This window comes from Marinibacterium sp. SX1, from assembly GCF_050389775.1.
Taxonomy (GTDB): Bacteria; Pseudomonadota; Alphaproteobacteria; order Rhodobacterales; family Rhodobacteraceae; genus Marinibacterium.
In genome coordinates, this window is sequence record NZ_CP177144.1 from 3020319 (window position 1) to 3077577 (window position 57259).

A 57259-nucleotide genomic window follows, 5' to 3' on the forward strand; every position below is an offset into this window, starting at 1 on the left:
GGAGGAAGACCCGTGCCTGGGTCCTCCACCCGGAACTGACAAGTGATTTCGAGCGCCGCGCAGCAGGGCCGGCGCTGGAAGAGGCGGTGTCGCTGGCACGGGCCTTGCCTGACCTGGACGTGGTCGGGTCCGAAGTGGTGCGCCTGGCGCGGCCGCATCCGGGCCTGTTGTTCGGCACGGGCAAGATCGAGGAGCTGGGCGCGCGGTTCAAGGCGGGCGAAGTCGAGCTTGTGCTCGTCGACGGCCCGCTGTCGCCCGTTCAGCAGCGCAATCTTGAACGCCAGTGGAAGGTCAAGATCCTCGACCGGACCGGGCTGATCCTTGAGATCTTCTCGGACCGCGCGGCGACGCGCGAAGGGGTGTTGCAGGTCGAGATGGCCGCGCTGAGCTATCAGCGCACGCGGCTGGTGCGGGCCTGGACCCACCTGGAACGCCAGCGCGGCGGGTTGGGCTTTGTCGGTGGCCCCGGCGAAACCCAGATCGAGGCCGACCGGCGGGCAATCGACGAACAGCTGGTGCGCCTGCGCCGGCAGCTCGACAAGGTGGTCAAGACGCGCACGCTGCACCGGGCGGCGCGAGCCAAGGTGCCCTATCCGATCGTGGCGCTGGTGGGCTATACCAACGCCGGAAAATCGACGCTGTTCAACCGGTTGACCGGGGCCGAAGTCATGGCCAAGGACATGCTCTTTGCCACGCTGGACCCGACGATGCGGCGCGTCGTGCTGCCCGACGGGCCCGAGGTCATCCTGTCGGACACGGTGGGGTTCATCTCGGATCTGCCGACCGAGCTGGTGGCGGCCTTCCGGGCGACGCTCGAAGAGGTGCTGGGCGCCGACCTGATCCTGCATGTGCGCGACATTTCCCATGACGAGACGGCCGAACAGGCCCAGGACGTCACGGCGATCCTGGGCTCGCTCGGGGTGGAGGACGAGCGGCCGATGTTCGAGGTCTGGAACAAGATCGACCGGCTTGACGAGACCGACCGCGAACAGGCGGTGGTCCGGGCCGGGCGCGACGATCATGTCTATCCGATCTCGGCGATCACGGGCGAGGGGCTGGATGTCCTGCTTGAGGCCATTGCCACGGCGCTGGCCGGGCACCGGCGCGACGAGGAGCTGCGTCTTGATTTCGCGGACGGACGGCGGCGGGCCTGGCTGTTTGCCCAGGATGTCGTGGTGTCCGAAGAACAGGACGACGAGGGTTTCGTGATCCAGGTGCGCTGGACCGAGAAACAGGCCCGCCAATACGCCGGGCTCTGAACGGCACGACCAAGGCGGAACCGATCAGGCGCCGGCGCGGAGATATCCCGGCCGGCGCCTTTTTCATGCAGTGTTCCGGTTCTTACGGTGTTCCGGTCCATGCGGTGTTCGGGTTCGTGCAGTGTCCCGGTTCATGCGGTGTCCCGGCGGATCAGCGCGGGTTCAGATGGGTGATGCCCACCGCCGCGGCCCGGGCCAGGTCGGCATCCAGCGACATCGGGATGTATTCGCCGCGCCGCCACAGCTGGGCCAGGTCGTCGTAATGGCGTGACAGCGGGTGGCCCGACTGGCCGGTCGAGATGATGAAGACCGAGCTGTCGGGATCGGCAAAGTCATAGACCCCGCGATAGCCCGCGCCATGCACGTTCTGGAACGGATCAGGGCCTTCGCCCGAGGTGCGGCCCCGTTGCAGCGTGTTGTCGCCGCCGCTGGTCGACTGGCGGATGTTCACGAAGTAACGCAGCAGCGGCACGTTGCCCAGGATCGGGTGATCATGGGTGGCCTGGTGGGCATCGCCCCAGCGCAGGGTTTCGAGATTGGTGCCATAGGTGTCGCCGATCCAGACCAGCGCATCGTCCAGCGCCAGCCGGGCCATGTCGGTGCAGGTCTCGACGGGCGCGCTCTGGCGCACGTCGCACCAGGCCGAGGCCCCGTCGATGTCGCGGTAGACCCGTTCGATGAAGAGCGGCTCCACATGGGTGAATTCGCTGGACAGCTGGCCCAGCTCGTCATGGATCAGCCGGTCCTGCAGGGCGCGCAGCCAGGCCGCGTAGATCAGCGGCTCGGGCATGTGTTCGTTCATCTCGCCGTTCCATTCGGCGAGCAGCGACAGGGCGATCTGGCGCTGGCGTTCGGGCGTGCCGGCCGGCGCGGCTTCGCCGGTGAACCACAGGTCGGCCCCGATCAGCGGCAGCAGCGAGCGGGCGGTGAAGCTGATCGTGTCAAGCTGGGCCTCGATGAAACTGTCGCGGGTATGGACCTGGCGCGATTGCATCAGGCGCTGCCAGCGGTTGATGCGCTGGGTGTCGCCCCACAGGAACGAGATGTGGTTGGGAAAGGGCCGTTGCACGGTCTTGTTGTTGGTATTGCCGATGATCCCGCCGACGGGGGCGACAAATTCGGGGTTGGCCGCATAGGGCGCCCGGCCCAGCCAGCGGTTCTCGGCCCGCCAGCCTTCCGAGGGCAGCCGGCCCTGGCTGCGGTGGCGGGCGTCGCGGCGGGGCACCCAGCCGATGGTCTTCATGGCAATCGTGTCCTGGTCGACCAGCGACAGGTTCTGCGACGGCGCGATATAGGCTTCGGCCGCGGCGATGGCCTCGTCGACCGACCCGGCATGCATGACGTCGATGGCGGCGGTCAGCGTGGTGTCGTCGGGGTTCAGCACCGTCCAGTTCAGCGACATGACATGGCCCGGAGGCGTGACGGTGCCCAGGTTGTAATGGGTCGGCGGCAGGACGGGGCCGTTTTCCGTCCAGCGCAGCATCAGCGTGATCGGCGGGGCGTCCTTGATCTGGATGATCGACGGCCGGCTTTCGAACCGCTTGTAGCCGTCGGGGGTCAGGTATTCCTGCGGGTTCTCGGGGTTGAGTTTCTCGATATGCAGGTCCTGGTCGTCCAGGTAGGACGAGGTCAGCCCCCAGCCCAGCCGGGCGGTGCGCCCGATCAGGACCGTGGGGATGCCCGGGATCGTCGCCCCGATCACCCCGCCGCTCTGCAGCTCGATCCGGGCGAGGTACCAGTAGGACGGCGCGGTAAAGCCCAGGTGGGGATCATTGGCCAGCAGCGTCCCGCCCGAAGCCGACCGGCTGGGCGCGGCGGACCAGGCATTCGAGGCCCCGGCCAGGTCGCGGCTGGGAAAGGGCGAGAGCGGGCCGTAATCGACCTGGGTATTGGCCGCATAGCGGGGCAGGTCGGGGAACAGGCTGGCAAACTCGGGCAGGGCGGCAATGCCCGTGCCCGGGGCGTCGGGCATGATGTCGGCCAGCCGGGCGGGATCGTCCAGCATCAGCGCCGTGCGCGCGCGCAGGACCTCGTTGTCCAGGTGGCCGCTCAGCATCACGCCCATCAGCTTGACCATGGCAATGGAATCGGCCGGCTGCCAGGGCGCCACGGGAAAGTTGAACAGGAACATCTCGGGCGCGCCACGCCCAAGGGCCCGGTCGTTGATCTCGGCCAGCCGGGCATTGACCCCGGCGGCATAGGCCCGCAGCGCGACCATGGTTTCCGCGCTCTGGTCGGGCACCGACTCGACGGCCAGCCGGTAAAGATCCAGCCGGCGCATCAGCTTGTCGGTCTCGACGGTCCGCGTGCCAAAGACCTCGGACAGCCGGCCCTGGACCAGCCGGCGCATGGTCACCATCTGCCACAGCCGGTCCTGGGCATGGGCATAACCCAGGCCAAAGAACACGTCCGGGTCGTCGGCGCCAAATACATGGGGCACGTTGGCATTGTCGCGCACGATCTCGACCGGCGCCTGCAGCCCGTCGACCGCGACGGTGTCGTCGTAATCGGGCAGCGACTGGGCGGCCAGGTAATAGACCATCAACACGGCCAGGACGATCAGCACGACAAGACCACCGGCCAGCCGCATGAGCCAGCGAAACACGATTGCCATCAGGTCCTCCGGATTGAAACCAGCGCCCCGCCTGTTAGGGTGCCGCGACACTTTAGAACAGCCGCAAGCAAGGGAAAAGCAGATGGCAAAGGTCACGTTTCTGGGACTGGGAGTGATGGGGTACCCGATGGCCGGGCATCTGCAGGCCAAGGGCCACGAGGTCACGGTCTATAACCGCACCCCGGCCAAGGCCGACGCCTGGGTGGCCGAACATGGCGGCGCCTCGGCGCCGACCCCGGCCGCCGCCGCGCAGGGTGCCGAATTCGTCATGTCCTGCGTGGGCAACGACGACGATCTGCGCTCGGTCTGCCTGGGCGATGACGGCGCCTTTTCCGGGATGGAGAGCGGCAGCGTGTTTGTCGATCACACCACCGTGTCGGCCGCCGTCACCCGCGAATTGCATGCCACCGCCGACACCCGCCAGGTCAGCTTTGTCGATGCCCCGATCTCGGGCGGCCAGGCCGGGGCCCAGAACGGCGTGCTGTCGGTCATGTGCGGCGGCGAACAGGGGGCTTATGACCGGGCCGAGCCGATCATCGCCGCCTATGCCCGCATCTGCCGGCGGATCGGCGACAGCGGCGCCGGACAGATGACCAAGATGTGCAACCAGATCGCCATCGCCGGCCTGGTCCAGGGCCTGTCCGAGGCGCTGCATTTCGCCGAGAAGGCCGGGCTCGACGGCCGCGACGTGGTCGAGGTCATCTCGCAGGGTGCCGCCGGTTCCTGGCAGATGGCCAACCGCTACGAGACCATGCTCGACGATCATTTCGACCACGGGTTTGCCGTCGACTGGATGCGCAAGGACCTGGGCATCTGCCTCGACACCGGCGACGAGATCGGCGCCAGCCTGCCGGTCACCGCCCTGGTCGACCAGTTCTACAAGGATGTCCAGAAACTGGGCGGCGGCCGCTGGGATACCTCGGCCCTGATCAAGCGCCTGCGGGCCATGGGCTAAGCGCACCCCGGGGGCGCGCCGCCCGATCCTGCGCCGCGCCCCTGCTTCTTTCTCTTTCCAAGTATTCCCGGGGGAGTCCTCCATCGGAGGACGGGGGCAGCGCCCCCTCGGCGGTCGTCATCCGCCCACGCCCCGGCCGGTCGACGCGACACCTGCCACGCATCCCCCCGACCGGCATCGTGCGGTCCCGCCGAGCCATCCGGCCCCAAGCAAAACCGCACAAACAACACCGCACCGGGCCGCGTCCGCCAAGTGACGCCCCGCCACGACCCGCCCGGCCTCTCGACATTTCGCCTTGATCGCGGTCTCATCGCCGCGACCGCATGCACCGGCTTGGGAGGGCCGCGCCACAGATGGATATCGGAGATCCGCAGAACCTCGGCCTCGACCCGGCCCGCCTGGGCCGCATTGCCGGCTGGATGCAATCCTACGTCGACCGCCGGCGCTATGCCGGCGCTTCGGTGCTGGTCGCCCGCCAGGGCCGCGAGGTCCTGGCCCATGCCTGTGGCCAGCGCAATATCGAAGCCGGACTGCCCTTTACCCGCGACACGCTGGCCCGGATCTATTCCATGACCAAGCCTGTCACCTCGGTTGCCATCATGACCCTGGTCGAACGTGGCCTCTTCCCGCTCGACGCCCCGGTGTCCGATTTCATCCCCGCCTTTGACGACATGCAGGCGCTTGTGCCCGGGGCCACCCGGCTGGACCAGGTCGCGTCTTGTGCCACGCCCACGATCCACCAGCTGCTCACCCATACCTCGGGCCTGACCTACAGCTTCAACGACAACCTCGTGGCCGAGGCCATGGCGGAGGACAAGCTCGATTTCGGCCCCGGCCGCCGCACGCTCGAAACCGTCACCGACAAGGTCGCCGCCCTGCCGCTGGTCTTCGCGCCCGGCCAGCGCTGGGAATATTCCGTCTCGATCGATATCCTTGGCCGGGTGGTCGAAATCGTCTCGGGCCGCAGCCTCGACCGGTTCTTCGCCGAAGAGATCTTTGCGCCCACCGGCATGACCGGCACGGCCTTCCGCGTGCCCCCGGGTACCGGCGACCGGTTTGCCGCGCTGTACACCCCGCTGGACGGTGACCCGATGTCGGTCGATGCCCCGACCCGAGGCGCCGATCCGCTCAACCTCTCCGATGCGCCCGACGACAGCCGCTATCACACCACCCAGTGTTTCTCGGGCGGCGGTGGGCTGGTCGGCACGATCGACGATTACATGCGCTTTGCCGAGATGCTGCGCCGGGGCGGCGAGGCCAACGGCCACCGCATCCTGTCGCCGGCCACGCTGGATTTCATGATGCGCAACCATCTCAGGGGCGAGATTGCCGAGATGGGCCCGACCAGCTTTGCCGAACAACCCATGCAGGGCACGGGCTTTGGCCTGGGCGGTTCGGTCGTTATCGATCCGGCCCGCGCGCGCACGCCGGGCAGCGTCGGCGATTTCTCCTGGGGGGGCATGGCCTCGACCTATTTCTGGATCGACCGGGCGCGCCAGCTTTCGGCCGTCTTCTTCACCCAGCTGGCGCCGTCCAGCTCCTATCCCTCGCGCGCCGAACTCAAGGCGCTGGTGCACGGGGCGATGGTGGCATGAGCCGCAATCCCGTCCTGTGGACCCCGTCGTCCGAGCGTGCCCAGGCCAGCCGCATGGCCGATTTCCTGCGCTTCCTTGCCAGGCGCGGCCTGCAGTTCGACGATTACCAGGCGCTGTGGTCCTGGAGCGTCGACGAGCTGGAAGCCTTCTGGGCGGCGATCTGGGATTTCGCCGATGTCCGGGCCGCCACGCCCTATGAAAGGGTGCTGACCGCGCGGGTCATGCCCGGGGCCGAATGGTTTCCCGGGGCCACGCTGAACTTTGCCGACCAGATGCTGCGCCATGCCGAGACCGCTCCGGACCGGCCGGCGCTGATCGTGCATTCCGAGACCTTCCCCGACCTGCGCATGACCCATGGCCAGCTGCGTGCGGCGGTGGCCAGCGTGGCCGGCCAGCTGCGCGCCATGGGCGTGGGGCAGGGCGACCGGGTCGTCGCCATCCTGCCCAATACCGAGGTGGCCATCATCGCCATGCTGGCCAGCGCGTCGATCGGGGCGATCTGGTCGCTGTGTGCGCCCGACATGGGCCAGACCGCGATCATCGACCGGTTCCGCCAGATCGAACCGGCCGTGCTGATCGCCCAGGACGGTTATGTCCATGCCGGCAAACCCGTCGACCGCCGGGCTGTTGTGTCCCATATCCGGGACAGCCTGCCGACACTAAGACACACCATCTGGCTGCCCGTCGCCGGTGACATACCCGCCGGTGCCACGCCCTGGGCCGACATGCTGGGCCATGACCATGCGCTCGACATCACCCCGGTGCCCTTCGATCATCCGCTCTGGGTGGTCTATTCATCGGGCACGACGGGCAATCCCAAGCCCATCGTCCACGGCCATGGCGGCATCCTGCTGGAAGGCGCGAAACAGGCCCTGCACCAGGATATCGGCCCCGACGACCGGTTCTGCTGGCTGACCTCGTCGGGCTGGATCATGTGGAACGCCCAGGCCGCGGCGCTGGGGCAGGGCGCCACGCTGGCCATCTTTGACGCCGCGCCCAACCATCCCGACATGATGGAACTCTGGCGCTTTGCCGCCCGCGAAAGGCTGACCATGCTGGGCGCCGGGGCCGCGTTCTTTGACACCTGCCGCAAGGCCGGCATCCGCCCGGTCGACACGCTGGACCTCTCGGCCCTGGTCGCCATCGGCTCGACCGGCTCGCCCCTGTCGGCCGATGCCTATGACTGGATCTACACCGCCGCCCGGCCCGATGTCTGGCTGGCCCCGATCTCGGGCGGCACCGACCTGGCCGGCGGCTTTGTCGGCGGCCACCCGATGCTGCCCGTGCGCGCGGGCGAGATGCAATGCCGCTTTCTGGGCGTTGCCGTGCGCAGCTTTGACGAAGCCGGCCACGAGCTGATCGGCGCGGTGGGCGAGCTGGTCTGTACCGCGCCGATGCCCTCGATGCCGCTCTACCTGTGGGGCGACGACGATGGAACGCGCCTGCACGACAGCTATTTCGACACCTATCCCGGCATCTGGCGCCACGGCGACTGGATCGAGATCACCGAGGACGGGGGCGCCATCATCTATGGCCGGTCGGATGCCACGATCAACCGCAAGGGCCTGCGGCTGGGCTCGTCCGAGATCTATCGCGCCGTCGAAGCCCTGCCCGAGATCCTCGACAGCCTGGTCGTCGACCTGGAATTCCTCGGCCGCGACAGTTTCATGCCGCTCTTTGTTGTCACCGCCCCGGGCCAGGCCCTGACCGACGACCTGACGGCGCGCATCAACCAGGCCATTCGCGACGGTGTCTCGGCCCGGTTCCTGCCCAACGAGATCGTGCAGGTGACCCAGGTGCCACGCACCCTGTCGGGAAAGAAGCTGGAAGTTCCGGTCAAAAAGCTGCTTTTGGGGGGCGATCCGGGGCGCGTCGTGAATCGCGATTCCATGGCCAACCCCGAGGCTTTTGATTTCTACGTGACCTATGCCGCGGCGCGCGCGGCGGAACTGGACGGCTAGACAATGGTGGATGCGGCAAACCGGGCGCTTCTGGAACTTCTCGACATCGAACAGCTTGAGGTCGACCTCTTCCGGGGCACCGGCGGCGGTGGCGAAACGCTCAAGCGGATCTTTGGCGGGCAGGTCATCGCCCAGGCCCTGATGGCCGCCTATCGCACCGTGCCGGACCGGCTGTGCCATTCGCTGCATGCCTATTTCATCCGCCCCGGAGACCCCGAGATCCCGGTGATCTACCAGGTCGACCGCGCCCGCGACGGCGGCAGCTTTACCACCCGGCGGGTCGTGGCCATCCAGCATGGCCGCCAGATCCTGAACATGTCGGCCTCCTTCCACGTCGAAGAAGACGGCTGGGACCACCAGCACGACATGCCCCGGGTGCCCGGGCCCGACGGCCTGGTGTCGTTGCAGCAGCGCCGCGAGGAAGCCGCCGGGAAGATCCCCGAGAAATACCGCGACGAATTCCTGCGCCTGCGCCCGATCGAGATCCGCGAGGTCGAGCCGCTGGATTTCTTCGCCCCCGACGTCGCGTCGGACAGCAACCAGGTCTGGTTCCGCGTGCCCGGGGCCGCCGGCACCTCGCCGGTGATGCAGCATTGCATGCTGGCCTATGCGTCCGACATGTACCTGCTGGGCTCGTCGCTGCGCCCGCACGGGCTGACCTGGCTGCAGCCCCGGGTGATGACCGCCAGCCTGGACCATGCCATGTGGTTCCACGCGCCGATCGCCTTCGAGAACTGGCATCTCTACGTGATGGACAGCCCGCGGTCGGGCGGTGGCCGCGGGTTCAACCGCGGCTCGATCTATACCGCCGATGGCCAATTGGTGGCCAGCACCGCGCAGGAAGGGCTGGTCCGCCCCGTCGCCCCGCGCGGCTGAGGGCCGTCAGCGCCAGCCGAGCGCCGGCGCCACATGGGTCAGGATCGTGTCCAGCACATGGGCGTTGTAATCGACGCCCAGCATGTTGGGCACGGTCAGCAGCAGCGTGTCGGCCTCGGCAATCGCCTCGTCGCCCTTCAGCTGTTCGATCAGCTTGTCGGGCTCGTCGGCATAGCCCCGGCCGAACACCGCGCGCTGATCGTCGATCACGCCCACCTGGTCGTTTTCCTTGCCGCCCCGGCCGAAATAGGCCCGGTCCATGTCGTTGGTCAGGGCAAAGATCGACCGGCTGACCGACACCCGCGGCTCATGGTCATGGCCGGCCTCGGCCCAGGCCTTGCGATACAGCCGGATCTGCTCGGCCTGCTGGACGTGGAAGGGCTCGCCCGTCTCGTCCCATTTCAGGGTCGAGCTTTGCAGGTGCATGCCCATCTCGGCCGCCCATTGCGCCGTCGCGTTCGACGCCGCGCCCCACCAGATCCGCTCGCGCAGCCCTTCGGAATGAGGCTCCAGCCGCAAGAGGCCCGGCGGGTTGGGGAACATCGGCCGCGGATGCGGCTGGGCAAAGCCCTCGCCCCTGAGCAGGTCGAGGAAGACCATCGCATGGCGCCGGGCCATGTCCGACCCGTCTTCGCCCTCGGCCGGCACGTAGCCAAAGTGCTTCCACCCGTCGACCACCTGTTCCGGCGATCCGCGCGAGATGCCCAGCTGCAGCCGGCCGCCGGCGATGAGGTCGGCCGACCCGGCATCCTCGGCCATGTAGAACGGGTTTTCATAGCGCATGTCGATCACGCCGGTGCCGATCTCGATGGATGAGGTCCGCGCGCCGACGGCCGCCAGAAGCGGAAAGGGCGAGGCCAGCTGGCGGGCGAAATGGTGGACCCGGTAATAGGCCCCGTCGACGCCCAGCTCTTCGGCCGCCACGGCCAGTTCGATGGATTGCTGCAACACGTCAGCCGCCGTCCGCACCTGGGAATCGCGGGTGGGCGACCAATGGCCGAAGGAAAGAAAGCCGATGCGTTTCATCTTGAGAACCTGTTGTTGTCTGGTGACTTGACCGTCACATAGGAACCCCGGCGCCCTCCCGGCAAGCCCCCGCTCGGTTCACCGGGGCGCAGGCCCTGTGCATCCGGCCCCAGGGACCGCTCCGCGTGTCGCCGGCCTGTGCATCCACCCCCGCAAATGGCCCATCCGTCCGGCCTGTTCATCCGGCACCATCGGTCTCTGCGCAACAGCTGTCCATGGGAGCCGTGTCATCGGCCGGTTCGCCAGGGCCTGCGATCCGCCGGGATCTACGCCCATTGATCCGCCCTTGCTTCCGCCTGTGCACTCGGCGCGTATGTTCGGAGACATCGGGCCTGCGCACATGGCCTTGCGACCAGCCCATTCATCCGGCCAGCACAACCGGCCCTGCCATCCGCCGAGCGCCCGGCCCGTGACCCCGGCGCAGGCACCCACCCAACCGCCCGCACCGTTCCGCGGGGCAGGGCGCTCCTGCTGCTTCTTTCTCTTTCCAAGTATTCCCGGGGGAGTCCTCCAACGGAGGACGGGGGCAGCGCCCCCCGGCGCCACGCCTGCCACCCCTTGCCGCGCTCAGAGCCTGTCGCCGTAGATCCGGTTCAGCTTGCGCATCCCGCCGATCCAGCGGTCGTAATTCTCGGCCTTGCGCCGCATGTAGCCCAGCACCTCGGGATGCGGCAGCACCAGGAAGACCTCGTCCCGGATCGCCGCCACGCAGGCCTCGGCCACCGGCCCGGGTTCCAGCATGCCATCCTGTGCCGCCACGCCATCCTCATGGCCCTCGGTCATCGCCGTGCGCACGGCCTGCGGGCACAGCACGCTGACCTTGATGCCGTCATCGCCATGGGTCAGCGCCAGCCATTCCGCCAGCCCGACCGCCGCGTGCTTGGTCACCCCGTAGGGCGCCGAGCCCACCTGGTTGAGCAGCCCCGCCGCCGAGGCCGTGTTCAGCAGGTACCCGCCGCCGCGCTCGATCATCCGGGGCACCAGGTGCCGCGCGGCCCAGAGATGGGCCATCACGTTGACCTCCCAGATCCGCTGCCAATCGCCGTCGGGCACCTCGGCGCCGCCGGGCACCAGGATGCCCGCGTTCGAACAGAACAGGTCGATCGGCCCGATCGCACCTTCGACCTTGTCGATCATCCCCGAAATCTCGACCTCGCGGGCCACGTTGACCTCGAAGGCCGTGCCATCGACCATCCGCGCGGTCTCTTCGGCCCCGGTCCCGTCCAGGTCGGCACAGACGATATGGCCCGCGCCTTCCTGCGCGAAACGCAGCGCCAGCGCCCGCCCGATACCGCCGGCCGCGCCGGTGATCACGATGATCTTGTCTTTCAATTCCATAGTCTTACGCCCACATGTTCGACCCGCCGCACACCGTCAGCGCCTGGCCCGTCATGTAGCGCCCGGCATCCGATGCCAGGTACACCACGATCCCGGCCAGGTCTTCCGGCTCGCCCAGGCGCCGCAGCGGGATTTCGCCCTGGATCCGGTTCTCAACCTCCGGGTTGTCCCAGAGTTCCCGCGCGAATTCCGTCCGGATCAGCCCCGGGCAGATCGCGTTCACCCGGATGCCCCGAGGCCCGAATTCCATGGCAAGGTTGCGCACCAGGCCGATCAGCGCAAGCTTGGACATCCCGTAGGTGCCCAGCATCTCGGAGGGTTTGAACGCGCCGATCGACGAGGTGAAGATCATCGACCCGCCGCCACGCCCGGCCATGTCCGGTGCCACCAGCTGGGCCAGCCACAGGTTCGACTGCACATTGGCCGACATCGTCTTGTCATAGGCCGCATCCGGAATTTCCGAGGTCTTGCCGTAATATGGGTTCACCCCGGCATTGCCGACCAGGATGTCGACCGGCCCGGCCAGCGCATGGCATTGCGCCACCAGCGCCTCAAGCTGATCGCGGTATCCCACGTTGGCCGCCACGGCAAAGACCTGCGCGCCGGGCACCTCCGCCTCGATCTGCTCGCGCGCGGCCTCCAGCTGGTCGGCTTTGCGGGCCGAGATCACCACACGCGCCCCGTGATCGGCCAGGGACGTGGCCATGGCCAGCCCCATGCCCCGCGATGCCCCGGTCAGCAGGGCGACCTTGCCGGTCAGGTCAAACGATGCGCGCATTGCCGCGTCCTCCTTGGCTGTCGATGAGCCCGGCCGCCAGCCGGTCGGTGCAATCCTGCCGGATCCCCCGGCGATCGAGCTTGTCGGTCGCGCCGCGGGGCAGGGGATCGCCCTGCATCCACAGGTGTTCTGGGATCTTGAAATGGGCGATATGCCCGGCCAGGAAGTCCCGCAGCGCCTCCGCCGTGGCCGTGGCCTCGGGGCGCAGCTGGACCAGCGCGCCGACGGTCTCGCCCAGCCGTTCATGCGGCAGCGGAAAGACACAGGCTTCGGCCACGTCGGGATGCTGGTGCAGGGCGCTTTCCACGTCGAGGCAGGCAATGTTCTCGCCGCCGCGGATGATGATGTTCTTGGCCCGGTCGACGATGGTGATGAACCCCTCGGCATCGATCCGGCCCAGATCGCCCGTGCGCAGCCAGCCGTCTTGCAGAACCTCGGCGGTGGCGTCGGGTTTATTTAGGTATTCCCGCATGTTGCAGGGGCTTCTTACAGTGATTTCGCCGATCTCTCCGGGCGCCACGTCACGGCCTTGGGGGCACAGGAAGCGCACGTCCTGGACCGGCGGAAACAGCCGTCCGCAGGCTCCGGGTCGGTCGACGTAATCCGGCCCGGCCATGCCGATGCCCACGGCGTTGGTTTCGGTCATGCCCCAGCCCGTGGCAATCAGCGCCTCGGGAAAGGTCTGCGCCAATTGCCCAACCTGTGCCGACGGCCTCTTGGCTCCGCCGGCGCCGATATATCCAAGCGTTTCAAGGGGATCTTGCCGGGCGCGTGCCTTGTCCATCAGGTCGGCCGACTGGGTCGGCACGCCCATGAACCGGGTGACCTTTTCGTGGCGGATCAGCCGCACGGCCTCGTCGGCATCCCATTTGTGCATCAGCACGATCCGCGCGCCGGCGGGCAGCGAAAACAGGAAAACCGGATGGGTGGCCGTGACATGAAAGAGCGGCGTGGCGACCAGGATCACCGATTGCGCCGTGTCATCTAGACCGGGATTGCGGATCTTGTGGATCGCCGATTGCAGCAGCCACGTATAGACCGCGTTGATCGCGCCGCGATGGGTCAGCACGACGCCCTTGGGATGGCCCGTCGTGCCCGAGGAATACATGATCGCAAAATCGTCGTCGGTGTCGATGGCCACGTCGGGCCAGCCGGCGCCAAGCCCGGTGGCGCGCAGATCCTCGTAGGTCTCCGGCGCGATCCCGGCGCCATCGCGCAGCCCGATCAGCTGCAGCCCCAGCTTGTCCTTCAGCGCCAGCAGCCGCGTCATCCGTGGCCCGTCGGCCAGGATCAGCGCCGGCCGGCTGTCGCGCATTGCATAATCCAGCTCGTCTTCGGTCCACCAGGCATTGACGAAGACGACGACACCGCCAATCGCGGAGATGGCCAGGAAAAGGACCAGCATTTCCGGGTAGTTGCGCATGGCAATGGCCACGCGGTCGCCGGGCGCGATGCCACGTTTCCGCAGCGCCTCGGCCAGGGCGCAGATCTCGGCGCAGAACGCGTCATAGGTCCAGCGTTCGTCGCCGTAGCTGAGGTAATCGTCAGCGCCGTTGCCATGTACCTCGCGCACGCGGATCAGCAGGTCGCGCAGATGGGCCGGCGTGTTGGCAAAGACCCGGTAATCCGATCCACGGATGCGGGCGGTGGTCGTGGCAAAGACGGGGTTGGTGGCAATCAGATGGGCGGCGGCCTCATCATGGCTCATGCTGGTCATCGGGCGCGCGCCCGTGACATCAGGCTGCGATGACGCATCCCGGTTCCTCCCTTGGTATCTCTCCGGTCGCTTGGGCGACTCTGGTTGATGATGGTGAGGTTAGAGAGGAATGCCCGACCTGCCAATACCGCAGATCGAAATGCCATTTCGCAGATGCAGCGCGTCGGGCGGCATTCGGCCGATTTTCGGGTGAAACCGGGGGAAATGCCGGGTCGCGGCGGACCCGATATTTACATAATATCGATTATGAGGGAAATGCGTGGGCGACAAGGCGGCCCCGAAGGACCGCCCCGTCAAGGATGTCAGAGATCAGAAAAACGCCTGAAGCCCGGTCTGCGCGCGGCCCAGGATCAGCGCGTGCACGTCATGGGTGCCTTCGTAGGTGTTCACGGTTTCAAGGTTCATCGTGTGGCGGATGACCTGGAATTCCAGGCTGATGCCATTGCCTCCGTGCATGTCACGCGACAGCCGCGCGATATCCAGCGCCTTGCCGCAATTGTTGCGCTTGACGATCGAGATCATCTCGGGCGCGGCCTTGGCCTCGTCCATCAGCCGGCCCACGCGCAGCGCGCCCTGCAGGCCCAGGGCGATCTCGGTCTGCATGTCGGCCAGTTTCTTCTGGAAAAGCTGGGTCTGGGCCAGTGGCTTGTTGAACTGCTTGCGGTCCAGCCCGTATTGCCGCGCGGCGGTCCAGCAGAATTCAGCCGCACCCATCGCACCCCAGGCAATGCCGTAGCGCGCGCGGTTGAGACAGCCGAACGGGCCTTTCAGCCCCTGCACATGCGGCAGCAGCGCGTCTTCGCCGACTTCGACACCATCCATCACGACCTCGCCGGTGACCGAGGCGCGCAGCGACATCTTGTTGGCGATCTTGGGCGCGGACAGGCCTTTCATGCCCTTTTCCAGGACAAAGCCGCGGATCTTGCCGCCATGGGCTTCGGACTTGGCCCAGATGACAAAGACATCGGCCACGGGCGCGTTCGAGATCCACATCTTCGAGCCGGTCAGCCGATAGCCACCGTCGATCTTCTCGGCGCGGGTCTTCATGCCGGCGGGGTCCGATCCGGCGTCGGGTTCGGTCAGGCCGAAACAGCCGATCCATTCGCCGCTGGCCAGTTTCGGCAGGTATTTCCGGCGCTGTTCCTCGGAGCCGTAGGCATAGATCGGATAGATCACCAGGCTGGATTGCACCGACATCATCGAGCGATAGCCGGAATCCACGCGCTCGACCTCGCGGGCGACCAGGCCATAGGACACATAACCCGCGCCCAGCCCGCCGTATTCCTCGGGCAAGGTCACGCCCAGCAGGCCCATTTCGCCCATCTCGGCAAAGATCGCGGGCTCGACGGTTTCGTTTTCATAGGCCTCGGTGACCCGCGTCTGCAGCTTTTCCTGGGCATAGGCCCGGGCGGAGGCGGCGATCATGCGTTCGTCTTCGGTGAGCTGGTCATCGAGGCGGAACGGGTCCGACCAGTCGAAGGAGCCCAGGTCGGGGGCGTCCTTGGCCCGCAGCGAAGGTTTCGGCGTGCTTGGCGCGTTCATCGGTGTTCTCCTGGTTTCGGTCTGCCCCCGCTCTAGCGCAGCCGGGCGGTGACAAACAGCGAGACTTTGTCATGCGCTTATGACATTAGCTCATAGATGGCCCATGCACGCAAACTTCTGCCGTCGATGTCAGCGCTGCGGATGATCGAAGCCCTGGACCGGCTGGGCAGCGCCTCGGCCGCGGCCGACGACCTGGCGCTGACCCAGGGTGCGGTCAGCCGCCAGTTGCAGGCGCTGGAGGCGCAGCTGGGCCAGGAACTGGCCCGGCGCGAAGGTCGCCGGCTGGAGCTGACGCCCCAGGCGCGGGCCTATGCGGCCGAAGTGCGCGCGGCGCTGTCGCGGGTGGCCGAGGCGACGATGCGGCTGCAGGTGGCGCCGCCGGGCGGGACGCTGACGCTGGCCATCCTGCCGGCCTTCGGAATGCGCTGGCTGATGCCCCGCCTGCCCGATTTCGCGCGGTTGCACCCCGATATCACGATCAACATGACGACCCGGCTGGAGAGCTTTTCCTTTGCCGGCGAGTCCATCCATGCGGCGATCCGCTATGGCCGCCAGGGTGATTGGCCGGGCACCCGGGCGCTGTTGTTGAAACATGAGCACCTGCTGCCGGTGGCGGCGCCGGACCTGCTCGGCGGGCAGGCCCCCTCGCCCGCTCTGGCGGCGCGGCTGCCGCTGCTGCACATCCGCACCCGGCCCGAGGCCTGGCCCGACTGGTTCGCGGCGGCCGGGCTGGCGCGGATGTCGGACGGCGGAGGGACGATCCATGACCAGTTCTCAACCATCGCCCAGGCGGCGCGCCACGGGCTGGGCGCGGCGCTGATGCCGGATTACCTGGTGGAACAGGAGCTGGCGACCGGCCAGCTGGTGGCGCTGGGGCCCCGGATCGAGGCCGAGGGGGGCTATTACCTGGTCTGGCCGGAGAGCCAGGCGCGCAATCCCGACCTGGTGCAGTTTCGCGATTGGCTGGCCGAGAAGGCCGAGCCGGAAGATCCGCTGCCCCGGTAGATATTCACTTGGTGTGTGTGCGCCTGTGGCATGAGCCATTGGGGGTGCAGGTGTGGTGCCCTTGATCGGCGTCGCGCGGGTGGTGCGGGCAAGGCAGGGTATTTGGGCCAAGAAGAAGCAGGGGGACGGCGCGATGCCCCGGTTGGTGCGTGGGCGGTGGAGGTCTTTGGGCGCAGGGTGTGGAGGGGCAGCCCTTGCGGTAGCAGGGGCTGCGGAGGGGGCGCGCGGGAACGGCGCCGGTGTGGGGTGGCGCCCTGCCCCGGTCGGTAGCGGACGGCTGGTGGGTGTGGGCGCAGGGATGGAGGGGCGGCTCAGGGCGCCATATGGGGCTTGCGCGAGTGGTGCCGGTGTGGGTGGCGCCCTGCCCCGGCTGCCTGGTGCGCGGCCGGGGTGCGTGGGCGCAGGGGCTGGAGGGTCAGCCCAGGGCGTAGCCGGCGCCGCGCACGGTGCGCACGGGGTCGGCGCCGCCGTGCATCGTCAGGGCCTTGCGCAGGCGGCCGATATGGACATCGACAGTGCGCGTGTCGACATAGATGTCGCGGCCCCAGACCCGGTCGAGCAACTGCTCGCGCGACCAGACCCGGCCGGGCTTTTCCATGAAGGTCGACAGCAGGCGGAACTCGGTCGGCCCGAGCTTGAGCGGCTGTTCGGCGCGGCTGACCTTGTGGGTCTCGGCATCGAGGACGATATCGTCGAATTCCAGCCGCAGGCCGACCGTTGACGGCCGAACCCGGCGCAGCTGCGAGCGCACGCGGGCCATCAGTTCGATCACCGAATAGGGTTTGACCACGTAATCGTCGGCCCCGGTTTCCAGCCCGCGCACCTTGTCGACCTCTTCGGACCGGGCCGAGAGCATGATGATCGGGATGGTCCGGGTTTCGGGTCGGGTCTTGAGCTGGCGGCAGACCTCGATGCCCGAGGTATTGGGCATCATCCAGTCCAGCACGATGATGTCGGGGGTGTCTTCGTCGACATGCAGCAGGGCCTCGTCGCCGTTGCCGGCCCGGACCACGCGAAAGCCTTCGGCTTCGAGATTGTAGGCCAGCACTTCACGCTGGGCCAGCTCGTCTTCGACCACAAGCACCGTGGGTTGATCCGCGGACATGGGCGTCTTTCTCCTAGTTTATTTCCGAGGTCACATCGGCCTTGGGCCGGGCCTCGTCAGGCCGATCGCCGGTCACCAGGTAGATGACCCATTCCGCGATCGACGTCGCATGGTCGCCCATCCGCTCCACGTTCTTGGCAATGAAATGCATGTGCATGAAGGGGGTGATGTTGCGCGGATCTTCCATCATGAAGGTCAGGAATTCGCGGAACAGGGCATTGTAAATCTGATCCACCTCGCGGTCGCGGTCGATCACGTCCCGGGCCAGGTCCTCGTCGCGCTGGATATAGGCATCCAGGGCGTCGTTGAGCATGCGCTCGACCTCGCGGGCCATGCGGCGCAGCGAGGAGGTTCCGGCAGGCATCGGCGGCATGCCGGCCAGCACATGGGTGCGCTTGGCCATGTTCTTGGCATAATCGCCGATCCGTTCCAGGCTGCCCGCGATTTTCATCACGGTCAGGATCAGCCGAAGGTCGATGGCGGTGGGGGCGCGCAGGGCAATCAGGCGCGCCACCTCCTGGTTGATCAGCTCGTCGAGCTCGTCGATGGTGTAATCTTGGGCGACGATCTTGTCGGCCAGCACCGTGTCGTGCTCTTCCAGGGCCTTGGCAGAGGTTCGGATGGCTTCTTCCACAAGCCCGCCCATGCGCATGATCTGCGCCTGGATGGCTTCGAGTTCGCGGTCGTATGCCGTGGTGATATGCTGTTTCTGCATGATCCTGAACCAATCTGCTGTCGGCGCGGGGCGCGTGTTACCCGATGCGGCCGGTAATGTAACTTTCCGTGCGGGGATCTTCGGGATTGGTGAAGATCTGGCCGGTCTCGCCGAACTCGACCAGATTTCCGAGGTGGAAGAAAGCGGTTTTCTGGCTGACCCGCGCGGCCTGCTGCATCGAGTGGGTCACGATGACCACCGAGTAGTTTTCGCGAAGCTCGTCAATGAGTTCCTCGACCTGGGCCGTCGCGATCGGATCGAGCGCCGAACAGGGCTCGTCCATCAGCAGGACCTCGGGTTCGGTGGCCACGGCACGGGCGATGCACAGGCGCTGCTGCTGGCCGCCCGACAGGCCGGTGCCCGGCGCGTGCAGGCGATCCTTGACCTCGTCCCAGATGGCGCCGCGGCGCAGCGACTTTTCGACGATGTCGTCCAGCTCGGCCTTGTTGCGGGCCAGGCCGTGGATGCGCGGGCCATAGGCGATGTTGTCGTAGATCGACTTGGGGAACGGGTTGGGTTTCTGGAACACCATGCCGACCTTGGCGCGCAGCTGCACCGGATCGACCTTGGGGTCATAGATGTTCTCGCCGTCGAGGTTGATGTCGCCCTTCACGCGGCAGATGTCGATCGTGTCGTTCATCCGGTTGAGGCAGCGCAGGAAGGTCGACTTGCCACAGCCCGACGGGCCGATGAAGGCGGTGACCATCTTGTCCTGGATCTCGACATCGACATCCTTGATGGCATGGGTCTCGCCGTAGAAGACCTGGACGTTGCGGGCCGAGATCTTCACTTCCCGGGCGTCCACGTCAACGCTGCTGTTGGGTGTATCGTACATGGCTTGCGGTCCTTCAGAAGAGCGGGTCACCAGCGGCGCTCGAAACGGCGGCGGAGGAGGATTGCGATGATGTTCATGGTCATGAGGAACAGGAGCAGGATGATGATACCGCCCCAGGCGCGTTCGTAATAGGCCGGGTCGGCACGTTTCGACCATTCGTAGATCTGCGCCGGCATCGACGAGTTGGGCGACAGGAAGCCGGCGGCGATGCCGTCGGGCACGTTGGTGGCGATATAGCCGACCATGCCGATCAGCAGCAGCGGCGCGGTTTCGCCGAGGGCCTGGGCCAGGCCGATGATCGTGCCGGTCAGGATGCCCGGGGCGGCCAGGGGCAGGACATGGTGGAACACGGCCTGCATCTTGGACGCGCCGACACCCAGCGCGGCATCGCGGATCGACGGCGGCACGGCCTTGAGCGAGGCCCGCGTCGAGATGATGATCGTCGGCAGGGTCATCAGGGTCAGCACCAGCCCGCCGACCAGCGGCGCCGATTGCGGCAGGTGGGCGAACTGGATGAACACCGCAAGGCCCAGGATACCGAAGACGATCGACGGCACGGCGGCCAGGTTCGAGATATTGACCTCGATGAGATCGGTGAACCGGTTCTTGGCCGCGAATTCCTCGAGGTAGATCGAGGCGGCGACACCGATGGGCAGCGACAGGAAGAGCACGACCAGCATCATGAAGAACGAGCCGATCATCGACACGCCGATCCCGGCCTGTTCGGGCCGGCTTTCCGAGGCATCGGCGCCGGTGATGAAGGCCCAGTTGAACGTGCGCTGGATGTCGCCCTTTTCGACCATGGCATCGACCAGGTCGAGATGGGCGGCGTCGATGTTCTTGTCACGGGCGATGCTCTCGCGGGTGACCCGGCCTTTCATGTAGCCGTCGACCCGGCTGCTGGCCAGGATCTTGAAATCGACGGTCTGGCCGATCTCGTCGGGGTTGGACAGGACGTAGTCGCGCAGCTGGGCCGGGGCCGAGGCCGAGACCAGGGCGCGCATGTCCTTGGCGTTCTCGTATTCGGTCGCGATGCCCTGCTCCTGCACGGCGGTCAGGACGGCGGTGTCGATCAGCGGCGCATAGCCGAATGTCGAGACCTTGCGCAGGTCGTCGGGGTCGCGGTTGCCGTTCTTGTCCAGCTTGGCGGCATCCAGGTAGACCGGGACCTCGATGAAGGTCTGGGTGAAGGCCGGGATGCCGGACCGGACGATGGACACCAGCAGGATGACCAGGAAGAAGATGCCCACGCCGATCGCGGCGATGCCGTAGGCCTGGAACCGCTTTTCGGCGGCGTTGCGCTTCTTGGTCCGGGCGTCCTCGACATAGAGAGAGCCTGCGTGCTTGCCCTTCTTGGCGCCGGGATTCATCGGCGTGGGTGCGGATGCGTCGGTCATTAGTCGTACTGCTCCCGGTATTTCTGCACGATGTGCAGGGCGAGAAAATTCATGCCCAGGGTGATGACAAAGAGCGACATGCCAAGCGCAAAGGCCACCAGGGCCTCGGGCGAGGAGAAATCGCTGTCGCCGGTCAGCTGGCTGACGATCTTGGCGGTCACGGTTGTCATGGCTTCGAAGGGGTTCAGGCTGAGCCGTGCGGCGGCCCCTGCCCCCATGACCACGATCATGGTCTCACCGATGGCGCGCGAGGCGGCCAGCAGCACGGCGCCCACGATGCCCGGCAGGGCGGCGGGCAGGATGACCTGCTTGACGGTTTCGGACTTGGTCGCGCCCAGCCCCAGCGAGCCGTCACGCATGGCCTGGGGCACGGCGTTGATGATGTCGTCCGACAGCGAGCTGACGAAGGGGATCAGCATGATGCCCATCACCAGGCCGGCGGTCATGACCGACGAGGCGCCGCCCATCCAGCCCAGCCCGTCGCGGCCGAAGACGGCCATCAGCATGGGCCCGATGGTCAGCAGGGCAAAGAGCCCGTAGACGATGGTCGGGATGCCGGCCAGCACTTCGAGCGCGGGCTTGGCGATGGCCCGCACCTTGGGCGAGGCATATTCCGACAGGTAGACCGCGGCGAACAGCCCGATCGGCACGGCCACGGCCAGCGCGATGAACGAGATGTAGAGCGTGCCCCAGAGCAGCGGCAGGATGCCCAGCTCCGACAGGCCGCCCCGCCCCGAAAAGCTCGGGCTCCAGGTCAGGCCGAAGAAGAACTCGGTGAAGGGATAGATGCGGAAGAATTCGATCGTGTTGAAGATCAGCGACAGGATGATGCCGATGGTCGTCAGGATGGCCACCGAGGCCGCGGTGATCAGCAGGGCCTTGATGACCTTTTCGACCACGTTGCGGGCGCGGAAATCCTTGTCGGTGCGCAGGTAGCCATAGGCCAGCCCGGCCAGGGCCAGGACGATGGCCACGACGACAAGCACGACATGCAGCGTGTCGGACGAGGCGCGATAGGCCTGGGCGGCGTTCAGGATGCTGGCGGTCACGTCGCCGGTCAGCACCTGGCCGGCATCGCGCAGGCTTTGGGTGATGGCCGCCGGGTCAGCGGCGGTGTCACGGGCCAGGTCGTCGGGAATGGCGCCGATGGCCACGGCATTTTCAAGCCCCTCGGCCACGCGCCGCACTTCGGCCATGACCAGTCCGCGGTTCGATCCCTCGGCCACGTCGGCCTCGGAAATCATGCCCGAGACATGGCTTTCGATATAGATCGGCGTGGCGACCAGGGCCACGATGATGAAGGCCAGCGCCGGCACCAGGACCGACAGCAGGACGTTGGAGCCGTAATAGACAGGCAGCGAATGCAGGTCGCGGCTTTCACCCCCGGCCGACGCCAAGGCGCGCTGGCGGCCCAGGACAAAGCCCACGATGGCCAGGACCAGGATGATTGCTATGAGCAGGGACAGGGACATGATCCACCGCCTTTGAATACGTCATAAAGGGGAAAAGGGCGGCACCCGGCAGGCGCCGCCCCCGACACGAAGTCAGGCGATCAGGAGCCCGAACCCATGGTCACCAGGTTGGCAACGCCTTCCTGGGTCTCGGCCAGCTCGGGGTCCGACACCAGGCCGTAGTTGGCCAGCGGGCCATCGGGGCCGGCGATTTCGTCAGCCACGAAGAATTCGGCGAATTCCTGCAGGCCGGGGATCACGCCGACATGGGCCTTCTTGATGTAGAAGTACAGCGGACGCGACACTGGGTATTCGCCGGTTGCGATCGACTCGGTGGTCGGCTCGACGCCCGACATGGTGGCCACTTTCAGCTTGTCGGTGTTGTTCTCGTAGAACGCCAGGCCGAACACGCCGATGCCGTTGGGGTTGCTGTCGATGCGGGCCAGGGTCTCGGTGTAGTCACCGTCGATGTCGACCGACTTGCCGTCGGTGCGCACGGCCAGGCAGGCGTCTTCGGCATCGTCTTCCGACATGCCGCCGGCAACCATGGCTTCCAGCGCGCCGGTGGCTTCGCAGCCAGCCGCGATCACCTTCTCTTCGAACACTTCACGGGTGCCGTGCTTGGTGCCCGGGATGAAGGCCAGGATCTCGGCGTCGGGCAGATCGGCGTTGAATTCCGACCAGTTGGTGTAGGGGTTGTCGACCAGCTCGCCGTCGACGACCACTTTCGGGGCCAGCGCGTTGAAGATGTCGGCCGGTTCAAAGGCGGTGAACTCGGGGCCGTTCAGCTGGCTGGCGAAGACGATGCCGTCATAGCCGATGCGCACTTCGACGATGTCGGTCACGCCGGCGTCGGCACAGGCCGCGATTTCCTTGTCGCGGATCTTGCGCGAGGCATTGGCGATGTCGATGGTGTTTTCGCCCACGCCTTCGCAGAAGCGCTTCAGGCCGGCCGACGAGCCGCCCGATTCCACGACCGGGGTCGGGAAGTCGAAGTTTTCACCAAAGGCTTCGGCAACGATCGAAGCATAGGGCAGCACGGTCGAGGAACCAGCGACCTGAACGTTGTCGCGCGCGGCGGCAGCGGTGGCCGAGACAGCGGCGATGGCCAGCGTGGAGGCCGTCAGTTTCACAAAAGACATGTGAGTCTCCTAGTGGGTAGATTATGGCCCCCCCCATGAGGGCCTCGCGCCCCGTCTATGGGCCGCGCGTGTGGCTTTTGTGACGGCTGTGTAACAGTCACATGACACTGGGCGGTCTTTTCAGGAATTTCGACAAATTATGCTTAACGCCGGTATCGGCGGGCCCCGGCCCATTCGGCATGGGGCGCGGCAACGTTATTGTTTTATTTACTTTTTCGTGGAGTCCCAGCGCGGCCAAGCCTTCCGTCACGGCAAGTACCTGACAAGCAGACAACTTTTGCCGCCGTGCCGTCCGTCGCGCCGCCCGGGACGAATCGCGGAGGAAAACGTGGGGTTTCATGACAGGCCCGGGCGCAGGGCCGGGGAATCGCCCCCTGCCCGCTCAGCGCGGCAGAATCACCGTGAAGACCGTGCCCTTGCCCAGCTCGCTTTCCACCCGCAGCCGGCCACGGTGGCGGTTGATGATGTGCTTGACGATGGCCAGCCCCAGCCCGGTGCCGCCCAGCTCGCGCGAGCGGTGGCTGTCGGCCCGGTAGAACCGTTCGGTCAGGCGCGGCAGGTGCACCGGGTCGATGCCCGGGCCCTTGTCGATGACCTGCACCCGCGCGGCGGGCGCGCGCACCGCCGGATCGCGTTCGGATGTGCTCAGGACCAGGTGCACGCTGCCGCCCGAGGCCGCATAGGTGATGGCATTGACGATCAGGTTGGTGAAGACCTGCTGCAGCTGGTCGGCATCGCCCGTCACCATGACCGGTTCGCCGGGCGCTTCGAGGGTCAGGCTCATGGCGGCCTCTTCGGCCAGCGGCCGGACCGAGCGCAGCGTGCTGTCGAGGATGCCCGACAGGTCGATCTCTTCGCGCGGGCGGATGCGTTCCTCGTCCTCGACCCGGCTGAGCGACAGCAGGTCGCCGACCAGCCGGTTCATCCGCGCCGCCTCGCCTTCCATGATGCCCAGGAACCGGTCGCGCACCTCGGCATCGTCGCGGGCCGGGCCGCGCAGGGTTTCGATGAAGCCCATGATCGCGGTCAGCGGCGTGCGCAGCTCGTGGCTGACATTGGCCACGAAATCGCGCCGCATCCGTTCCGCCTGTTCCAGGTGTGTCACGTCCTGGAAGGTGATCAGCAACGCCCCGGCATTCACCGCCCCGATCCCGTTCACGTAATGGATCGAGACCTGGTACATCGCGTCCTGCACCCCGTCGTTGGCCAGGTGCCGGGCCTCGCGCGGGCGGCGGTCGCGCAGGCTGTCCTCGACCACCTGCAGGACCTGCGGCTGGCGCAGGATCGTCGCGAAATGGCGGCCGATGATCTGCTGGCCCAGCAGCGTCAGCGCGCCCGGATTGGCCGCGATGATCCGTTCCGACTGGTCCACGATCAGCCCCGGCAGGGGCACCGCCCCAAGGACATCGCCAATGAGGTCGGTTGCGTTCATGGCCGGTCTTCCTTCGTCAGAATTCATCCGAACAGACATGGCCCATCATTGTAACTAATTTGCGGTGGCCGCGGCGATGCAATCGGAAAACACCTGCAGCAACGCCGCCGGGTCTTCCAGCCCGACCGACACGCGGAAGAAGCCTTCGGTCATGCCCAGCTCGGCCCGCCGTTCGGCGGTCAGCGCCCGGTGCGACGACGAGGCCGGATGCGACAGCGTCGTGCCGGCGTCGCCCAGCGTGGGGGCGAAGCTGAGCCGGCCCTGGGCCGCGCGGGCAAAGGCATTGGCCTCGGCCCGGCCACCGTCCAGCTCGAAGCTGACCATGTTGCAGCCGTGTCCGTTCAGCAGGGCCATGGCCTTGGCATGGTCGGGGTGATCGTCCCGGGTGGGATACAGAACCCGGGTCACCCCGGCCTGCCCGGCCAGGTGATCGGCCAGGGCGGCGGCGGTGGCCTCGGCCCGGTCGAAACGCAGGTCGAAGGACAGCAGGCCGCGTTCGGCCAGCCAGCAATCGAACGGGCTGGGCGTCAGCCCGGCAGTCACCGAGAACACCCGCATCCGTTCGGTCAGCGCGGCGTCGCGGGCCACGACATAGCCCAGCATGGAATCGGAATGGCCGGCCATCAGCTTGGTCACCGAATGCAGCACGATATCGGCGCCGTGATCGAATGGCCGGAAGCTGCGTGGGGTGGTAAAGGTGTTGTCGACCACCAGAAGCAGGCCCCGCGCCTTGCACAGCGCCGCCAGCCCGTCGATATCGGCCAGTCGCAGCGTCGGGTTCGACAGGACTTCGACCAGGATCATCCTGGTTTCCGGCCGGATCGCCGCTTCGACGCTGGCCACGTCGCCGGGATCGGCCAGCGTGGTGGCAATGCCCAGGCGCGGCAGGTCTTCGGCCATCAGGCGCAGCGACCGGCCGTAAAGCTGGTTGCCCCCGATGACGTGATCGCCCGACGACAGAAGGCCCATCAGCACGGCAGACACCGCGCCCATGCCCGAGCCGGTCACCACCCCGCCCTCGGCGCCTTCCATGGCGTCGATCCGGCCGGCGACAACCTCGGCATTGGGATGGCCTTCGCGGGAATAGGTAAAGCCCTGGGCCCGGCCTTCGTACTGGTCATCCAGCGCATCGGGCGTTTCCGAGGCATAGACCACCGAGGGCGACAGCGGGGTCACCACCGGCCAGCTGCTGCTTTCGGGCAATCCGTCGGGCCGCATCAGCGACCCCTTTCCATTCCGTCTCATGTGCGTCCCACCACCGTCAGTCCCTTGCGATAGCGCCGCATGTTCTGCTGGTAGCCCATCGCCGTTTTCGTCATCCGCGCGATGGCCTGGCCATCGAGCTGGCGCACCACCTTGCCCGGTGCACCCATCACCAGGGATCCCGGCGGGATCTCCTTGCCTTCGGTGATCAGCGCCCCGGCGCCGATCAGGCAATTGTCGCCGATCACCGCGTGGTTGAGGATGATCGCCCCCATGCCGATCAGGCTGTTGTTGCCGATCGTGCAGCCATGCAGCATGACCTTGTGGCCGATCGTGCAGTCGCGCCCGATGGTCAGCGGCGCGCCCGGATCGACATGGCAGACCACGTCTTCCTGGATGTTGCTGCCCTCGCCCACGATGATCGGCTCGTTGTCGGCCCGCAGCGTCGCCCCGAACCAGACCGAGGCCGCCTCTTCCAGGACGACCTGGCCGATCAGGTTGGCGTCCGGGGCGACCCAGGTGTCGTCGTGCAGATGCGGATGCATGCCGTCCAGCGCGTAGATCGTCATGACAATTCCTCGAATTCCTGTTGCAGGGCGCGGACATGGTCGGTCAGGTCCGGGCGCTGGATGCGACGCAGGCGGATTGCCTGGATGATCGTCTTGAGCCGCGCCTCGGTCGCGCCGAGGTCGTCGTTGACCAGCACGAAATCATAACCGTCCCAATGGCTGATCTCGTCCCAGCTCTTGAGCATGCGGCGCTTGATCACCTCGGGCTTGTCCTGGCCGCGCTCTTCCAGCCGCCGGCGCAGTTCTGCGATGGACGGGGGCAGAAGGAAGATCGACAGCGTGTGCTGGCCCAGGGCCGAATTGCGGATCTGCTGGGCGCCCTGCCAGTCGATGTCGAACAGCACGTCCTTGCCGCTGTCGATGGCCTCCTGGACCGGCTGCCGCGGCGAGCCGTAGAAATTGCCGAAGACATGGGCATGTTCCAGCATCTCGCCCCGGGCGACCTGGGCCTTGAAGTCGTTCTCGGCCAGGAAATGGTAATCCTGCCCGTCGACCTCGCCGCGCCGCGGCTGGCGCGTTGTGGCCGAGACCGAGAAGACGATCGAATTGTCCCAGTTGCGCAGCCGCCGGGCCAGCGTCGATTTGCCGGCACCCGAGGGCGACGACAGGATCACGAGAAGCCCGCGGCGGGCCTTGGTGTCTGCGCTCTTCATGGTCATTCCACGTTCTGTACCTGTTCCCGGATCTGGTCGATCACGGCTTTCAGCTCCAGCCCCACCGCCGTCAGCTCGCCCGACTGGGACTTGGCGCACAGCGTGTTGGCCTCGCGATTGAATTCCTGCATCAGGAAATCCAGCTTGCGCCCCACGGCGCCTTGCGGGTCGTCCAGCAGGCCCCGGCCGGTCGCCACATGGGCGCGCAGCCGGTCGATCTCTTCGGTCACGTCGGCCTTGACCGTCAGCAGCGCCAGTTCCTGGGCCAGCCGGTCGCCATCGACGCCCTCGGCCGTGTCCAGCAGCCTTGCCACGTTGGCCCGCAGGGCCTCGGCCATGGCCGGCTTGCGCGCCTCGGCCAGCGCGGCGGCCTGCGCCGCCAGGTCCTCGACCCGGCCCAGCTGGTCCAGCAGCACCTTCTGCAGCGCCGTGCCCTCGGTCTTGCGCATCGACAGGAAGTCGGCAAGCAGGTCGGGGAATTCGCCTTTCAGCTGCGCCAGCAGCGGCGCGGTGTCATCCTCGGCCGCCGCCGCATCCCACACCCCGCGCAGGCCCAGCACATCGGCCGCCCGCGACGGTTCCAGAACCAGCCCGCGCGCCTCGGCCCGCCGTTCGGTTTCGGCCAGCGCGTCCAGCACCACGTCCAGCGCCGCGCTGTTCAGCTGCAGCCCGCCGCCGTCATCGCTGCGCTGGATGCGCAGCGACAGGGTGATGTTGCCGCGCTTGACGGCCTTGCCCAGCTCGGCCCGCAGGGCGGTTTCCAGCCCGTCCAGCCAATCGGGCACGCGCAGGCGCAGGTCCAGCCCCTTGGCATTGACGCTGCGCAGCTCCCAGGCCCAGGAATGGGGCCCAAGCGCACCACGCGCCGCGGCAAAACCGGTCATCGACATGATCATGGGGCCGTCTTCCTTCCGTCCGAATTGCGCGCAGGTAATGCAAAGCCTCGCTCAAGGGCAAGCCCGCAGACCGTTCGTCGCGCCACAGGGTCCATCTGTCCGCCGCCTCGTCTCGCCTTTGGCCGGCCGACATCCCCGTTTCCGGTGGGTGCCGCCCGGCCCCGGCCCGGCGGCCCCGCGCAGGCCCGGAAAGGGACGCGGTATCAGGGACATGCGGTGTTTTTGGTTAACGAAAACTCCTCCAGTCTTGCAGAGGTGGATTAACCAGCCGTAAAGAAACCTCTGAAGATTTTCTTCAACTCATGGCACGTTAAGCCTTGGGTAAGCATTTCGTCGTTAGGCTCTTTGGGGGAGCTTTCCCGGCGGATGCGCGTGTGGTGGAAATCGAGGTATCAACGTGTTCAGACGCAGATCCGTCCCATCGGGCAACGGAAAGGTCATTCAATTGGAGCGGTTCCTGGACGGGGTCAGCCTGTCACCCATTCGGCAGATCGAAGCGTATTGGACTGCGCTTCGCGAGGATGGCGGGATTCCGATGCGGTCGCAGATCGATCCGCGCGGGATGAGCTCCACGCTGGAATATACCTTCATCCTGGAACGCATCGCGCCGGGCATGGCCCGGTTCCGCATTGCCGGCCAGCACCTGTGCGGCCTGGCCGGGATGGAAGTGCGCGGCATGCCGCTGACGGCCTTCTTCACGCCGGTCGCCCGGCCCGAGGTGTCGGCGACGCTGGAAACCGTGTTCGACCGGCCCGCCGTGGCCGAGCTGGACCTACGCGGCGAGGTGGCCCGCACCGGCGCGCCGTCGACCTCGGCGCGCATGCTGATGATGCCGCTGCGCAGCGATTTCGGCCGGGTCGACCGGATCCTTGGCGCGATGATGTCGACCGAACGCGGCCGCCCGGCCCGCACCCCGGTCCGATTCGAGATCTCTTCTGCCCGGCTGCGCAACATCGACGGCGCGCCCGGCGGGATCGAACGGGCCGATGCCCCGCCCGAGAGCGGTGCGCCCAACACGGCATTTCCGCCGGGCTTTGGCGAGCCGTCGGTCGAATTCGGCGAGGCTCCGCGTCCGCGACCCGTCGATGCCGAGACCCCCGTGCCGGCCCGCCCGCGCGGCCCGGCCTGGGAAGACCCGGCGCTGAGCACCCCGGCCCCGGCCGACCGGTTCGGCCATCGCGACCGGCCCGCCGATATGCCGGCGACCGAGAGTGCCACGGTCGACGACACCCGGGCCCACGCGCCGCGCGAACCAGAGCCCCGGCCGGCCCAGCCCCGCGCCGCACGCGGCGTGCCCTACCTGCGGCTGGTCAAGACCGACGATTAAGGCCGCACCCGGCCCCGCCATACCCCCGAAACAACAACGGGCCGTCCCATGGGACGGCCCGTTTTTCGTGTTGGCTATCAATGGCCTGGATCCATAGCCCGGTGTTCCTGAGCCAAATCCCGGGCCCATCAGTCGCGGCCCCTATCCCCGGCGAGACAAGCCCAAACCGATCAACGGCTCGGCCCCTTGCCGGGGAGGCGGCACAGGGTCAATCGCCCTGCCCCGCCCGACGTGTCAGCCCACGGCCCGGTTCTGGCTGGCCCGGCGCAGGCCGGTCAGCTCTTCGGACACCAGGAAGGCCAGCTCCAGCGACTGGCTGGCGTTCAGCCGCGGGTCGCAGGCCGTGTGATAGCGATCCGACAGGTTTTCCTCGGTCACCGCATGCACGCCACCGGTGCATTCGGTCACGTCCTGTCCAGTCATCTCGAAATGCACGCCGCCCGGCACCGTGCCTTCTGCTGCATGCACCCCGAAGAACTCGCGCACTTCGCGCAACACGCTGTCGAACGGCCGGGTCTTGTAGCCCGTCGAGGACTTGATCGTGTTGCCGTGCATCGGGTCGCAGACCCAGACCACGTTGGCGCCTTCTTCTTCGACCGTCCGGATCAGCCGCGGCAGGTGGTCGCCCACCGTGCCCGCCCCGAACCGCGCGATCAGCGTCAGCCGGCCGGCCTCGTTCTCGGGGTTCAGCGTGGCCATCAAGCGCTTGAGGTCGTCCGATGTCATCGACGGGCCGCATTTCAGACCGATCGGGTTCATCACGCCCCGGCAGAATTCCACGTGGGCCCCGTCGGGCTGGCGCGTGCGGTCGCCGATCCAGATCAGGTGGCCCGAGCCGGCCAGCCATTTGCCGGACGTCGAATCCTGGCGGGTCAGCGCCTCTTCGTATTCCAGCAGCAGGCCTTCATGGCTGGTGTAGAAATCGACCGTCGAGAATTCGTGGCTGGCGCCCCGGTCGATGCCTGCGGCGGCCATGAAATCGATCGAATCCTGGATCCGCTCGGCCATCTCGCGATAGCGCTCGGCCTCGGGCCCGTCGGCAAAGCCCAGCGTCCAGGCATGAACCCGGTGCATGTCGGCAAAACCGCCCTGCGAAAAGGCCCGGATGAGGTTCAGCGTGGCCGCGGCCTGGGTATAGGCCTGCAGCATCTTGCCCGGGTCCGGCCGGCGTGCTTCGGGCGTGAAGGCCAGCTCGTTGATGATGTCGCCCCGGAAGCTGGGCAGTTCGACCCCGTCGACCGTCTCGGTCGGTGCCGAACGCGGCTTGGCGAATTGCCCGGCCATGCGGCCGACCTTGATGACCGGCACCTTGGCCCCGTAGGTGAGGACCATGGCCATCTGCAGCATCACGCGGAACGTGTCGCGGATGCCGTCGGCGCTGAACTGGTCGAAGGCCTCGGCGCAATCGCCACCCTGCAGCAGAAAGGCTTCGCCCCGGGCGGCCTTGCCCAGTTCGGCCTTCAGCCGGCGTGCCTCGCCGGCAAAGACCAGCGGAGGATATTTCGACAATTGCGCCTCGACCCCGTTCAGGGCCGCGGCATCGGTATAGTCCGGCATCTGCACACGCGGTTTGTTGCGCCAGCCGGTCTTGAGCCACTCGGTCATGTTGTCCTCTCCGCTCACGTTACATGGCGCATCCCTATACAAAAGCCGACCCCCGGTGACCATAACCGATTTGCGACACTTGACGACGCGGCCGAAGCCTGAGCACCCTCTCCGATGCCCCGCCTCCGCCGGCAGGACACGGGGCTCGCGCGCTAGAAGGACCAGCCGATGTCGAACACAGCCACGCCCAGCCCCGTTCCGCCCCGCGCATCCGCGTCCCGGCCCACCGCGTCCACCGGCGCCCGGCCCGGCCCGGCGCCCGACGACAAGCCCCGGCGCTTTGTCTTCCTGCTGCTCGATCGGTTCAGCATGCTGTCCTTTGCCTCGGCCGTCGAATGCCTGCGCATCGCCAACCGGATGAGTGACCGCACGCTCTACCAATGGCACCTGATCGGCGAAGGCGGCCAGGAGGTCAGCTGTTCGGCCGGCACGACCTTCAAGCTCGACGACGATCTCGTCGAGCTGACCCGCGACGATACGATCATGGTCTGCGGCGGGATAGACGTGCAATCGGCCACGTCCAAGAAGGTCCTGGCCTGGTTGCGCCGCGAGGCCCGCAAGGGCATCGGCGTCGGCGGGCTGTGCACGGCGGCCCATGCCCTGGCCATGGCCGGGCTGCTCGACGGCAAGCGGGCGACGATCCACTGGGAGAACCAGGACAGCTTTGCCGAGGCCTTCGACGAGGTCGACCTGACCAAGTCGGTCTTTGTCATCGACGGCAACCGCATGACAACGGCCGGCGGCACCTCGTCGATCGACCTGATGCTCAAGCTCATTGCCGACGATCACGGCGAGGACCTGGCCAATGCCGTGGCCGACCAGCTGATCTATTCCTCGATCCGCACCGACCAGGACACCCAGCGCCTGTCCGTGCCCACCCGGATCGGGGTGCGCCATCCCAAGCTGAGCCAGGTCATCCAGATCATGGAAACCAATATCGAAGAGCCGATCAGCCCCTCGATTCTGGCCCGTGATGTCGGCATGTCCACGCGCCAGCTCGAACGGCTGTTCCGCCGCTACCTCAACCGCTCGCCGAAACGCTATTACATGGAACTGCGCCTGCAGAAGGCCCGCAACCTGCTGATGCAGACCGACATGTCGGTGATCAACGTGGCCCTGGCCTGCGGCTTCGCCTCGCCCTCGCATTTCTCGAAATGCTACCGGGCGCATTACGACACGACCCCCTACCGCGAGCGCGGCACCCGCGGCACCCGGCTCTCGGTCTGACCCCGCCCCGGCGCAACCCAACAGCCTTCGTCCGGCCGGGCTCCCCCCGAAACCGGGGTCCCGCCCGTGCTGCTTCTTTCTCTTTTCAAGTATCCACCACCACGGCCCCCCGGGGCCGTGGTTGCGCCGCCTCCGGCGGCGCCCGGCGGGCAGGCCAGGCGCGCTGCGCGCGCCTGGCCTGCCCGCAACCCCTGCCTGGTTACCCGGCTTCCGATCCGCCGTGCAGATGCACAAAGGCCACCAGCGCCGCGGTCGATCCGTCCTTGCCCTCGGCACTTTCGGTTCCGTCGACCACCGGGCCCAGCGAGGTCGCCAGCTCCTTGCCCAGCTCGACGCCCCATTGGTCGAAGGAATTGATCCCCAGGATCACGCCCTCGACAAAGACCCGGTGCTCGTAGGCCGCCACGATCTGGCCCAGCACGAAGGGCGTCAGCTGCGGGTAGACCAGCGTTGTCGACGGCCGATTGCCCGGGAACACCCGGTGCCGCGCCTGGCGGTCCAGCTCGGCCCCTTCAAAGCCCTTGGCCTCCATCCGCGCCCGCGCCTCGTCCAGCGACCGCCCGCGCATCAGCGCTTCGGATTGGGCCAGGCAATTGGCCACCAGCAGGCGATGATGATGCGCCAGCTCCGGCTCGTGGCCCAAGGCCGCGACCATGAATTCGCAAGGCACCACCGCCGTGCCCTGGTGGATCAACTGGTAGAACGCATGCTGGCCGTTGGTCCCCGGCGCGCCCCAGACCACCGGCCCGCTGGCCACGTCCAGCGCCACCCCGTCCATCGTCACCGACTTGCCGTTCGATTCCATTTCCAGCTGCTGCAGGTAGGCCGGCAGCTTTTCCAGCCGCTGGTCATAGGGCAGCACGGCCCGCGTGCCATGGCCACAGACCTGGTGATGCCAGATCCCCACCAGCGCCAGCATGACCGGCAGGTTCTCGGCCCAGGGCGCGGCCTTGAAATGCACGTCCATCGCCTCGGCCCCGCGCAGGAAGCTTTCAAAGGCCTTGCCCCCGATGGCCAGCATCAGCGACAGCCCGATCGGCCCCCAGACCGAATAGCGCCCGCCGACCCAATCGGCGAAACCGAAGACATGTTCAGGCAGCACGCCGAAGGCCGCCGTGCGATCGCCGGCCGTCGACAGCGCCACCATCTGCGCCGCCGCATCGCCACCGCCGTCGGTCAGCCAGGCTTTGGCCGTGCGCGCATTGGTCATCGTCTCGATGGTCGTAAAGGTCTTGGACGCGATGATCAGCAGCGTCGTCTTCGGGTCGAGCCCGCGCAGCGTGTCGGCCACATGGGCCCCGTCGACATTCGACACGAAATGACAGCGCGGCCCGTCGGCATAGGGCGACAGCGCCTGAACGGCCATGGCCGGCCCCAGGTCGGACCCGCCGATGCCGATGTTGACCACATCGGTAAAGGCGCCGCCGGCCCCGGTCTTGGCGCCCGAGCGCACGGCTTCGGCAAAGCGCTGCATGTCGACCAGCGTTTCGCGCACGCCGTCCATGACATCCATGCCGTCCACCGGCACCGGCCCGCCATCGAGGTTGCGCAGCGCCGTGTGCAGCACGGCCCGGCCTTCGGTCTCGTTGATCGGGGTGCCCCCGAACATCGCCGCCCGCCGCCCGGCCAGGTCGACCCGGTCGCACAGGGCGATCAGCGCCGCGCGGATCTCGTCGTCGATCAGCGTCTTGGAATAATCCAGCCGCATGTCGCCGGTCGAGGCGCTGAAGCCGGCGGCCCGGTCGGGATCCGCCTCGAAGAGGTCGAGCATGTGCCGCCCTGCGGCCGCGGCGCGCAGATCGGCCAATTGTTCGAACATGGGAATTACTCCGCCCAGTGTATGGTTGTCGCGTTGAGTATGGCCTTGACCGGCGCCTCTTCAAGCGGCAGTTCGCGCGCCCGGTCCAGAGCTGCGCGTTTGTCGGCCCCGGTGATGACAAGATGGGTCTGCAGCGCCTCCTGCAGGACCCGCCCGGTCAGGCTGACCCGCGGTTCCGGCTGGCTTTGGGGCCGCATCACGGCCAGCACCGGCGCATCGGGGGCCAGGGCGGCCTTCAGCCCGGGCGTGCCCGGAAACAGCGAGGCCGTGTGCATGTCGCCGCCCATGCCCAGCACCACGATGTTGAGCGGCAAGAGCGGCGCGATCCGCTCGGCCAGCCCGTCCAGCGCCTCTTCCGGGGCCTGGCCCCAGGCGCAGAGCGGCACGTATTGCGCCCGCGCCGCGCGGCCCTGCAACAGGCGTTCGCGGATCAGTTTCTCGTTCGACCGCGCATCATCGGCCGGCACCCAGCGTTCATCGGTCGGCATGACCCGCACGCGGTCCCAGTCCAGGTCGACATCGCAGAGCACATCAAAGATCGGGCCCGGCGTCGTGCCCCCGGCCAGGGCCATGGTCACGACCTCTTCATGGGCCAGCGCCGCGCGCAGTTCCGAGGCCAGCTTGTCGGCCACGTCCATGGCCAGGATCTCGCGGTCGGGATAGGTTTCCAGGATCACGGGTTGATCCCCCGCCATTCGCGCCCGTTGCGCCGCAAGAGCAGGTCGGCATCCGCCGGCCCCGCACTGCCCGAGGCATAGGATTTCGGCACGTCGTGACGGGCCTCCCAGCCTTCGATGATCGGATCGGTCCAGGCCCAGGCCGCCTCGACCTCGTCGCCGCGCATGAACAGGGTCTGGTTGCCCCGGATCACGTCCATGATCAGCCGTTCATAGGCATCGGCATGGTGGCCCTCGTCGCCCAGGGCTTCGGAAAAGGTCATGTCCAGGGGCACATCCATCAGCCGCATGCCGCCCGGGCCCGGTTCCTTGATGGTCACGCCCAGGGTGATGCCCTCGTTGGGCTGCAGGCGGATCGACAGCACGTTCTGGTGCTCGCCGGCCTCCGAGCCAAAGATCGAATGCGGCATGCTCTTGAACATGACGTTGATCACCGACGACCGCGCCTTAAGCCGCTTGCCGGTGCGCAGGTAGAACGGCGTGCCAGCCCACCGCCAGTTCGAAATCGTCGCGCGCATGGCGACATAGCTTTCGGTCCGCGACCGGGGGTTGCCCACGGCCTCGCGGTAGTCGGGAAAGGCCTGGGGGTCGTCCTCGGCGGCCTCGTACTGGCCGCGCACGATGTGATGCGGCGGCACCGGATCCAGCGCGCGGATGACCTTGAGCTTTTCATCCCGCACCGCATCGGGGTCGAATTTGGCGGGCGGCTCCATGGCGATCAGGCACAAGAGCTGCATCAGGTGGTTCTGCACCATGTCCCGCATCGCACCGGAGGTATCGTAATATTCGCCCCGACCGCCGACGCCCACGGTCTCGGCCACGGTGATCTGGATGTGATCGACGAACTGGCTGTTCCAGAGCGGCTCGAACAGCATGTTGCCGAAGCGGATGGCCATCAGGTTCTGGACCGTTTCCTTGCCCAGGTAATGGTCTATCCGGTAGATCTGGCTTTCGTCGAACCAGGACGCCATCGTCCGGTTCAGCGCCCGGGCGGTTTCCAGGTTCTTGCCAAAGGGCTTTTCCACCACGATCCGGCTGGTGGCATCGGCCAGCCCATGCTGGCTGAGCCGTTCCGCGATATCGGCAAAAAGCGCCGGGGCCACCGAGAAATAGAACGCCCGGATCACATCGGGGCGCAATATGTCGCCCAGTTCGGACCAGCCGTCATCGCCCCGGGCGTCGATCTGGACGTAATCCAGCCGCGACAGGAACTCGCCGGTCCAGACCGGATCGGCCTCCGGCACGAATTCCTCCAGCGCGGCGGCGGCAAAGTCGCGGAACTCCTGCGACGACATCTCGCCCCGCGCCGCGCCGATCACCCGGGCCTCGGACGGCATCTGGCCGGCATGGAAACGGTGAAACAGGGCGGGAAGGATCTTGCGACGGGCCAGGTCTCCGGTGCCTCCGAAGATGACCAGGTCGAACGGATCCACGGGGATAACGCGCGATACCATTAGCTTTCTCCCATTTGTGCGGGACGATACCCGACATGGTGCAGGCGGTCGACAGGCCACCGCCTCTTTCGCTGATCTTCGCTGGACTGTTAGCGCAATCATGACAGGAAACAAAGAACTTATCACGAAATCGCCAGAAGGATGGGCCTGCGGGTTTCCATTCCGGCCCAGTTCGATAACGTCAATGGGACAAGAGGTTCCAGCATAATGACGACAGGCACATGAAAGATCTCGCACATCCCGGCCAGCCGGGGGCCGACCGCCCCGCCGCCAACCAGGGCAAGTTCCGCGACCCGGCCGTCACTGCCGCCGGCGAGCCACGGGCGCGCGTGGCCCTGACCCGGCCCGAGACGCTGTGGTTCAACACCGGCACGCTGTGCAACATCACCTGCGAGAATTGCTACATCCTGTCCAGCCCGACCAATGACGCGATGGTCTACCTGACGGCCGATGACGTGGCCGATTACCTGGGCCAGCTGGCCGATCGCAACTGGCCGGTGACCGAGATCGGCTTTACCGGCGGAGAGCCGTTTCTCAATCCGCAGATGATCCAGATGGCCCGGCTGTCGCTGGAGGCCGGTTACAAGGTGCTGATCCTGACCAATGCCATGCGCCCGATGATGCGTCCGGCCGTCCGCGCGGGCCTGGAACAACTGACCGCAGATTTCGGCGACCGGCTGACCCTGCGCATCTCGCTGGATCATTATACCGCCGCGCGCCACGACGAAGAACGCGGTGCCGGGGCCTTTGACATCTCGCTGACGGGGATGGACTGGCTGCGCGACACCGGGCTGAGCCTGTCGGTGGCCGGGCGCACGCTCTGGCACGAGACCGAGGCCGAGGCCCGGGCCGGGTACGCGGCGCTCTTTGCCGAGCGGGGCTATGACATCGATGCCTTTGCCCCGGCGACAACGGTGCTGTTCCCCGAGATGGACGAGGCTGTCGAGGTGCCCGAGATCACCACGGCCTGCTGGGGCATCCTGGGCAAGTCGCCCGACGACGTGATGTGCGCCTCGTCGCGGATGGTGGTGCGGCGCAAGGGGGCGGACCGGCCGGCGGTGCTGGCCTGCACCCTGCTGCCCTATGATGCGCAATTCGAACTGGGCACGACCCTGGCCGAGGCCGAGGGAGACGTGGCGCTGAACCATCCCCATTGCGCCAAGTTCTGCGTGCTGGGCGGGGCGAGCTGTTCCGGCTGACCGTGCCGGTGGAGCCGTCGGGTTGGGATATTTTCAAAGAGAAAGAAGCAGCAGGTCCGGCGCGGGCGGTGATGGCCCGCTTGTGTCGGCGTCGCGGGCGCTGGGCGGGATGGGCTGCCGGCTCACGTAGTCTGTGCAGGGCGCGGTGGCTGGCCAGTTGCCGCTGGGGGCGCTGGTGGCCAGCCAGGTGCGGCTGTACGCGCTGGGCGCACAGGCCAGCCGGGTTGGTGCCGGGCGCGATGGTTGGGCCTCAATGATAGGTGAATTCGCCCACGACGTTGCGCCATTCGCCGGATGTCAGCATCTTGCGATGGGTGAAACGGACGGAATGCAACGGGCCCTCGATCTCGCGCTGCCAGAACTCGATAAAGGTGAAGAGCCGTGGGTGATCGGGGGCGATGTCATAGTCCTGCCAGACGAAACTGTTGAGAACATGGACATAATCCGGCATCCGGTAGAAGATTTCTGCCGTGGTCAGCCCGTAGCCCTTCAGCATCATTTCCGTTTCGGTCATCTTGCTTCACTGCCTCTTGTCTGTTACCTCGCCCCCAGCTTTCCCAAACGGGATTAACTTTTCAATAAAAACAGGGTGTTGGCAGGTCGCGCCAGTGGCTGCCAAATGGGTCGGCCGGCAGCCATTGCACCTGATGTGCCGGGTCTGCTAGAGTGCGACCACAAGATATAGACCCTGCAAAAAGAATGGGCACGAGACGTGAGCGACACTCCCGAACCGCCTGAAAACGAAGACGAAAAGCCCGAACGCCCGGTCTTTGACGGCCCCTCCGTCTCGATCGAGGCCGAGATGCGGAACTCGTATCTCGACTATGCGATGTCGGTCATCGTCAGCCGCGCGATCCCCGATCTGCGTGACGGGCTCAAGCCGGTGCACCGGCGCATCCTTTACGCGATGGACGAAGTCGGGAACTCGCACGACAAGCCCTACCGCAAATCCTCGCGGCCGGTGGCCGACGCGATGGGCAAGTACCACCCCCATGGCGACGGCGCGATCTATGACGCGCTGGTGCGGATGGCGCAGGACTTTTCCATGTCGCTGCCGCTGCTGGACGGCCAGGGCAACTTTGGCTCGATGGACGGCGATCCGCCGGCGGCCTTCCGATATACCGAGGTGCGCCTGGCCCGGCCGGCGCGCGGGCTGCTGGATGACATCGACAAGGATACCGTCGATTTCCAGGACAATTACGACGGCAAGGACCGCGAACCGACGGTTCTGCCGGCGCGTTATCCGAACATGCTGGTCAATGGCGCCGAGGGCATTGCCGTCGGCATGGCCACGCGCATCCCGCCGCACAACCTGGGCGAGGTGATCGACGCGACGCTGGCGCTGATCGAGGATCCCGATCTGACCTCGGAACAGCTGATCGACTATGTCCCTGCCCCCGATTTCCCGACCGGAGGCCAGATCCTGGGCCGGTCGGGCGCGCGCAAGGCCTATATCGAAGGCCGGGGCAGCGTGATCATCCGGGCCAAGACCCATGTCGAAGAGCTCCGCAAGGACCGCTTTGCCATCATCATCGACGAGATCGCCTACCAGGTGAACAAGGCCGCGATGATCGAGAAGATCGCCGAAGCCGTGCGCGACAAGCGGATCGAGGGCATTGCCCATGTCCAGGACGAATCCGACCGGTCCGGCGTGCGCGTGGTGATCGAGCTGAAACGCGATGCCACGGCGGATGTCGTGCTGAACCAGCTGTGGCGGTTCACGCCGATGCAGGTGTCCTTTGGCTGCAACATGCTGGCCCTGAACGGCGGCCGGCCCGAACAGCTGACGCTGCGGGCCTTCCTGACGGCCTTCCTGGATTTCCGCGAGGATGTCATCGCCCGGCGCACGGCCTACCTGCTGCGCAAGGCCCGCGAGCGCAGCCATATCCTGTGCGGTCTGGCCGTGGCGGTGTCGAATGTCGACGAGGTGGTCGCCACGATCCGCGGTTCGGCCGATGCGGCGGAAGCCCGCGAGAAACTGATGACCCGCCGCTGGCCCGCCGCCGATATCGCCGGCTACATCCAGCTGATCGACGATCCGACCCACCGGATGAACGAGGACGGCACCTATAACCTGTCGGAAACCCAGGCCCGGGCCATCCTGGAACTGCGCCTGCAGCGGCTGACCCAGCTGGGCGTGCGCGAGGTGACGGACGAGCTGGAAGAACTGGCCGCCAAGATCAAGGATTACCTCGACATCCTGGGTTCGCGCGAGCGGATCATGGAGATCATTTCCAACGAGCTGACCGAGATCAGGGATCAATTTGCCGTGCCTCGGCGGACCGAAATCATGGATTGGTCCGGCGACATGGAAGACGAGGACCTGATCGAGCGCGAGGACATGGTCGTGACGGTCACCGCCGGCGGCTATATCAAGCGCACCCCGCTGGCCGATTTCCGGGCGCAGAAGCGCGGCGGCAAGGGCGTATCGGGTGGCGGGCTCAAGGACGAGGACGTGGTGACCACGCTCTTCGTGGCCAACACCCATACGCCGCTGCTGTTCTTCACGACCGGGGGCATGGTCTACAAGCTGAAGACCTGGCGCCTGCCGGCCGGTGGGCGGACATCGCGGGGCAAGGCCATCGTCAACATCCTGCCGATCCCGCAGGGCGTGTCGATCGCGGCGATCATGCCGGTCGATCGGGACGAGGATGAATGGGCCGATCTCAACATCGTCTTTGCAACCTCGGCCGGTGACGTGCGGCGCAACGCGCTGAGCGATTTCACCAATGTCATGCGCAACGGCAAGATCGCGATGGAACTGGCCGACGGGGTCGAGCTGGTGAACGCACGGATCGCATCCGAAGACGATGACATCATGCTGGTCACCGACAGCGGCCGGGCGATCCGGTTCCGGACGACCGATGTGCGGGTCTTCAAGGGCCGCAAGTCGAACGGGGTGCGGGGCATCCGGCTGAGCAATGGCGACAAGGTCGTGTCGATGGCCGTGATCCGACATTTCGAAGCCAGCCCGGACGAACGCGCGGCCTATCTCAAGATGCGCCGGCTGATGGCCGGCGTGGTCGAGGATGCCGAGACCGACGAGGATGGCGGCAATGCCGACAGCCTGCTGCCGCAGGAGCGCTACGCCGAGATGTCGGCGGCCGAGAACCTGATCCTGACGATCACCTCGCAGGGCTCGGGCAAGCTCAGCTCCAGCTTCGACTACCCGCTGCGCGGGCGCGGCGGCATGGGGGTCCAGGCGATGGACAAGGCCATGCGCGGCGGGCCTCTGGTGGCCTCCTTCCCGGTGGAACTGGACGACCAGATCATGCTGGCCACCTCGCGTGGACAGTCGATCCGGGTGCCGGTCGACGGCATTTCCTTCCGCTCGCGCAATGCCGGCGGGGTCAAGGTGTTCAACACCGGTGAAGGCGAGGAAGTCGTCAGCGTGGCCTGGATCGCCGATCAGGGCAACGAGGAGGAGGGCGAGGATTAATCCTCGCTCAACCTCTGCCCCCTACCATGCGGCCCCGAACGGAGGGCCGCATGATGAACCTTTACACCTGCCTGATCGACCTGAAGAACGAGGCCAAGGCGCTGAATTTCGCCATGGCGCTCGAGGCCTGGATGACGCACCTGCAGGACAAGGGTGTCATTGCCGGCTGGCAACTCTACCGGCGCAAGCTCAACCTGGCCTCGTCGGTGCACCGGGATTTCCTGTTGGAAATCGCGGTCGAGGACCTCACCCAGCTCGACCAGGCCTTTCGCACGCTGGCCTCCCATGACGACGAGGTCGAGCGGCTCTATCACACGGTGCACGAACAGATCCAGGCGGCCGATTTCGGGCTCTACCGCCCCTTCCCCGACCCCGAGAGGGCCGAACGCATGGCCCTGGTCTGACGCCGGGTACGATGCGCGGCGCCCTGCCTTCTTCTTGGCTGAAATACCCCTATCCAACCGACGCCAAGGGCGGTGGGTTCGGGTTGGGATATTTAAGAAGAGAAAGAAGCAGCAAGGCGCGCGGAATGACACCCGCGCGCGACATGGTCATGGAAACTCCTGCGTAGGGCGGGGTTTACCCCGCCGCCCCGGTCTCACAGGTCGTAGAGCGCGGTGAACTTGGCCTCGAGATAGGACAGCAACGGCCCTTCGGACGGCGCGACGCCGCTGGCGCGTTCGATGACCTCGCGCGGGGTGTAAAGCCCGCCGTGGCGCTGCAGGTTCTCGCGCAGCCATCCCGTCGCGCCCGAGGTATCGCCAACCGCCAGCTGGGCATCCAGGTCGGGCACCGCGCGGCGCAGGGCCTCGTGCAGGCAGCCGGCATAGACATTGCCCAGGGCATAGGTTGGGAAATAGCCGAACAGCCCGACCGACCAATGCACATCCTGCAGCATGCCGTTCGACGGCTTGTCGACGGCGTAACCGAAATCGGCGGCAAACCGGTCGTTCCAGGCCGCTTCCAGGTCGCCCACGGCCAGGTCCCCCGACACCAGCGCGCGTTCCAGATCGAAGCGCAGCATGATGTGCAGGTTGTATTGCACCTCGTCCGCCTCGGTGCGGATATAACCGTTCTGCACCCGGTTGGCCGCCGCATAGAACGCCTCGGCCCCGTCCAGCCCCAGCTGGCCAAAGGCCGCCCTGGCCTGTTCGTACATCCAGCCCGTAAAGGCCCGCGACCGGCCCAGCTGGTTCTCGTAGATCCGGCTCTGGCTTTCATGCACGCCCATCGACACGCCCTGCCCCAGCGGCGTCATCGCATAGGCCGGGTCGATGGCCAGCTCATAGGACGCATGGCCGACCTCGTGGATCGTCGAATAGAAGCAATTGAACGGATCGTCGGGATTGGTCCGCGTGGTGATCCGCACGTCCGATCCGCTGCCCGAGCTGAAGGGATGCACGGCCTTGTCGATCCGCCCGCGGCTGAAATCATAGCCAAAGGCCCGGGCCAGCTGTTCCGACACGGCCATCTGGATCGCCGGATCAAAGGGCCCTTCCAGGCCACGGGGCAGCGGTTTTTCCAGGATCGCCGCACGAAGGGCCACCAGCCGGGGCCGCATGGCATCGAAGATCGCCGCGATCTCGGCGCCCGAGCTGCCCGGTTCGTAATCCTGCACCAGCGCGTCATAGGCATCGCCGCCATCGGACAGCACCTCGGCCTCCTGCCGGCGCAGCGCCACCACCTGGGCCAGGGTCGGCAGGAAGGACGCCACGTCCTGGGCCTCGCGGGCCTCGGCCCAGATGCCCTGGGCCACCGAGGTCAGCCGGGCCAGTTCGCGGGCCAGGTCGGCCGGCACGCGGGTGGCCCTGTCATAGCTGCGCCGGATCTCGCGCAGCTGGGCCCGCCCGACGGCATCACCCGGTTCCGCCGCGGCCAGCCAGTCGCCGACCCGCGGATCGGAGCGGCGGGCATGCAGCACGGTTTCCATCGCGGCCATTTCCTCGCCGCGCTGCTGGGCCGCGCCCCGGGGCATCATGGTCTCCTGGTCCCAGCCCAGCCGCATGGAGATCATCTTCAGTGCTTCCGTCTCACGTGTGAAAGCCATCAGGTCATCGTAAGCACTCATGCGCGGGTCTCCTTAAGGGATGTAACAATGGGATAAAGACTAAGAAACCGGGCCCGGAGGATGGCCACGAACAATGCCACGGCCACCAGTTGGTGAACCAGGCCCAGCCCGACAGGGGCTGCATAAAGAACGGTCATGATGCCCAGCAGGATCTGCAGGGCCAGCACGGCCATGACCGTGTTGAAGGCAAACCGCGTGCGCGGATGGGCGCTGCGCCGGCCGCGCAGCCAGACGACGACACAAAAGGCCGCCAGGAGGTACCCGGTGATCCGGTGCACGAATTGCACCAGGCCGGGGCTTTCGAAGAGGTTGCGCCAGAGCGGTTCGAGATAGAGCGAATTGGCCGGAAAGACCCGCCCTCCCATCAGCGGCCAGTCGGTAAAGGACCGGCCGGCGTCGATCCCGGCGACCAGCGCGCCGATCAGGATCTGCAGGAAGGCAAAGTGCAACAACCCCGTCGACATGCCATAGAGCTTGCGCTCGGAAATCCGGTGGGCCTGCATCAGCTCGCGCTCGGGCCGGCCGAGCTTCATGATGTACCAGGCGATGACGCCCAGGATGACAAAGGCCAGGCCCAGGTGGGTGGCCAGCCGATAGCTGGCCACGTCCAGCATGCCCGCGCCCGAGGTCACCCCCGAGGACACCATCCACCAGCCGATCGCGCCCTGCAGCCCGCCCAGGGCACCCGGGATGATCAGCCGGCCCTTCCAGCCCGTGGGGATCTTGCCCGTGACCAGCAGGCCCAGGTAGCCGATGACCCAGACCAGGCCGATCACCCGGCCCAGCTGGCGATGGCCCCATTCCCACCAGTAGATGCGCTTGAAATCGTCGAGCTCCATCCATTGGTTCTGGATGCGGAACTCGTCGATCTGCTGGTATTTCTCGAATTCGGCCTGCCAATCCTCGACCGAAGTCGGCGGCACGGCCCCGGCAATGGGCGCCCATTCGGTGATCGACAGCCCGCTGTCGGTCAGCCGGGTCAGCCCTCCGACGGCAATCATCATCACGACCAGCGCAAAGAGCACCGCCAGCCAGGCCCGCACCGCGCCACGCGCGCCGCCCCTGCCCCGGTCGATCCCGCCGGGTGCGGCCTTGGGCTGGGCCGTTTCGCCCGTGCCCACCTCTTCAAACAGCTTTCTCTGTCCGGTCATCTCTGCCTCTGATCAGTTGAGCGGGACCCTATGGCGCGGCGCGCGCGCCGTCCAGCGGGGCTAGTCGCCCCGTGTCTTCCAGCGGACCATCTGCCGCATGATGCCGTGCAGCATCTGCACATCCGAGCGGGTCAGCGGCATGCGGCTCCACAGGTTGCGCAGGACGATCTTCATGCCCTCGGCCTTGGTTTCGGGAAAGAAGAACCCGGCCTCGTCGAGACGGTCCTCGTAATGTTCGGCCAGTTTCTCGATCTCGATCCCGGTGGCCCAGTCGGCCCCGGCTAGCTCGATGCGGTCATGATCGATGCGGCTGCTGGCCCGGCGCCATTCATAGGCCGTCAGCAGGACACATTGGGCCAGGTTCAGCGAGGCGAATTCCGGGTTCACCGGCACCGATATGATGGCATTGGCCCGGGCGATGTCGTCGTTTTCCAGCCCCGCCCGTTCCGGCCCGAAGAGCACGGCCACCCGTTCGCCGGCGGCAATCTTCTCGGCGGCCATCTCCATGGCCCGTTCGGGCGAGACCACCGGCTTGGTCAGCCCGCGCGAGCGGGCGGTGGTGGCAAAGACATAGGAACAATCGCCGACCGCCTCGGCTGTCGTGTCATGGACCTGGGCTTCTTCCAGCAAGCGGCCGGCGCCGCTGGACATGGCCACGGCCGACGGGTTGGGCCAGCCATCGCGCGGGGCGACAAGGCGCATCCGGTCCAGGCCAAAGTTCCACATGGCGCGCGAGGCCGCACCGATGTTCTCGCCCATCTGCGGGCGGACGAGCACGAAGGCGGGCTGGGGCGTATCTGAGGGCATGCTGGGTTGGTCTGGTCTCTGTCTGATGGGCTCGGGCAACTGCCTTAGTGGCGGGCGGCGTGAAGGGCAAGGGCGGCGCGGCGGCAATGGCCTTTCGGGGCGCCCAAGGTCGGGAATTCCTGTCCAGATAGGGCCGCCCGGGCGCCCGGCCATCGGTCTTGTTTGCTTCCGTCGCGCAATCCGTTAAACGGCAGGTCACCGGATTGCCATATCAGAGCCCCATGACCGACCTTCCCCAGACCTATCTCATCACCCCGGCCACGCTGGACCCGGCCGGTTTCCCCGATGACCTGGCCCGCCTGCTGGATGCCAGCCCCGTGGCCTGCGTGCGGCTGGCCCTGGCCACCCGGGACGAGGACGAGATCGCCCGCGCCGCCGATGCGCTGCGCCCGGTCTGCCACGAGCGCGATGTCTGCCTCGTGGTCACCGACCACCTGCTGCTGGCCCAGCGGCTGGGCCTGGACGGCGTCCATCTCAGCGCCGGCACCCGTGGCGTGCGCGACGCGCGCAAGGCGCTGGGGATCGAGGGCATCGTCGGCAGTTTCTGCGGCAGCTCGCAGCATGACGGCATGGTCGCCGGCGAGGCCGGGGCCGATTACATCAGCTTCGGCCCGGTGGGCGGCGGCGCCCTGGGCGACGGCACCCTGGCCGAGCGCGATCTCTTCGAATGGTGGTCGCAGATGATCGAACTGCCCGTCGTGGCCGAAGGCGGGCTGGGCGCGGCCGAGGTTCGGCTGCTGACACCTTTCACCGATTTCTTCGCCTTCGGGGACGAGCTTTGGTCCAGCGACGACCCGGTCGCCGCGCTCAGGACCCTGCGCGCGGCCATGGCGGACGGCTGAGCGCCGCCCGCCCCGGCGTTTTCCTCAGAGGAACACCCGCTCGACGAACCACCACGCGCCGACCAAGGCGATGACGGCCGAGGCCGGCACGGCAATGCGCGCGTGGTACCAGGGCTTTTCCCCGAACCAGGCGCCCACGGCCAGGAAGGCCACGGCGATCACGGCCAGCTGGCCGAATTCGACGCCCACATTGAAGCCGATCAGCGCCGGGAAGAACTGGCCGGCGGGCAGGCCGAATTCACCCAGGACGCTGGCAAAGCCCAGCCCGTGCAGCAGGCCGAAGCCAAAGATCACCAGCGGCCGCCAGCGGGTCAAATGGCCGAGGAAGATGTTTTCCAGCGCGACATAGGTGATCGAGGCGGCGATCAGCGGCTCGACGATGCTGGGCGGCACCGTCACCCACCCCAGCGCGCCAAAGGCCAGCGTGACCGTATGGGCCAGGGTAAAGGCCGAGACCTGCCAGAGAAGCGTGGGCCAGGCCGTGCCCAGGAAGAACAGGCCCAGCACGAAGAGGATATGATCGAGCCCGAGCGGCACGATATGTTCGAACCCCACCGGGATGTACTGCGCAAAGACCGTCCAGCCCGACACCGGCACACCGCGGTCCAGCGGGATCGGCGGGCTGCTCTCGCCGCCTTCGATGATGCCGGTATAGGGATCTTCGACACCCAGCTGCCGCAGCACCAGCGTGCCCGCCCCGACCGGCCAGCTGAGCACCATCTCCTGCGCCCCGTCCGGCAGCGTTGCGCCCACGACCAGCTCGGAGCTGCGCGCGAAACGCGGATCGCCCATCTCACCGGCGTCAAAGCCGGTGATCTCCAGCGTCACCGGGCCGTCGGCCTCGACCCCGACCCGGGCCAGCCAATCGGCGGCAAAGGGCAGGAACCGCGCTTCGAGCCCTTCGGCATCAAGCTGGCGCAGCGCGTCATAGGCCGCGCCTTCGTCGGTGTCGTCGGTATCGCCCAGCCCGTCCAGGTCGATGCCGGCCAGGAAGGCCTCGGCATTCAGGCGCATGACCATGGACAACGTGCCGTCATCGACGGTGAAATCGGCAATAGTCGGCGCAACCTCATGCGCCCGCCCGCTCATGCCCCAGGACAAGGCAATTGACAAACTCAGCACAAACCACAGCTTGAACTTGGGGAACAAAGGATTTCGCAACATGGGGCACCCGCGACTTGCATTCGGATTCGTGGCCTGTATGGCAGCCGGGCCGGCGCTCGGCCACGAGTTTTGGATAGAACCCGAGGATTTCACTCCGCACAGCGGCGCGCCGGTCGTGGCGCAGCTGAAGAACGGGCAGGAATTCCTGGGCAACACGCTCAGCTATTTCGGCCCGCGCATCACCCGGTTCGACATGATCCGGGGCGACGAGGTCATCGCCGTCGAAGGCCGGGCCGGCGACATTCCCGCGCTCAGCGCAGATGCGCCGGGGGACGGGCTGTGGTCGATCGTGCACGAAACCGCGCCCCAGCGGCTGACCTATGCCGAATGGGCCAAGTTCGCGGCCTTTGCCGAGCACAAGGATTTCCCCGACATCCTCGCCCGCCACACCGCCCGGGGCCTGCCCCGCGACGGCTTCGCCGAAACCTACACCCGCCATGTCAAGGCGCTGGTCGGCGTGGGCGACGGGGCCGGGCGCGATGTCGAGGCCGGGCTGGCCACCGAATTCGTGGCCCTGGCCAATCCCTATACCGACGCCCTGCCCGACGGCCTGCCCGTGCGGCTGATGTATGGCGGCGCGCCGCGCGCCGATGCCCAGGTCGAGATCTTTGATCGCGGGCCCGACGGCCAGGTGACAATCACCACGACGCGCACCGATGCCCGGGGCGAGGCGCGCATTCCGGTGCGGGCGGGCCATGATTACCTGCTGGATGCCGTCGTTTTGCGCCCGGCCCCCGATGATCACCCGGCGGTCTGGGAATCGCTCTGGGCCGCGCTGACCTTTGCCGTGCCCGCCACGGGCGGATAGCGCGCGGGCGCCTGTGCCACATGGGCGGCGGCCCCGCTTCGGCTCCAAATACTCTGCCGGTGGTCCCCCGATGCTGCCCCTGCGGGCCGCCGCGATGCAATCGCCCCGGGCGGCGCCGAACCGGCACGGCTTGTGCGGCGACGGCCTTGCAGGGGCTGCGTTTTCCGGCCAATAGGTCAGCATGACCCGCGACACCCCTCCCCAGATCCTTTGCATCGGTTCCGTCCTGTGGGACGTCATCGGCCGGTCGGCCCTGCACATGCGCCAGGGCTCCGACGTGCCCGGCCGCATCACCCGCCTGCCCGGCGGCGTGGCCCTCAACATCGCCATGACCCTGGCCCGGTTCGGCATGCGCCCGGTGCTGCTCAGCGCCGTGGGCCGCGATGCCGAGGGCGAGGAGCTGACCCGGGCCTGCCAGGGGCTGGGGCTGGTGACCGACCATCTCTACCGCTCCGAGGATCTGCCGACCGACCGCTACATGGCCGTCGAAGGCGCCAACGGGCTGATCGCGGCCATTGCCGATGCCCATTCGCTCGAAGCCGCCGGCCAGCGCATCCTGCGGCCCCTGCTCGACGGCCCGCTGGGCAGCGCCGAGACGCCCTATGACGGGCCGATCGCGCTGGATGGCAACCTGACCGTCACCCTGCTGGACGAGATCTCGCGCCACCCGGCCTTTGCCCGGGCCGACCTGCGCGTGGCCCCGGCCTCGCCGGGCAAGGCCGACCGGCTGCTGCCCTTCCTGGGCGCCGGGCGGGCGACGCTTTATGTCAACCTCGAAGAGGCCGGGCTGCTGTCGGGCCGCCAGTTCACCGGATCGGCCGAGGCCGCCCGCCACCTGGTCGATCGCGGCGCTGCAAGGGTGCTGGTCACCGATGGCGGCCGGGCAACCAGCGATGCCTCTGCCAGCGGCGTCATCACCCAAACCCCGCCCGAAGTGCTGGTGACCCGTGTCACCGGCGCGGGCGATACCTTCATGGCCGCCCATATCGCCGCCGAATCCCGGGGCGCGTCCCGGGACGAGGCGTTGCATCTCGCGCTCGACGCGGCGGCGGCCTATGTCTCCGGAGGACAGGACACATGATCGATATCCGTTACAGCGCCGAAGTTGCCGCCGCCCGTGCCGAGGGCCGGCCCATCGTGGCCCTGGAAAGCACCATCATCACCCATGGCATGCCCGCGCCGCGCAACCTTGAGGTGGCGCGCGGGGTCGAGGCGCTGATCCGCGACGGCGGGGCGACCCCGGCGACCATTGCCGTGATGGACGGCCGGCTGCATGTCGGGCTGGAACCGGCCGAGCTGGACGCCCTGGGGCATGCCTCGGACGTGGCCAAGCTGTCGCGCGCCGACCTGGCGGCCTGCCTGGCCACGGGGGGCACCGGGGCGACCACGGTGGCTGCCACGATGATCGCCGCCCGGCTGGCCGGCATCGCGGTCTTTGCCACCGGCGGCATCGGCGGCGTGCACAAGGGCGCCGAGACCAGTTTCGACATTTCCGCCGACCTACAGGAACTGGGCCAGAGCCCGGTGACCGTTGTCGCCGCCGGGGCCAAAGCCATTCTCGACCTGCCCAAGACGCTGGAAGTGCTTGAAACCCTGGGCGTGCCGGTCATCGCCTTCGGCCAGGACGATTTCCCGGCCTTCTGGTCGCCTTCGTCGGGCCTGGCCGCGCCGCTGCGCATGGACGACCCGGCCGCCATTGCTCGGGCTCACTTGATGCGCGGGGCCATGGGCCTGCCCGGCGGCCAGCTGGTCGCCAACCCGATCCCCGCCGGCGATGCCATCCCCGCCGAGACCCTGGCCCCGATCATCGCCCAGGCCCAGGCCCGGGCCGATGCGCAGGGCGTCAGCGCCAAGGCCGTCACGCCTTTCCTGCTGCAGGCCATCTTCGAGGCCACCGACGGCCGGTCGCTGGAATCCAATATCGCGCTGGTTGAAAACAACGCCCGGCTGGCCGCGCGCATTGCCCATGCGATAGGCAGCGAAGCCGGTAAATGAAGCCCCGGGGGCCCGGCCCCATTGTCGCGGCCCCGGGCCGTTCCTAAGTTAATCCGGCTCAATACGGGACACAGATGACAACGCCCTTCACACCGGAACCGCCCCGCAAGGCCGGGCTATTCTACAGATTGCGATCCTCGTTCCTGACGGGGATCGTGGTGATCGCCCCCATCAGCCTGACCGTCTGGCTCATCTTCACGGTGGTCAGCTGGGTGGACAAGGTCGTGCTGCCCTTCGTGCCCGACCGGCTGTTGCCGGAGAACCTGATCGGCATCAATTTCTTCGGTGTCGGCGTGGTGATCTTCCTGCTGTTCACCATCATCGTCGGCTGGGTGGCCAAGGGCTTGATCGGCCGGTCACTGATCCGCCAGGCCGAAGGCCTGGTCGATCGCATGCCCATCGTGCGCACGGTCTACAACGGCATCAAGCAGATCTCGGAAACCGTCTTTGCCCAGACCGAACGGTCCTTTGAAAAGGCCGTGCTGATCGAATATCCGCGCCGGGGGATCTGGGCCATCGGCTTCATCTCGACCCATGCCAAGGGCGAGATTGTCCGCCGGGCCAATACCGGCGGGCGGATCATGAGCGTCTTCGTGCCCACCACGCCGAACCCGACCTCGGGCTTCCTGCTCTACTTCCCCGAGGAAGACGTCATCGAGCTGGACATGTCCGTCGAAGAGGCCGCCAAGCTGGTGATCTCGGCCGGGCTGGTCTATCCGGCCGAAAAGGACGGCGACGCGCTGCTTGATCCCGCGGCCCTGCCCACGCGCCAGGAACGCGTCCGCGAGCGCGCCTGACAGGGCGCGGCCGAGCCCGCGCCCCCTCATTGCCCCCGGTTCAGCTGAACATGTCGACCATGTCGACGCTGCTGCGCTGCCCGATATCGTCGAAATGCGCCTCCAGGAACGCCTCGGCCGAGGCCCGCCCCGCCGCGTGCAGCTGGGCCAGCACCGGCGGCGTGGGCACCAGCTTGGTCGCCACCGACAATTCGTTCATCAGCGCGTCGTCGGCGATCATGTGCATGTGGATGCGCCGCATCCGCCCTTCGGGCATCGTGCCATCGTCCAGCAGCCGCTGGACAAAGGCGATGGCCCGCATCTCGCGCAGCAGCGAGGAATTGAAGCTGATCTCGTTGATCCGGTTCTGGATCTGCTGCGGGGTGACCGGCAGTTCCTTGCGCTCCAGCGGGTTGATGTTGATCACCACGATATCCTGCGGCAGGTCGCGGCTGAACAGCGGGAACAGCGCCGGGTTGCCGGTATAGCCGCCGTCCCAATAGGCCTCCGTTTCGCCGGTCACCGGGTCGACGATCTCGACCGCCTTGAAGATCGTCGGCAGGCAGGCCGAGGCCAGGATCGCCTCCGTCGAAATCTCGTCGCCGGAAAACACCCGGATCTTGCCGTCGCGCACCTTGGTCGCGCAGATGAACAGGGCCGGATCGCTGCGCGAACAGACCTTGTCGTAATCGAAGAATTCCACCACAGAGCGCAGCGGATTGGCATAGAACGGCCCGTAGGCATAAGGCGACATCAGCCGCGACATGGTCTCGCCCATCATGTAGGCCGGCGAGAATTCGATGGCATTGGCCACCCGGCGCGGGCTGAACCCGTCCATCCAGCCGCTCAGCCCGGGCTCGTTGATCGCGCCCATCTGGCTCCAGAGCCAATCGAGGTTCTCGCGCGCGCCGGTGCGCCCGCCCGACACGATCCCCGATTTCAGCGCCGCGCCGTTCAGCGCCCCCGCCGAGGTGCCGGAAATCCCGGCGATCTCAAGCTCTTCTTCTTCCAGAAGCCGGTCCAGAACGCCCCAGGTATAGGCCCCGTGGGCGCCGCCGCCCTGCAGGGCCAGGTTGATCTTTTTCTTTGCCACGTCTCGCCTCTCGCCGCCTCTGGAGGCCGCTGGCCCCCGGTTTCCTCTTGCCCAGATCTTTCCACCGCGCCCCGTCTGCCCTCAACCCAGTCTGCTCTGGACCCGGTTCACGATGGGCCAGCACGCCAACCGGCCCGGGTTCCGGTACCACCCCCGGGCCGGGCGGGTGATGTCCGCCCGTCGCCCGACCCGGATCAGATGGCGCGGATCACAGGGCCGTCCAGCCCCCGTCGACACTGATCGTCGTGCCGGTGATCTGGGCCGCCGCATCCGAGGCCAGGAAGACACATGTCCCGCCCAGCTGCTCGACCGTCGCGAATTCCTTCGACGGCTGGCGCTCCAGCAGCACCTTCTCGATCACTTCCTCGCGACCCATGTCGTATTCCTTCATCGTGTCGGGGATCTGCGCCTCGACCAGCGGGGTCAGCACGTAACCCGGACAGATCGCATTGGCCGTGATCGGCTCGCGCGCGGTTTCCAGCGCCACGACCTTGGTCATGCCCACCACGCCATGCTTGGCCGAGACATAGGCCGACTTGTAGGGCGAGGCCGTCAGGCCATGGGCCGAGGCGATGTTGATCACCCGGCCCCAGCCGGCCTTGCGCATCATCGGCAGGGCGGCGGCGGTGGTGTGGAAGGACGAGGTCAGGTTGATCGCGATGATTGCATCCCATTTCTCGACCGGGAATTCATCGATCGCCGCGACGTGCTGGATGCCCGCATTGTTGACCAGGATGTCGCAGCGCCCGGCCTGTTCGACCAGCGCCCGGCACTCCGCGCCCTTGGACATGTCGGCCTTGATATAGCGCGCGGTGACCCCGAACTCCTTGCCGATTTCCTCGGCCAGCGCGTGATCCTCCTCGCGGTCGGTGAAGCTGTTCAGAACCACATCCGCCCCGGCCTTGGCCAGTTCCCGGGCCACGCCCAGGCCGATGCCGGAATTGGACCCCGTGACGATGGCCGTCTTACCCTTCAAAGTCATGATAACACCTGTTCGCTTCTTCGTTGGTGACATCCTCCATGTATATGCTGCATGTGCAAATGAAATGACCCGCCCGCACCGGGTCCGTGCGCGAGGGGCGGGAACAAAACAGTCACAATGCTGTTGGAAAAGGTTTGCTAGAAGCACGCTGCTTAGCAAGAAGGAGGTCGGCCATGCCCGACGACGCCAAAAGGGAACCCGCGCTCGACTGGCTCGAAGCCGAACTGGCCGATACGCTGGACGAGGATTTCGAGCTCGAGATGTCCGAGCCCGCCCTGTCGATGGAGCTGCGCCGGCTCTACCGCGAGGCCCATCCGCCGACGCTGGAACGCAAGGATTACTTCGAACAGCTGATCCGCCTCCAATCCGAGCTGATCAAGCTGCAGGATTGGGTGCAGCACAGCGGCGAGAAGATCGTCGTGATCTTCGAAGGCCGCGACAGCGCCGGCAAGGGCGGCGTCATCAAGCGCATCACCCAGCGCCTCAACCCGCGCATCTGCCGGGTGGTCGCCCTGCCCGCCCCGACCGACCGCGAGAAATCGCAATGGTATTTCCAGCGCTACGTGCCGCATCTGCCGGCCGCCGGGGAAATCGTGCTCTTCGACCGGTCCTGGTACAACCGGTCAGGCGTCGAGCGGGTCATGGGCTTTGCCGACGAGGACCAGGTCGAGCAATTCTTCAACGACGTGCCCGAATTCGAACGCATGCTGGTGCGCTCGGGCATCCGGCTGGTGAAATACTGGTTCTCGATCACCGATGCCGAACAGCAGCTGCGGTTCCTCATGCGGATCCACGATCCGATGAAGCAATGGAAGCTCTCGCCGATGGACCTGCAAAGCCGCGTCCGCTGGGAGGATTACACCAAGGCCAAGGAAGACACCTTTGCCCGCACCAACATCCCCGAGGCGCCCTGGTACATCGTGCCCGGCAACGACAAGAAGCGCGCCCGGCTCAATTGCATCGACCACCTGCTCGGCCTGATCCCCTACGAGCCGGTGCCCCACGAAGAGGTCGTGCTGCCCGACCGGGTCCATAACGAGGAATACGAGCGCACGGTTCTGCCGCCCGAACTCTACGTACCGTCGAAATACTGAAAACGCCCCGTCGCCGGGGCCTGCCGGATGTAGGGCGGGGCTTGCCCCGCCGCGCCGTCCGGCCGGCCCCTGCGGCACCCCCCGGCATCACCGCGCATCGCCTGTTGGTGGTGTTGACACCCGGCCCCTCGCCTTGCCCTGAGCCCGGGCGCAGAGCCAAAAAAAACGCCGGCACAAGGCCGGCGTTCAGTTATTGAGGCAGGTTTCATACAGGCAAGAAACCTATCGAGCAGTGCCCTTCTTATAAGCAATTCTCGGCTCGCGTCCAAGCTAAAAGTTTGAAAATGCGTAAATCCGCCCGTAGTCTGCAGCGGCAATAAAACAAGGGCAGAGCGGGATAGTTGACAAAATGAGGCGTGAATTTTTCGGAAAAAGAACCGTTGCGGTAGCACTCGCCCTGGCGATTTCCACCGCCCAGGCCGCAATCGGAGAATCGGCCCATGGCATAGCTATGTACGGCGACCCGGCCCTGCCACCCGATTTTGTGTCCCTGCCCTATGCCAACCCCGAGGCCCCCAAGGGTGGAACGGTGGTTTTCGCCAATACCGGAGGTTTCGATTCCCTTAACCCGTTCATCCAGAAGGGCACCGTGCCATGGCAGGCCCGGTTCTGGGGATACGAGTCGCTGATGGGCCGATCCTGGGATGAACCGTTTACCTTGTACGGTGTTCTGGCCGAATCGGTGACCACGCCCGAAGACCGCTCCTGGGTCGAATTCACCCTGCGCCCCGAGGCGGCCTTTTCCGACGGCAGCCCGGTCACCGTCGAGGATGTCATCTGGTCTTATGAAACCCTGGGCACCACCGGCCACCAGCGCTATCGCTCGTTCTGGACCCAGGTCGACAAGATCGAACAGACCGGCCCCCGCAGCATCCGCCTGACCTTCGCCTCCGACAACCGCGAGCTGGCCCTGATCGCCGGCATGCGCCCGATCCTGAAGAAAGCCCAATACGAGGGCAAGGATTTCACCGCCTCGGGCCTCGACGAGGTGCCCATCGGCACCGCGCCCTATGTCGTCACCGATTTCGAGGCCGGTCGCTCGGTCACCTACAGCCGCAACCCCGATTACTGGGGCAAGGACCTGGCCTTTCGCCGGGGCACCGACAATTTCGACACGATGCGGATCGAGTTCTTCGGCGATGGAGTCGCGGCCTTCGAGGCGTTCAAGGCCGGCGAGATCTCGGCCGTGCGCGAGTTCAACGCCGAAACCTGGGCCTCGGGCTATGATTTCCCCGCCGCCCGGCGCGGTGACATCGTGAAATCGGAATTCCCCGACGAAAAGCCCACCGGCATGACCGGCCTGGTGATGAACACCCGCAGGCCCTTCCTGGCCGACTGGCGGGTGCGCGACGCGCTGATCCATGCCTTCAATTTCGAATTCATCAACGAGGCGATCACCGGCGCGGCCCAGCCCCGCATCCTGTCCTATTTCGACAATTCCGTGCTGGGCATGCGCCCCGGCCCGGCCGACGGTCGCGTGCGCGAGTTCCTGGAGGCCCATGCCGACGACCTGCCCCCCGGCGCGCTGGATGGCTATGCCCTGCCCCAGGGCGACGGCAGCGCGCGCAACCGGGCCAATGTCCGCGTGGCCCAGGCCCAGCTGCAGGCTGCCGGCTACGAGGTGGTCGAAGGCCGGCTGACCGGACCCGACGGGCCGGTGACCTTCGACATCCTGCTGCAGCAGGCCGATGACGAGCTGCGCACCGCCGTCGACATGTTCCTGCCCGCGCTGGAACGGCTGGGCATCGCGGTAACGGTCACCGTGGTCGACAGCGCCCAATATACCGAGCGCATGCTGAATTTCGATTTCGACATGACCTCGTTCCGCCGCGCCCTGTCGCTGTCGCCCGGCAACGAGCAAAAGCTCTACTGGGGCTCCGATGGCCGCGACACGCCCGGGTCGCGCAATGTCATGGGCCTGGCCAGCCCGGCCGTCGACGGGCTGATCGACCAGATGCTCAGCGTCACCTCGTCGGAGGATTTTGTCGCCTCGACCCGCGCGCTTGATCGCGTGCTGACGGCCGAACGGCTGGTCATCCCGATCTGGCGCTACGACGTCGGGCGCATCGCGCACATCCGCCAGTTGCATTACCCCGAAACATTGCCCATTTATGGTGACGGACCCGAGTACATGCCGCAATTGTGGTGGTACGAGGAGTGATCCGCGCATGAACGCGCTTGACCTGCGGCAGGCGCGTTCGTACCTCGCATTACATGAATATTCCGGTTTCCGATCAACTCTCTGCGCTGGCCCATGAACGGCGGCTGGACGTGTTCCGGCTGCTCATGCGGCGCTATCCCGATGCGGTGCCCGCCGGCGAGATCGCCCAGGCGCTGGGGCTGCGGGCCAATACCACGTCGGTCTACCTGTCGATCCTGCGCCATGCCGGGCTGATCTCGCAGACCCGGTCGGGGACGTTTCAGCTGTATCGCATCCGGCTCGACAATGTGCGCGGGCTGTTCGGTGACATGCTGGGCGATTGCTGTCGCGGGCGCCCTGACATCTGCCTGCCCGATGCCATCGCCGCGCCGCTGGCTCCGCCCAGCACTGACACGCCGCTGCGCGTGCTCTTCCTGTGCAGCCGCAATTCGGCCCGTTCGATCATGGCCGAGGCCCTGTTGCGGGCGGCCGGGCCGCAGTATGCGCCGCATTCCGCCGGCACCGTCCCGGCCGAGGCACCCGACCCCGATGCGCTGGCCGAGCTGACCCGCCAGGGCCTGCCGACCGAGGGACTGCAATCGCAGGCGGTCAGCCGGTTTCTCGGGGACAGCCCGCCGATGGACATGGTGATCACGGTCTGCGACCGGGCCGCCAACGAAGACGTCATCCGCTGGCCCGGCGCGCCGCTGCATGCCCATTGGGGGATCGACGATCCGCTGGCCGCCGATCCCGGCCCCGCCCGGCGCCAGGCCATGGCCGGCGCCTTTGCCCAGCTGCGCGCCCGGATCGAGGCCCTGTCCAATCTGACACCCGGTCTGCTGACCCCGGCGCATTTGCAGGCACAATTGGACGATATCGGCCGCCTGGGCACCCTGGCCCCCGCCAGCTGACCTTCCGGGCTGCCGTCACTGCCCCCGCCTGGTGGCGGGCATTCACGTTGTGACGTGGCGTCGGAAACGGCATTAACCTTTCTGCAGCGCGGCAAACCGGGGCTTTTGCGTGACCTTGGGTGTGGCGGGTTGTCGCAGTCGCTTGACCTTTCGGTCAAAGAGCACTGACCAGGCGCCGGGCCGGACGGACAACCCCGGCGGGTGCAGTGCCCGGCTTTTGAGCAGCCCGAGAACGCTCGCATTTGTCCTTTTCTTTCAGGGTACTGGAAATCCGCCCACAGGTTATCCACAGGATTGTCCCGATCCTGCCGCGACCGAATGACCCGGGCAACCGCCCGCAAAACACGCGGCGGTTCAACCGCAAATCGCCCTGGATGCGCCTGCAGCAACGGGAAAGATCAGTTTTTCTGCACTGCGCAAGCCCATCTGCCGAAAAAGGCGACTCAGCGGGACTTTACGGACATGCAGACCATTGTTAACGTTTCGTTACGGGGGGATGGGGAAAGTGAAAAAAAGGGATGCTGCACATGTACTGGTCGGACCTGACCCAGAACTGGTCTCTTTGGTTTTCGAAGTTCAAGGCGCAATTTCCGAACTTGGATGAGGCGTCCATGCCG

At 66.7% G+C, this 57259-nt stretch carries 48 protein-coding genes (2 of these 48 only partly in view); 20 read left to right on the forward strand and 28 right to left on the reverse strand.

The window, feature by feature from the left end:
• Positions 1-1259 carry the 3' portion of a GTPase HflX gene (hflX, locus tag ACK3BB_RS13670; RefSeq protein ID WP_428925198.1) on the forward strand. It extends 13 nt beyond the left edge of the window, so only the last 1259 of its 1272 coding nucleotides appear in the window; the start codon falls outside the window, past its left edge; the stop codon is at positions 1257-1259.
• 151 nt (positions 1260-1410) lie between these two features.
• Here hflX and ACK3BB_RS13675 read toward each other — a convergent pair whose 3' ends face one another.
• Entirely contained in the window at positions 1411-3873 is a 2463-nt protein-coding gene (locus tag ACK3BB_RS13675) for a penicillin acylase family protein (RefSeq protein ID WP_428925199.1), read from the reverse strand.
• 82 nt (positions 3874-3955) lie between these two features.
• Between ACK3BB_RS13675 and ACK3BB_RS13680 the strand changes: the two genes are divergently transcribed.
• The 4 genes from ACK3BB_RS13680 (at position 3956) to ACK3BB_RS13695 (ending at position 9260) form a co-directional block, all read left to right on the forward strand.
• The gene (locus ACK3BB_RS13680) at positions 3956-4828 is read left to right on the forward strand and encodes an NAD(P)-dependent oxidoreductase (protein ID WP_428925200.1); all 873 of its coding nucleotides are present in this window, start codon (positions 3956-3958) and stop codon (positions 4826-4828) included.
• 353 nt (positions 4829-5181) lie between these two features.
• A complete protein-coding gene (locus tag ACK3BB_RS13685; RefSeq protein WP_428925201.1) occupies positions 5182-6423 on the forward strand; it encodes a serine hydrolase domain-containing protein in 1242 nt (413 codons plus the stop codon).
• Complete coding sequence (locus ACK3BB_RS13690; RefSeq protein WP_428925202.1) at positions 6420-8384, forward strand: acetoacetate--CoA ligase; 1965 nt, start codon at positions 6420-6422, stop codon at positions 8382-8384. Before ACK3BB_RS13685 ends, ACK3BB_RS13690 begins: the two co-directional genes overlap by 4 nt.
• A 3-nt stretch (positions 8385-8387) precedes the next feature.
• Complete coding sequence (locus ACK3BB_RS13695; RefSeq protein ID WP_428925203.1) at positions 8388-9260, forward strand: acyl-CoA thioesterase; 873 nt, start codon at positions 8388-8390, stop codon at positions 9258-9260.
• Between the two features lie 6 nt (positions 9261-9266).
• Here ACK3BB_RS13695 and ACK3BB_RS13700 read toward each other — a convergent pair whose 3' ends face one another.
• The 5 genes from ACK3BB_RS13700 to ACK3BB_RS13720 all read right to left on the reverse strand — a co-directional run bounded on the left by ACK3BB_RS13700 (position 9267) and on the right by ACK3BB_RS13720 (position 15661).
• Positions 9267-10286: an LLM class flavin-dependent oxidoreductase gene (locus ACK3BB_RS13700; RefSeq protein ID WP_428925204.1), complete on the reverse strand. Its 1020-nt coding sequence runs from the start codon at positions 10284-10286 to the stop codon at positions 9267-9269.
• Between the two features lie 567 nt (positions 10287-10853).
• A complete protein-coding gene (locus ACK3BB_RS13705; RefSeq protein WP_428925205.1) occupies positions 10854-11624 on the reverse strand; it encodes an SDR family oxidoreductase in 771 nt (256 codons plus the stop codon).
• Between the two features lie 4 nt (positions 11625-11628).
• On the reverse strand, positions 11629-12402 hold the full coding sequence (locus tag ACK3BB_RS13710) for an SDR family NAD(P)-dependent oxidoreductase (protein WP_428925206.1): 774 nt from the start codon (positions 12400-12402) through the stop codon (positions 11629-11631).
• On the reverse strand, positions 12386-14110 hold the full coding sequence (locus tag ACK3BB_RS13715; RefSeq protein ID WP_428925207.1) for a class I adenylate-forming enzyme family protein: 1725 nt from the start codon (positions 14108-14110) through the stop codon (positions 12386-12388). Before ACK3BB_RS13715 ends, ACK3BB_RS13710 begins: the two co-directional genes overlap by 17 nt.
• 318 nt (positions 14111-14428) lie before the next feature.
• Positions 14429-15661 carry an acyl-CoA dehydrogenase gene (locus tag ACK3BB_RS13720; protein ID WP_428925208.1) on the reverse strand — a complete coding sequence of 411 codons (1233 nt, stop codon included), beginning with the start codon at positions 15659-15661 and terminating at the stop codon, positions 14429-14431.
• A gap of 96 nt (positions 15662-15757) precedes the next feature.
• Here ACK3BB_RS13720 and ACK3BB_RS13725 point away from each other — a divergent pair, with 96 nt between their 5' ends.
• The gene (locus ACK3BB_RS13725) at positions 15758-16666 is read left to right on the forward strand and encodes a LysR substrate-binding domain-containing protein (RefSeq protein ID WP_428925209.1); all 909 of its coding nucleotides are present in this window, start codon (positions 15758-15760) and stop codon (positions 16664-16666) included.
• A 415-nt stretch (positions 16667-17081) separates the two neighbouring features.
• Here ACK3BB_RS13725 and phoB read toward each other — a convergent pair whose 3' ends face one another.
• The 11 genes from phoB to ACK3BB_RS13780 form a co-directional block, all read right to left on the reverse strand.
• Positions 17082-17771: a phosphate regulon transcriptional regulator PhoB gene (gene phoB, locus ACK3BB_RS13730; RefSeq protein WP_428925210.1), complete on the reverse strand. Its 690-nt coding sequence runs from the start codon at positions 17769-17771 to the stop codon at positions 17082-17084.
• A gap of 13 nt (positions 17772-17784) precedes the next feature.
• Positions 17785-18486, reverse strand: coding sequence for a phosphate signaling complex protein PhoU (gene phoU, locus ACK3BB_RS13735; protein WP_428925211.1), 702 nt, complete (start codon positions 18484-18486; stop codon positions 17785-17787).
• Between the two features lie 37 nt (positions 18487-18523).
• Complete coding sequence (pstB, locus tag ACK3BB_RS13740) at positions 18524-19321, reverse strand: phosphate ABC transporter ATP-binding protein PstB (protein WP_428925212.1); 798 nt, start codon at positions 19319-19321, stop codon at positions 18524-18526.
• A 26-nt stretch (positions 19322-19347) separates the two neighbouring features.
• Positions 19348-20718 carry a phosphate ABC transporter permease PstA gene (gene pstA / locus ACK3BB_RS13745; protein WP_428925213.1) on the reverse strand — a complete coding sequence of 457 codons (1371 nt, stop codon included), beginning with the start codon at positions 20716-20718 and terminating at the stop codon, positions 19348-19350.
• On the reverse strand, positions 20718-22190 hold the full coding sequence (pstC, locus tag ACK3BB_RS13750; protein WP_428925214.1) for a phosphate ABC transporter permease subunit PstC: 1473 nt from the start codon (positions 22188-22190) through the stop codon (positions 20718-20720). The genes pstA and pstC overlap by 1 nt, the downstream gene beginning before the upstream one ends.
• A gap of 80 nt (positions 22191-22270) precedes the next feature.
• Positions 22271-23311, reverse strand: coding sequence for a substrate-binding domain-containing protein (locus ACK3BB_RS13755; RefSeq protein ID WP_428925215.1), 1041 nt, complete (start codon positions 23309-23311; stop codon positions 22271-22273).
• Between the two features lie 382 nt (positions 23312-23693).
• Positions 23694-24743: a sensor histidine kinase gene (locus ACK3BB_RS13760; RefSeq protein ID WP_428925216.1), complete on the reverse strand. Its 1050-nt coding sequence runs from the start codon at positions 24741-24743 to the stop codon at positions 23694-23696.
• A gap of 54 nt (positions 24744-24797) precedes the next feature.
• The gene (locus ACK3BB_RS13765) at positions 24798-25988 is read right to left on the reverse strand and encodes a trans-sulfuration enzyme family protein (protein WP_428925217.1); all 1191 of its coding nucleotides are present in this window, start codon (positions 25986-25988) and stop codon (positions 24798-24800) included.
• Positions 25985-26515, reverse strand: a complete 531-nt coding sequence (locus ACK3BB_RS13770; protein ID WP_428925218.1) for a gamma carbonic anhydrase family protein — start codon at positions 26513-26515, stop codon at positions 25985-25987. The genes ACK3BB_RS13765 and ACK3BB_RS13770 overlap by 4 nt, the downstream gene beginning before the upstream one ends.
• Positions 26512-27168: a guanylate kinase gene (gmk, locus tag ACK3BB_RS13775; protein ID WP_428925219.1), complete on the reverse strand. Its 657-nt coding sequence runs from the start codon at positions 27166-27168 to the stop codon at positions 26512-26514. Before gmk ends, ACK3BB_RS13770 begins: the two co-directional genes overlap by 4 nt.
• Positions 27169-27170: 2 nt before the next feature.
• A complete protein-coding gene (locus ACK3BB_RS13780; RefSeq protein WP_428925220.1) occupies positions 27171-28064 on the reverse strand; it encodes a YicC/YloC family endoribonuclease in 894 nt (297 codons plus the stop codon).
• A 397-nt stretch (positions 28065-28461) separates the two neighbouring features.
• Here ACK3BB_RS13780 and ACK3BB_RS13785 point away from each other — a divergent pair, with 397 nt between their 5' ends.
• Positions 28462-29391 carry a PAS domain-containing protein gene (locus tag ACK3BB_RS13785; protein ID WP_428925221.1) on the forward strand — a complete coding sequence of 310 codons (930 nt, stop codon included), beginning with the start codon at positions 28462-28464 and terminating at the stop codon, positions 29389-29391.
• Between the two features lie 234 nt (positions 29392-29625).
• Here the strand turns inward: ACK3BB_RS13785 and ACK3BB_RS13790 are convergent, their stop codons facing one another.
• Complete coding sequence (locus ACK3BB_RS13790) at positions 29626-30996, reverse strand: class II 3-deoxy-7-phosphoheptulonate synthase (protein WP_428925222.1); 1371 nt, start codon at positions 30994-30996, stop codon at positions 29626-29628.
• Positions 30997-31164: 168 nt separating this feature from the next.
• On the opposite strand from ACK3BB_RS13790, the gene ACK3BB_RS13795 reads away from it, so the two are divergent.
• Positions 31165-32223 (forward strand): GlxA family transcriptional regulator, encoded by a 1059-nt coding sequence (locus tag ACK3BB_RS13795; protein WP_428925223.1) that lies wholly within the window; start codon positions 31165-31167, stop codon positions 32221-32223.
• Between the two features lie 199 nt (positions 32224-32422).
• Here ACK3BB_RS13795 and pgi read toward each other — a convergent pair whose 3' ends face one another.
• From pgi to zwf, 3 genes are read right to left on the reverse strand one after another with little or no spacing between them, the layout of a single operon-like run.
• The gene (gene pgi / locus ACK3BB_RS13800; RefSeq protein WP_428925224.1) at positions 32423-34042 is read right to left on the reverse strand and encodes a glucose-6-phosphate isomerase; all 1620 of its coding nucleotides are present in this window, start codon (positions 34040-34042) and stop codon (positions 32423-32425) included.
• 5 nt (positions 34043-34047) lie between these two features.
• Entirely contained in the window at positions 34048-34719 is a 672-nt protein-coding gene (gene pgl, locus ACK3BB_RS13805; RefSeq protein ID WP_428925225.1) for a 6-phosphogluconolactonase, read from the reverse strand.
• Positions 34716-36173, reverse strand: coding sequence for a glucose-6-phosphate dehydrogenase (zwf, locus tag ACK3BB_RS13810; protein ID WP_428925226.1), 1458 nt, complete (start codon positions 36171-36173; stop codon positions 34716-34718). Before zwf ends, pgl begins: the two co-directional genes overlap by 4 nt.
• 221 nt (positions 36174-36394) lie before the next feature.
• Between zwf and ACK3BB_RS13815 the strand changes: the two genes are divergently transcribed.
• Positions 36395-37372 carry a radical SAM protein gene (locus ACK3BB_RS13815; protein ID WP_428925227.1) on the forward strand — a complete coding sequence of 326 codons (978 nt, stop codon included), beginning with the start codon at positions 36395-36397 and terminating at the stop codon, positions 37370-37372.
• 250 nt (positions 37373-37622) lie between these two features.
• Here the strand turns inward: ACK3BB_RS13815 and ACK3BB_RS13820 are convergent, their stop codons facing one another.
• Positions 37623-37886 carry an usg protein gene (locus ACK3BB_RS13820; protein WP_428925228.1) on the reverse strand — a complete coding sequence of 88 codons (264 nt, stop codon included), beginning with the start codon at positions 37884-37886 and terminating at the stop codon, positions 37623-37625.
• A 198-nt stretch (positions 37887-38084) separates the two neighbouring features.
• On the opposite strand from ACK3BB_RS13820, the gene gyrA reads away from it, so the two are divergent.
• Positions 38085-40811 (forward strand): DNA gyrase subunit A, encoded by a 2727-nt coding sequence (gene gyrA, locus ACK3BB_RS13825; RefSeq protein WP_428925229.1) that lies wholly within the window; start codon positions 38085-38087, stop codon positions 40809-40811.
• 53 nt (positions 40812-40864) lie between these two features.
• Entirely contained in the window at positions 40865-41215 is a 351-nt protein-coding gene (locus ACK3BB_RS13830; protein WP_428928738.1) for a DUF6614 family protein, read from the forward strand.
• A 194-nt stretch (positions 41216-41409) separates the two neighbouring features.
• On the opposite strand, the gene ACK3BB_RS13835 is transcribed toward ACK3BB_RS13830, so the two are convergent.
• From ACK3BB_RS13835 to ACK3BB_RS13845, 3 genes are read right to left on the reverse strand one after another with little or no spacing between them, the layout of a single operon-like run.
• Complete coding sequence (locus ACK3BB_RS13835) at positions 41410-42879, reverse strand: carboxypeptidase M32 (RefSeq protein ID WP_428925230.1); 1470 nt, start codon at positions 42877-42879, stop codon at positions 41410-41412.
• The gene (ctaA, locus tag ACK3BB_RS13840) at positions 42876-44030 is read right to left on the reverse strand and encodes a heme A synthase (RefSeq protein ID WP_428925231.1); all 1155 of its coding nucleotides are present in this window, start codon (positions 44028-44030) and stop codon (positions 42876-42878) included. Before ctaA ends, ACK3BB_RS13835 begins: the two co-directional genes overlap by 4 nt.
• Positions 44031-44090: 60 nt before the next feature.
• Positions 44091-44837, reverse strand: a complete 747-nt coding sequence (locus tag ACK3BB_RS13845; protein WP_428925232.1) for an RNA methyltransferase — start codon at positions 44835-44837, stop codon at positions 44091-44093.
• A 221-nt stretch (positions 44838-45058) separates the two neighbouring features.
• On the opposite strand from ACK3BB_RS13845, the gene ACK3BB_RS13850 reads away from it, so the two are divergent.
• A complete protein-coding gene (locus ACK3BB_RS13850; RefSeq protein ID WP_428925233.1) occupies positions 45059-45679 on the forward strand; it encodes a thiamine phosphate synthase in 621 nt (206 codons plus the stop codon).
• Positions 45680-45703: 24 nt separating this feature from the next.
• Here the strand turns inward: ACK3BB_RS13850 and ACK3BB_RS13855 are convergent, their stop codons facing one another.
• Positions 45704-46768: a HupE/UreJ family protein gene (locus tag ACK3BB_RS13855; RefSeq protein WP_428925234.1), complete on the reverse strand. Its 1065-nt coding sequence runs from the start codon at positions 46766-46768 to the stop codon at positions 45704-45706.
• Between the two features lie 112 nt (positions 46769-46880).
• Here ACK3BB_RS13855 and ACK3BB_RS13860 point away from each other — a divergent pair, with 112 nt between their 5' ends.
• From ACK3BB_RS13860 to ACK3BB_RS13875, 4 genes are all read left to right on the forward strand, one after another.
• Positions 46881-47651, forward strand: a complete 771-nt coding sequence (locus ACK3BB_RS13860) for a DUF4198 domain-containing protein (RefSeq protein ID WP_428928739.1) — start codon at positions 46881-46883, stop codon at positions 47649-47651.
• Between the two features lie 181 nt (positions 47652-47832).
• Complete coding sequence (locus ACK3BB_RS13865; RefSeq protein WP_428925235.1) at positions 47833-48732, forward strand: PfkB family carbohydrate kinase; 900 nt, start codon at positions 47833-47835, stop codon at positions 48730-48732.
• Positions 48729-49646, forward strand: a complete 918-nt coding sequence (locus tag ACK3BB_RS13870) for a pseudouridine-5'-phosphate glycosidase (protein WP_428925236.1) — start codon at positions 48729-48731, stop codon at positions 49644-49646. The genes ACK3BB_RS13865 and ACK3BB_RS13870 overlap by 4 nt, the downstream gene beginning before the upstream one ends.
• A gap of 74 nt (positions 49647-49720) precedes the next feature.
• Positions 49721-50443, forward strand: a complete 723-nt coding sequence (locus ACK3BB_RS13875) for a DUF502 domain-containing protein (RefSeq protein WP_428925237.1) — start codon at positions 49721-49723, stop codon at positions 50441-50443.
• Positions 50444-50483: 40 nt separating this feature from the next.
• Here ACK3BB_RS13875 and ACK3BB_RS13880 read toward each other — a convergent pair whose 3' ends face one another.
• Entirely contained in the window at positions 50484-51515 is a 1032-nt protein-coding gene (locus ACK3BB_RS13880; RefSeq protein ID WP_428925238.1) for a patatin-like phospholipase family protein, read from the reverse strand.
• Positions 51516-51723: 208 nt separating this feature from the next.
• On the reverse strand, positions 51724-52497 hold the full coding sequence (locus ACK3BB_RS13885; protein ID WP_428925239.1) for a 3-hydroxybutyrate dehydrogenase: 774 nt from the start codon (positions 52495-52497) through the stop codon (positions 51724-51726).
• A 173-nt stretch (positions 52498-52670) separates the two neighbouring features.
• Here ACK3BB_RS13885 and ppk2 point away from each other — a divergent pair, with 173 nt between their 5' ends.
• The 4 genes from ppk2 to ACK3BB_RS13905 form a co-directional block, all read left to right on the forward strand.
• A complete protein-coding gene (gene ppk2 / locus ACK3BB_RS13890; RefSeq protein WP_428925240.1) occupies positions 52671-53591 on the forward strand; it encodes a polyphosphate kinase 2 in 921 nt (306 codons plus the stop codon).
• A gap of 349 nt (positions 53592-53940) precedes the next feature.
• On the forward strand, positions 53941-55752 hold the full coding sequence (locus tag ACK3BB_RS13895) for an extracellular solute-binding protein (protein ID WP_428925241.1): 1812 nt from the start codon (positions 53941-53943) through the stop codon (positions 55750-55752).
• A 53-nt stretch (positions 55753-55805) separates the two neighbouring features.
• A complete protein-coding gene (locus ACK3BB_RS13900; RefSeq protein ID WP_428925242.1) occupies positions 55806-56642 on the forward strand; it encodes a helix-turn-helix domain-containing protein in 837 nt (278 codons plus the stop codon).
• 527 nt (positions 56643-57169) lie between these two features.
• A protein-coding gene (locus tag ACK3BB_RS13905) for a hypothetical protein (protein WP_428925243.1) crosses the window boundary here: on the forward strand, positions 57170-57259 show its 5' portion. Its footprint extends 147 nt past the window's final position; 90 of the gene's 237 nt are visible here — the first part of the coding sequence; the start codon lies at positions 57170-57172; the stop codon falls past the right edge of the window.

Excerpts from the sequence above, each read along its gene's own strand:
- ACK3BB_RS13685 (WP_428925201.1), top strand. The coding sequence starts at position 5,182 with ATGGATATCGGAGATCCGCAGAACCTCGGCCTCGACCCGGCCCGCCTG.
- ACK3BB_RS13860 (WP_428928739.1), top strand. The coding sequence starts at position 46,881 with ATGGCAGCCGGGCCGGCGCTCGGCCACGAGTTTTGGATAGAACCCGAG.
- ACK3BB_RS13790 (WP_428925222.1), bottom strand. The coding sequence starts at position 30,996 with ATGACCGAGTGGCTCAAGACCGGCTGGCGCAACAAACCGCGTGTGCAG.
- ACK3BB_RS13795 (WP_428925223.1), top strand. The coding sequence starts at position 31,165 with ATGTCGAACACAGCCACGCCCAGCCCCGTTCCGCCCCGCGCATCCGCG.
- gmk (WP_428925219.1), bottom strand. The coding sequence starts at position 27,168 with ATGAAGAGCGCAGACACCAAGGCCCGCCGCGGGCTTCTCGTGATCCTG.
- ACK3BB_RS13900 (WP_428925242.1), top strand. The coding sequence starts at position 55,806 with ATGAATATTCCGGTTTCCGATCAACTCTCTGCGCTGGCCCATGAACGG.
- ACK3BB_RS13885 (WP_428925239.1), bottom strand. The coding sequence starts at position 52,497 with ATGACTTTGAAGGGTAAGACGGCCATCGTCACGGGGTCCAATTCCGGC.
- ACK3BB_RS13875 (WP_428925237.1), top strand. The coding sequence starts at position 49,721 with ATGACAACGCCCTTCACACCGGAACCGCCCCGCAAGGCCGGGCTATTC.
- ACK3BB_RS13755 (WP_428925215.1), bottom strand. The coding sequence starts at position 23,311 with ATGTCTTTTGTGAAACTGACGGCCTCCACGCTGGCCATCGCCGCTGTC.
- ACK3BB_RS13815 (WP_428925227.1), top strand. The coding sequence starts at position 36,395 with ATGAAAGATCTCGCACATCCCGGCCAGCCGGGGGCCGACCGCCCCGCC.
- ACK3BB_RS13780 (WP_428925220.1), bottom strand. The coding sequence starts at position 28,064 with ATGATCATGTCGATGACCGGTTTTGCCGCGGCGCGTGGTGCGCTTGGG.
- ACK3BB_RS13720 (WP_428925208.1), bottom strand. The coding sequence starts at position 15,661 with ATGAACGCGCCAAGCACGCCGAAACCTTCGCTGCGGGCCAAGGACGCC.
- ACK3BB_RS13845 (WP_428925232.1), bottom strand. The coding sequence starts at position 44,837 with ATGCCCTCAGATACGCCCCAGCCCGCCTTCGTGCTCGTCCGCCCGCAG.
- ACK3BB_RS13690 (WP_428925202.1), top strand. The coding sequence starts at position 6,420 with ATGAGCCGCAATCCCGTCCTGTGGACCCCGTCGTCCGAGCGTGCCCAG.
- ACK3BB_RS13770 (WP_428925218.1), bottom strand. The coding sequence starts at position 26,515 with ATGACGATCTACGCGCTGGACGGCATGCATCCGCATCTGCACGACGAC.
- pgi (WP_428925224.1), bottom strand. The coding sequence starts at position 34,042 with ATGTTCGAACAATTGGCCGATCTGCGCGCCGCGGCCGCAGGGCGGCAC.
- phoB (WP_428925210.1), bottom strand. The coding sequence starts at position 17,771 with ATGTCCGCGGATCAACCCACGGTGCTTGTGGTCGAAGACGAGCTGGCC.
- ACK3BB_RS13830 (WP_428928738.1), top strand. The coding sequence starts at position 40,865 with ATGAACCTTTACACCTGCCTGATCGACCTGAAGAACGAGGCCAAGGCG.
- ACK3BB_RS13675 (WP_428925199.1), bottom strand. The coding sequence starts at position 3,873 with ATGGCAATCGTGTTTCGCTGGCTCATGCGGCTGGCCGGTGGTCTTGTC.
- ACK3BB_RS13835 (WP_428925230.1), bottom strand. The coding sequence starts at position 42,879 with ATGAGTGCTTACGATGACCTGATGGCTTTCACACGTGAGACGGAAGCA.
- ACK3BB_RS13710 (WP_428925206.1), bottom strand. The coding sequence starts at position 12,402 with ATGCGCGCATCGTTTGACCTGACCGGCAAGGTCGCCCTGCTGACCGGG.
- ACK3BB_RS13865 (WP_428925235.1), top strand. The coding sequence starts at position 47,833 with ATGACCCGCGACACCCCTCCCCAGATCCTTTGCATCGGTTCCGTCCTG.
- zwf (WP_428925226.1), bottom strand. The coding sequence starts at position 36,173 with ATGGTATCGCGCGTTATCCCCGTGGATCCGTTCGACCTGGTCATCTTC.
- phoU (WP_428925211.1), bottom strand. The coding sequence starts at position 18,486 with ATGCAGAAACAGCATATCACCACGGCATACGACCGCGAACTCGAAGCC.
- pstA (WP_428925213.1), bottom strand. The coding sequence starts at position 20,718 with ATGACCGACGCATCCGCACCCACGCCGATGAATCCCGGCGCCAAGAAG.
- ACK3BB_RS13695 (WP_428925203.1), top strand. The coding sequence starts at position 8,388 with ATGGTGGATGCGGCAAACCGGGCGCTTCTGGAACTTCTCGACATCGAA.
- ACK3BB_RS13850 (WP_428925233.1), top strand. The coding sequence starts at position 45,059 with ATGACCGACCTTCCCCAGACCTATCTCATCACCCCGGCCACGCTGGAC.
- ACK3BB_RS13680 (WP_428925200.1), top strand. The coding sequence starts at position 3,956 with ATGGCAAAGGTCACGTTTCTGGGACTGGGAGTGATGGGGTACCCGATG.
- ACK3BB_RS13700 (WP_428925204.1), bottom strand. The coding sequence starts at position 10,286 with ATGAAACGCATCGGCTTTCTTTCCTTCGGCCATTGGTCGCCCACCCGC.
- ACK3BB_RS13855 (WP_428925234.1), bottom strand. The coding sequence starts at position 46,768 with ATGAGCGGGCGGGCGCATGAGGTTGCGCCGACTATTGCCGATTTCACC.
- pstC (WP_428925214.1), bottom strand. The coding sequence starts at position 22,190 with ATGTCCCTGTCCCTGCTCATAGCAATCATCCTGGTCCTGGCCATCGTG.
- ACK3BB_RS13715 (WP_428925207.1), bottom strand. The coding sequence starts at position 14,110 with ATGAGCCATGATGAGGCCGCCGCCCATCTGATTGCCACCAACCCCGTC.
- ACK3BB_RS13820 (WP_428925228.1), bottom strand. The coding sequence starts at position 37,886 with ATGACCGAAACGGAAATGATGCTGAAGGGCTACGGGCTGACCACGGCA.
- ACK3BB_RS13725 (WP_428925209.1), top strand. The coding sequence starts at position 15,758 with ATGGCCCATGCACGCAAACTTCTGCCGTCGATGTCAGCGCTGCGGATG.
- ACK3BB_RS13705 (WP_428925205.1), bottom strand. The coding sequence starts at position 11,624 with ATGGAATTGAAAGACAAGATCATCGTGATCACCGGCGCGGCCGGCGGT.
- ACK3BB_RS13895 (WP_428925241.1), top strand. The coding sequence starts at position 53,941 with ATGAGGCGTGAATTTTTCGGAAAAAGAACCGTTGCGGTAGCACTCGCC.
- ctaA (WP_428925231.1), bottom strand. The coding sequence starts at position 44,030 with ATGACCGGACAGAGAAAGCTGTTTGAAGAGGTGGGCACGGGCGAAACG.
- ACK3BB_RS13765 (WP_428925217.1), bottom strand. The coding sequence starts at position 25,988 with ATGAGACGGAATGGAAAGGGGTCGCTGATGCGGCCCGACGGATTGCCC.
- ACK3BB_RS13760 (WP_428925216.1), bottom strand. The coding sequence starts at position 24,743 with ATGAACGCAACCGACCTCATTGGCGATGTCCTTGGGGCGGTGCCCCTG.
- ppk2 (WP_428925240.1), top strand. The coding sequence starts at position 52,671 with ATGCCCGACGACGCCAAAAGGGAACCCGCGCTCGACTGGCTCGAAGCC.
- ACK3BB_RS13870 (WP_428925236.1), top strand. The coding sequence starts at position 48,729 with ATGATCGATATCCGTTACAGCGCCGAAGTTGCCGCCGCCCGTGCCGAG.
- pstB (WP_428925212.1), bottom strand. The coding sequence starts at position 19,321 with ATGTACGATACACCCAACAGCAGCGTTGACGTGGACGCCCGGGAAGTG.